We start from the raw sequence: 47,279 nt of genomic DNA, 5'->3' as shown, positions 1-47,279 counted from the left end.
TTGATAACTACCTAGTTATCCATAACAGAAAGAAATATATACTTTCGTAAAAAACGACAAACTTCTTCCGAACATGACTGGGTTTCACCCGGGGTTATGCACATTAAAGTCCAGAGGACTTTTTTGAACTTACAATTTATAACGACATTAAATATCTTTCTAACTTTTGGGACATCCTTTATTTTTTTATTCGTATTGAATCAAAAAGGTCATACTCCTTACAGCCTGCCCCTCATTCCCTGAAATATCAGAACAGAAAACGATCATATGGTATTTGCCGGGTGATACATCTTTAGGAATAGTGATCTGTTGCTCAACGGTCGCTTTATCTCCCGATACATCCCAGGATTTATCAAAAGAGAAAGGGTTTTCTTTGTGATCCTCTTCTGCATGTTCATCATGCTCGTCATCATCTTCCTCCTCCTCTTCATGGATTCCTTCTCCGTGTGAATGTCCTGCTGCATCATGGATATTTATTCTGTAGGAGCGTAATGCCTCATTGTCGCTTAATTCCAGTTTCACAAGGAGAGTTGAGCCAATGAGTAATTCCGCTCCATCTTCCGGTTGTATGATCTGAATAACCGGTTTGCTCGTATCTCCATCATCGTCACAGGAGTTAAACGAAACGAATGCTACGACTAAACTCAACAGGGTAAAAAATGTTCTTGTTTTCATATGTATAATCATTTAATTTTATTTGAAAAAACTATTAAAAGGTACTTTAATCATCACCTGAAAATTTCGTCCAGGTTCTGGGATTTCTACTCTCCGGTAAAAACTTAAGTGGTTGTAATAACGTTTATTCAACAGATTCTTTGCCGATAAGGTGATTACAGGTTCTACTTTACCAAGAGAGAATGAATAGGAGGCTCCGGCATTAAACAGATGCGCTTCCGGAGTAGGTTCTTCATTGCGGTCTACCCGGTTTTGCCGGGCGATATAATGATACTCACCAAAGAGTTGTAATTTTTTATATTGCCAGGTCAGACTGTTCCGGACAGAGGCAGGCGGCGAGAAGCTTAATGGGATATGTTCGTCGCAGTTATACGTATAGACATAATCCCCTGTCAGGGAGTATGTCAGTTGTTTGGTCAGAAAAACTTCCACACTGGCTTCTGCTCCGGCAAAAAGCGCTTCTGCTCCGGTATACCGGTATACCTGTCCGGCATGGGGTAGGATAGACCATTCCCCGCTGGGATGCAGGAAGATATAGTTGCTGAACCAGGAGATAAAAGGAGAAAATTGTATACTGCCCCAGGATCTATTCCAGGTATAGGCCAAGTCAAATTGCCAGCCTTTTTCCGAGTCGAGTGAAATATAACCTTGTTCGTGGCGGAACGTACCGTGATGAACTCCATTGGATGCCAACTCGTTGGCTCCCGGCAGACGGAAGCTGTGACCGATATTCGCCTTTAACAAATGTCCTTCAACCGGTGTCCAAACTACGCCAACCGAGCCCGACCAGTCACCGAACGAACGGTCTACCGCGTGACTGCGGATACTGTTCGCTGTAACCTCTTCTTCCGGATAACCTTGTTTGCGAAGGTATTCTGCCAGATGTGTATCTATAAACTCATTACTGTTTATATGACCGAAATCATAGCGCAATCCACCACTGATCGTTAATCCTTCTTTGACCTGATAATCAGTCAACCAGAAAAAACCGGTCGTTAGCCGCTTATACTCCGGCAACAAGAATGAATAGCCGCCGATGGTATTCTGTTGATATTGGATATCCCAACCTGCCGTATGTTTCCAAGTAGACGAGCCAAACAATTGTAGTTTGACAGACGAACTGAAGGTGTTCAGGTTGAACATCAACTCTTTATCAGGGTCAACCACCGGTGGCTGCTGCGTGCCGTAATGGGTATGGAAGCTGCTCCACTCTTCCCGGTGATTGTTCTGATACCCCAGGTTCCACTGTAACAACAGGTTGTCCCAGGAATATTGCTGGCGCGTTGTCGCTTTCAGATGATTGACTTTACTGTAAGGGAGATCGATATTCCGCGAATCGCCATCATCTTTTACCCGCGACGCATCAGGGATACCATGCGCTCCGGGGAAGAACCCGACTTTCTGATAGGCATTGCTGACCGAATAACTACTCATATACCGGCCATTGCGGTATTCGCCCAGCCAACTGATATTACGTTCCAAACCGGCGGTGTTTTTCAACCGTTTATTGGCGATTGGGATATGTTGCGTCAGGTAGACAATATGGTCGGTCGGTACACGATAATCCCCAAAATGTTGTTCGGAAAAGCGCAATTTGGTATGGAATTTCCCTTTTTTTAGACCCACCATCACCGAACCGCCCAATAGGTCGTTGACCGATTTACCCAGTAAAGCCACTTCTCCATAAAACTGATCGTCGAACGGAGGTGCTGCCGGAGTTATTTCAACTACCCCACCCATGGCATCACTCCCGTAGAGCAATGAGGCCGGTCCTTTGCGGATAGCCACCTGCTCGACATTAAAAGCATCGATTTCCAGGCCGTGATCAGCGCCCCATTGTTGTCCTTCCTGTTTGATCCCGTTCTCGGTCACCGAAACGCGGTTGAATCCCATCCCCCGGATAACCGGTTTGGAAAAGCCCGAACCGATATCCATCGACTGAACACCCGGCAACCGCTCGAGTGTCTGCATCAGGTTACCCGAAAAATGATTTTCCAGAAAGGCTTTTCCGGCCATTTCCAACGGTACGGTTACTTGTTTGTTTCGCGCCATCCGGTAGTTCTCCGTGATGATTATTTCTTTGATCGACTGCTCCATCAGCGTGTCGGTCTGTTGGGCATGTAATATACCGGAAGACCAGCATATGATCCATGCCACAGCATATTTTAAACGCATAGCTGTTTTTTGAATTGAATATCTGTTTGTAGATAAACTTGTTCCCGGAAAACCTAATTATCCCCCGGCAACTTAAAATCACAAAAATTGGTAGTCAATCAAACAACAGGCGGAGCCCGTAAAGAATAGCTATGAGCCGAAACGGATGTTCCTTCGCTCAGACAAAAAGACTCTTCTATGGAGAGAAGTGTCAGGAATGATTGAAAAGGCTCTGTTTGGAGAGCCAGGAAAGGTGAGAGGATAAACTGGCAGATCTCACAATGATCCGAATCATCGGAATGGTCATGTGATGTTGAATCTTCCGCATTTGTTGAATCATGATCATATATATGTGTATGCATCTCCGTACAGGTATGTCCTGCATGGTGATCATGGTGGTGCGTTATCTTTGTCACTGCCAAAGGAAGCAGACAAAACAACAGCATCCATGCGGTAAAGATCCGTTTTTGCCTTTCTAATTTCACTCGGATAGAGAGTTTAATCCGCAACAAAAGTAGTTTTTTTGAGTGAAATACAAAAACAGCTGTTTTTTTTAGGGTAAAAAAAACACATACAAGTAACTGCGAAAACCTCTTTTTTCTTAATTAATCATTGTTTTTTCGTATACCCGATGGGATTACGGGGTTTGGAAAGTGTTTTCTGCCGGGAGGCAAGTTCGGAAAGCGCGATATAGATTTCATCCAACTCACGCCGGTTCTCTTCCGAAAGATCGTTGATAGTCGCTAATGTCTCTTCACTTATCTCTTCCAATGTTTCAATACGTTTTATCAGTTCTGGTAGTTTATTTTCTTCTTTGGCAACAACTAACATATTACGTAATGCAACAAAAGCACGCATAATAGTTATATTCACTTGTATTGCTATAGGTGAACGCAATACTCCCGACAACATGGCAACTCCTTCCTGGGTGAATGCGGTAGGAATGATAGAAGAGTGTTTTATTTGTTGTGGCAACTGGTCGCAATTTGCGACCAGTTCATCCCATTCAGATTGAGTTAATTGAAACATGAAATCTTCGGGGAAACGTTCGATATTACGCCTGACCTGCTCTTTCAGTCGTTTTGTTAAAATACCATACATCTCCGCCAGATCAAAGTCTAACATGACTTTTACTCCTCTTATTTCGTGAATTTTATGTTGAATAGAAGATGGACTTTTCCGACCGGTCACTAATTCCATATTATGATAGAATTAAAGGGTTTATAATCAGTTACGCATGATATACACCGTTTGTCGGGTGCGTCCGACGCAGCGTATTCTCCCCGCCGCAATCAATGTTTTAAGATCGTCCAAGGCGGTATATCGCGTGCAATGGTTAAGACCCATTGCTCCTGTACAGCTGATATACTCATTTTTCAGGAGATAAGATAAAATGTTCTCCTGCCGCTCTTCCTGACTCATTCGTTTGCCCTTAGGGGGGATGATGCGTTCAAGCGTCGCTTGGCGCAACTGTTTTTTCAAGCGGGACGAACAGCGGAAACCGACGGTGTCTATGGCGATACTCAGCGCTTTTTCCCCGTTTTCGACATCCAGATAACTGCTGCGGAGTGTCGGAAAGAAGTGCCCGATCCCTTCCAGATGGATATGAGTGCCGTCTGAAAGGTAAATACTCATCCAATGGGTAAACGCCTCAAGGATTCCTTTGACATCGGCCGAAGAAAATGAACTGCCGGCGGATACTAACTTGCACATTTTTTCCATGTCCATGGTCCCGTTGGATACGATTCGTGCATGTTGTAGTTTCTCTTTTTCCCTGTTTTTGGGAACAGGAGTTTTGTGTAAGGTGAATTTTAAACTCATTGTTTTGGTTGATTAAAGGGGTTTATAAAAATGATTGAATACAAAAAATGAATTATTTTTTTTGAAATATTCATTCGACAATTGTCAAACGAGTATTCAATAATTATGAAATGATCGTTCGATAGCTATCAACTGTTTATTCGACAATTGTCAAATGATTTTTTCTGAAGCAAAAATAGCGTTCCTCTTCTGAAAAGAAAAGAAAAACAGTGACGATGTTCGTAAAAACGGGAGATTAAGAATGATGAATTTGGACACTTTTTTAGATCGGTTGGCTATTTCGGAGGGACCTTTTCGGTGGTTGTTACAACTAAAGATAAATATTGTACCTTAGCGCTTCAATTCAACATGAAAGAGATGCGCTATCATACATATCAACTTCAAAATGGCCTGCGAATTATTCATCTGCCGGTGGAATCGCCTGTTTCTTACTGTGGATTTGCAGTTAATGCAGGTACGCGCGATGAACGTGATGATGAACACGGGATGGCTCATCTGGTTGAGCATATGCTGTTTAAGGGGACAACAAAGCGGAAGGCCTGGCATATCCTGAACCGGATGGAGGTCGTAGGTGGTGAGTTGAACGCTTATACAACAAAAGAGGAGACGTTTGTCTATTCGGTCTTTTTGGCTGAACATTTCAACAGGAGTGTCGAATTATTGACTGATATTGTGTTTCATTCCTCTTTTCCCCAGAAAGAACTGGAAAAAGAGAAAGAAGTGATTCTGGATGAGATTAATTCGTATGAAGATAGTCCTTCAGAATTGATTTATGATGAATTTGAAAATCAGATCTTTGCCGGGCATCAGTTGGGGCATCATATTCTTGGTAATCAGGAATCTATCGAGCGATATACGCCAGAAGACGGTCTCTCTTTTTTGCACCGTTTTTATATGCCTGAACAGATGGTTTTTTTCTCTATGGGGCGGCAACCGTTTAAACAGCTTGTCAAAACGCTTGAGCGTTTGACGGGCGCGTTGAATCTTGCGGCGAATAGCGGCAATTCTGCACGTATTGCTCCCTCAGAATATAAGGTTTCATCGAACAGAATGGATAAAGACACCCATCAGGCGCATGTTTTGATCGGAAATAGAGCATATAGCATGTATGATGAGAAGCGGATGGCTTTATTTGTCCTGAATAATCTATTGGGCGGCCCCGGAATGAATAGCCGTCTTAATCTGATGTTGCGTGAGCGTCATGGACTGGTTTATACGATTGAATCGAACATAACCTCTTATACGGATACCGGAATGGCTTCGATTTATTTCGGAACAGATCCGAAACACTTGGAAAAGGCGCTGCAATTAGTCAAAAAAGTCCTTCGTGAGTTGCAGGAAAAGAAATTATCTACCTCCCAGATGGCTGTGGTTAAGCGCCAAATAATCGCTCAAATGGCTATTTCAAGGGATAATCGGGAGGGATTATTCCTGGGACTTGGGAAAAACTACCTTCATCATGGTTCTTATAGTTCTTTGGAAGAAATTGCCGGTAAAATCGATGTTTTAACTGCTGAAGACCTTCGTAATACAGCAAACGAGGTCTTTATTCCCGAACAACTCTCTTATTTAATCTATTGTTAATAAAGGCTTTCTAATTGTCCCTTGTCAATTTGCGCGCATGAACGCGCATCACCAGCTTTCTATTTTATCTTTCAGTTCAGGGATCGTGTTTTTATCGAAGACCGGACTTTTTATTCCTCTTTTCTTCTGGCTGACATAATCGTTCAACAGCAGGAAAGCCTGACGGCTTAACAGGATGATTGCGACCAAGTTACACAGGGTCATGCACCCCATGGTGATATCCGCCAGACTCCAGGCAAGATCCAGGCTGGCTAAGGCTCCAAATAAGACCATGCCCCCGACTAAGACTCTGTATAGTTGTAATATATATCGTTTGGACGTAATAAACCGGATATTGGCTTCGCCGTAATAATAGTTTCCGATGATACTGCTGAAAGCAAAGAGTAAAATGGCTAAGGCAACAAAAATGGTTCCGATTTCACCGATTTCATTGGTTAAAGCTTGTTGTGTCAGTTGAATGCCATTAATCGAACTGTCCAAAGGCGCTCCGCTGAATAGAATAATGAATGCGGTACAGGTGCAAATGATCAATGTATCGGTGAAAACGCCTAATGCTTGTATTAATCCTTGTTTGACCGGATGTGATGTACTTGCTGTAGCAGCTACGTTTGGAGCCGAGCCCATTCCCGCTTCATTGCTAAAGAGTCCTCTTTTAATCCCTTGCATTAAAGCGGCTCCCACACCTCCTCCGACAAATTGCTCCCAGCCAAAAGCATTCCCGATAATCATCTCAAAGACTCCCGGAAGTTTATTCAGATTGAATATAACGATTCCGAATGCCAATACAATGTAACCTAATGCCATGGCTGGTACGATGATACTACTTACTTTGGCAATACGCTGAATACCTCCAAAAATAATGATAAGGGTAAAAATGGTGATGAAAACGCCCATATAGGAGGACTTTATGCCAAATGCCGATTCCCATGCGGCGCATATGGTGTTGCTTTGTACGGAGTTGAAGGCGAAACCAAACGTGATGGCTATAAGTACGGCAAATAATACACCCAGCCAACGTTTTCCCAAACCACGTTCCATATAATATGCCGGGCCACCGATAAATGAATCTTTTCCTTTGACTTTATATAATTGAGCGAGTGTAGACTCAATAAATGCGCTGGAAGCGCCAAAAAGTGCAATAATCCACATCCAGAATACTGCACCTGGCCCTCCAACAGCAATTGCTGTCGCTACTCCTGCTAAATTCCCTGTTCCTACACGGCTCGCCAGTGATACGGCGAATGCCTGAAAGGAGGATATCTGTTTTTCTGCCGTTTTAGCGGTGGAATCGCCTAATAGGCGAATCATCTCTCCCAACAGACGGAATTGTACAAAACGGGAACGAAAAGTAAACCATAGTGCACATCCGAGTAATAAACCGATCAATATATACGTCCAAAGCAAGTCATTCAGGGTGTTGATCGTCTGTTGTGTGAGTTCCATAATGCTGATAGTATCAATTGTTTATTCCGCAAACATAGGTAAAAATCAGTATACACGATCTCTTTGTCTTTCTTTTTCTTAATTCTGTAATAATTTATCTGAAATTGTCTATAGTTAATGAAAAAGGGTCTTACTTTGTATTGGTTAAACCTATCGATGAGTATATATGGCTTTGTTTTCGACTGTGGAATTTGAACATCAATTTAAAGAATTGTATAGACCTTTATGTCTGTTTGCTCTCAGATATACAGGGCAGATTGATGATGCTGAAGATGTTGTGCAACAAGCATTTACAGATGTGTGGGGCAAGTTGTCCGGAGGACAGGCAATTGAGAATCTGAAAGCATATATGTATCAGACAGTACGAAACAGATCGCTCTCTTTTATCACTTCAATGAATGAACAGCGTTCGTTGGAAGAAATCCCTGATTTGACCGATTATTCTGGTGACGAAGAGGTCTTTTTAGCCGAACGGAACGCCCGTTTATGGAATGCGATCGATCAACTCCCTCCAGAACGAAAAAAAATCTTCTTATTATCCAAAAGAGATGGTCTTAAATACCAAGAAATTGCCGATGAACTCACTATTTCTATTAAAACTGTAGAGAATCAGATGGGTAAGGCTCTGAAAACATTACGGGAGAGTGCTAAGCGTATTTACCTGTTTTTTTTCGGATAATTTGGCACATCGGGTAGGGGTTTTTTCATTTTTGTTGTCATAATAATAGAATTAAACGATATGAATTATGACTAAAACAGGAGAGATGAAAAGGATTTTTTTACTTGTGATGATGATTTTTGCTATTACTAACGTACAGGCTCAGTGGAGTTTAACGACAGAAGCAGGGTTGACTGCAGCCAAGAGTGTTGATTACAACAAATGGCGAGCCGGCGTGAAAGTTGGGTTGGGGGTGGAATATCAATTTACACCTGTTTTTTTTTCGATAAAATCGGGAATTAATTATACTCAAAGGGGCTTTTCGATCGATAATTTGAGTTATTTGAATACTGAAAAAGAGTTTTTTGGTAACTCCGCGGTAAAATTGACCCGTCATTTTCTGCAATTGCCCGTTATGGGGCAGTTTTCTTTTGCTGTAGCAGAGGATGTCAGGTTAAATATAGCTGCCGGGCCTTATTTTGCGGTGCAGGTAGGCGAGAAATATGAAATGACGAACTGGGAGTACCATTTCAATGAATCGGCTCCAAATGGGGTTTATTATCCCGGTTATGGGGCTTTTCTGCCCTCTTATGGCTATGGAGAGTACTATTATAGTGGTGGTTACGGGTATAGTAGCTATGGCTATTATACGAAGCAGCTGAATTCGGGCAGTAACAAATTTGATTGGGGAGCTACGGCCAGTTTGGGGGTTGAAGTGAAACAATGGGTGATGAATCTGGGATATGATATCTCTTTGGGCAAAGAATTTGAATGGGATCAAATTGATGCTAAATATCACACAGTTAGTCTATTAGTTGGATATAAATTTAAAATCGGAAAATAATTTTAATGCTTTATGAGTCACGAGCAACAGGACAAATTTGAACAACGTATCGCTTTTGTCGCTAAACATTATAACGAGAAGAAGCTGAATACGGATGAAGCCTGGAAACGTTTTGCTGCCGGATCTGCTATTCGTAAGCGTATACCTTTGCGTCGTTATGTAGCTGGAATTGCGGCAGTATTTGTATTGCTTATTGGCTTTGGAATAGTTTATCTGATGCATAAAAACACGCCTGATTGGGTGATAGTCAATACGTTATCAAATCAATCTAAAGACGTTTATCTGCCTGATAGTACCTTGGTATCGTTGGCAGGAGATTCAAAAATCAAGTATAATAGAAAGGATTTTAATCAGAAAAGACGTACTGTGGAGATGAATGGGAAGGCTTTTTTCCAGGTAAAGCAGGATGTAATGCGCCCTTTTGCTGTTAAAACGACTTATACAGTCACTACGGTAGTCGGTACCAGTTTTCAGATTGAAGAGCGGGAAGAGGCTACAAAGATCAATGTGGCGAGCGGGAAAGTGCTATTTGAAGATCATTCGGAGGGAGATAAGAACCTTTTAACTGCCGGTATGTCAGCGGAATACAATGCTGAAAATAAAAGAATAGCCATACAGGTAGCTGATAATGATATGAATTATCTTTCTTGGAAAACACAGACGCTGATTTTCCATGAGACACCGCTTGAACGTGTCATTAGAGATTTGAATGAATGTTTTAATGTGCAGATTATCAATGAAAAAGGATCTTTAGATTTGAAATTGACGGCTACTTTTAATGATTTATCTCTTGAAGAAACACTCTTTATTATTAACCAGACTCTGGATACCCATCTGACTGTTGTCTCTAAGCCATAAAAACAACGCATGCAACGACTCTTTTTGATACTAATTTTTTCCCTATTCACCGGTATGTTTTGGGGGTTAAAAGCCCAATTTTCAAGGGCAGCCGCCTTGATTACCGTGGAAGTGGACAATATTCCTCTTGAAGAGTTGCTGTTAATAATTGAAAAACAGTCTAATATGACATTTTCGTATGAATCTTCGATCGTAAAAGATTTCCAAAAAATTTCTTTTTCTGCGTCGGAAGAATCGTTGTCATATTGTCTAAAACGGCTCTTTTCATCGTTACCTTTTGCCTATAAAATTACCGGAAAATATATTATCCTAAAAAAGAGTGGTTTTCAATACACCATTAGCGGGTTTATTCGGGACTCAGTATCGTATGAAAGTTTGTTGGGTGCATCTTTATTGGACAAAGGGTCTAATAATGGTTCTGTATCAAACAGTTATGGCTTTTTTAGCCTTACTTTGCCTGCTGGAAAAGTACATTTACGGGCTTCTTATGTAGGCTATGAACCGAGGGAGATCAATTTTATCTTACAAAAGGATACGCTTTTAGAAATACTTTTACCTGCATCCGGACGGTTAGGAGAGATCCTGATAGAAGGGGAAAGTATTGATAAAGATATAGTTACCTCTATTCCGGGAAAAACAGATCTTTCTATTTCCAATATTACTTCGATGCCCACTCTGCTCGGAGAACCGGATCTGGTGAAGACACTTCAGCATCTGCCTGGGGTAGCGCAAGGGATGGAAGGGATGAGTGCGCTCTATGTGCGAGGGGGGAATGGCGACGAAAATCTATATCTGGTCGATGGAAATCCGGTCTATCATGTGAGCCACCTGGGTGGTTTTTTTTCAGCCTTTAATGCTGACGCTCTGAAGAATACAACCTTTTACAAAGGAGCTTTTCCGGCTCAATACGGTGGCCGTGCCTCATCAGTGATTGATGTGCGGATGAAGGATGGCGATCGTCAGCAGTATCATGGAAGTCTGTCGTTAGGTCTTATTTCAGCCAAAGCAAATCTGGAAGGGCCGATTATAAAGGGTCGTTCATCGTTCAATTTCTCTGTGCGACGTACATGGCCGGACTTGATTGTTGCCTCTGTACTTTCGGCGACCAACCGTAAAAAGACCAGAAAGCTGATTGCCGGTTATTATTTTTATGATATTAATGCGAAGTTAAATCATTCATTCTCAGATAAAAGTCAGATGCGGTTGATCTTTTACATGGGTGATGATAATTTTAAATCGGGGGAGAAGTACGAAACAAAAGATGAAGATTTGTTTCGTTGGCGATGGGGTAATCTTGTCGGTTCAATGAACTGGAATTATGTGTTTAATAATAATCTATTTGCCAATTTTACAATAGGTTACAGCCGATATCGATCGCGGGTGATGCAAACAGAAAATCGATTCCATGAAAAGAAGCAGATCTATTATAACTTTCAGGATTATCGATCGCGGATGGAGGATCTCAGCATTAAAGCGGATTTTGAGATTCGTTTACATGAAAAGCATCGCATACGGGCAGGTACTGATTACCTGCTTCATTTTTTTCGGCCGGGGCTGAACAAGATGGAATCGTGGACAAAAGATTCAATCAGCCAATATTCTACCGATACAGTCTTCAATGACCCTTTTATCCGGGGTCATGAACTCTCTTTTTATGCAGAAGACGAACTTTTATTGAACGACCGGATATGGCTCAGAGGCGGCTTCAGACATACGATCTTCCATGTTCAGGGGAGTACTTATCATTCATTTCAGCCGCGTATTTCCGGGCGATACCTTATCCGTCCGGAAATATCTGTTAAAATTTCTTATTCAAAAATGAACCAGTATGTCCATCAGCTATCAAGTACGTCTATAAATTTGCCGACTGATTTATGGGTCCCGGTGACCAAGCGTATCCCCCCGATAGCGTCTCATCATTTTTCTGCAGGATTGTATGCTGATTTAGCCAAACAATATGATTTGTCGATTGAGGGTTACTATAAAACAACAGACAATATCCTTGAATATAAAGATGCCTCTTCGATAATATCTTCCTTCCCGAATTGGGAGAAGCGTGTTGCCTTGGGTGAAGGGCGTTCATACGGGACGGAATTGATGATTCGCAAGAATACCGGGAAAACCCGGGGATGGTTGGCCTATACCTTATCCTGGAGTAACAGGCGGTTTAATGATACCGGCATTAATAAGGGGGAGTGGTTTTCTTCAAAATATGATAACCGCCATAAAGTGGATCTGGTCATCTCACATCGCTTATCAGAGAAAGTCGAACTCAATGCAAACTGGATCTTTGCTTCCGGCAACCGTATCACACTTCTGACCGACTATTATCTTGCACCCTCACAACTTCCCGGTCATATCTACTGGGGAGATGATTATCGTATTATCCTCTCAGGATCAGATCAAAGGAATAATTACCAGTTGCCCCCTTATCACCGGTTGGATTTGGGGATAAACATCTACCGCCCCAAGAAGAGTGGTAATATGGGTATATGGAATTTCAGTATATATAATGCTTACCTGAAAGACAATCCCATTGCAGTTGAACCTGTTGTGACTTACTCGGGTAAAGAGTGGGAGGTGAAACTCTATAAGACGACAATCTTTAATTTCGTACCTTCGTTTTCGTATACGTATAAGTTCTGACAATGATGAGATTCGTACATACCCTATTCCCGGCAGTATTCCTGATCCTATTTATCTCCTGCAATCCGGAGATCCGGATAAAAATAGATCCGAGCCCTCCTAAGCTGGTTTTGTATACATCAGCTTCTCCGGATAAGGATGTGAGTGCACATGTCACAAAGAGTTGGTTCATTACAGATAAGCAATGGGAAGTAGAAGTCGGTTCGGTGAAGATAGATGTATATATTAATAATGTATATAGAGGTACGATGCAACCGGTTGATCGCCATGAAGAGGATACACTATCTGTTAAAGGACTGTATGCCTTGCCCGGCTGTCGGGTGGAAGCGGGAGATAAGCTGGAGATTGTCGCCGAAGCGCCTGGATTTGACGTTGTTCGTGGAGAAACGACTCTGCCGGATTATACGGAAATTCTCTCTGTAGATACAATCAGTGGGAGGGCTGTTGATGACCAGTCTGACGACGAGTCACTGATCTGTTCTATGCGATTCAGGGACAAATCCGGTGAAAAAAATTATTACCGTTTCCTGGTCCGGCGGGTGACCGAATACCATAAAGGAGACACTCTTATCACAACGACAAATGAAGTCGGAATGTTTGGAAATCACTATTATAGCCATCTCTTCAATGCTTTCGGGTATGCGAATTATGGTAATTATATGACCGAAGTTGATGGTTTTCATGTGTCGTGCGACGATCCTATACTTAATCCGATGAGTAACAATCCACTCCCTGAAAAAATAAATTCTTTTTACAGTTTTGGCGCCTTTTCGGATGATTTGATTGATGGACGTGAATACGCCTTAAAATCGACCCTGTCGGCGTATAATACCTATTCCTATCAGAGTGATGCCTTAACAGCGATTGTTCACTACGACTTTATCTTACTCTCTGTCTCAGAGCCTTATTATCAATACATGAAAGCGGTATGGACCTTTTATCTGAACGGATGGGACATCGAATCTTTGCGTGAGCCGATGGCCGCCTACAGCAATGTGGCTAATGGGTATGGCATTGTTGCCGGCTATCAACTTTCAACCAAACGTATTACGATGCCTTTTTCCGATACCGTTCCAATCTGGAATCCTTTTGATCAATAATGTGAGTTGAATCCGTTTTATTCATAACTCCCCCTTTCTGATGTGTTTTTAATTTAAATTAACACATAAAGACTATTTTCTCCTTTTTCTTAAGTTGAAGCTATATCTTCTATTAGATTTGCTTTCAATTGAATCACCTTTTGATACTAATGCTTGGATAATGCGAAGTACATAATAAAAAAATTACTATGTATTAGCGCATTTATTTTCATAATTATATTTTAAAATATTTGTAAATAAGGATGTTATACATATGGCTTAATGTTAACAACATCTTTTAAGATATTATATGTCATGTGTATTGTATTAGTAATAATTGTAAGTATTCTACATAAATATGAGATATAAATAATAATCTTTAACGGTAACTTTTTGTTCTGTATTTATTGATCATGTAATATCTATGAGAATATATATATTGAAAATTGCAATTTGCATATATGTAATGGGATTATATTAGTATAATAATAATGATATAAAATTGTGATAGATTATCTAATGATATGTAATTAATCTACCTTTTGTAGGCAGGATCTTAATCTGAGCAAGATTACAATGTGTCAATGTGAGCATTTTGTCATTTTAACCCCTCCGTCATCCGTTTATTTAAGCCAAACGGCAAGGCGCTCCGAAGAAACGCCGTGATTTGGGGTTTATTTTTGCTAGATCGGTTGATTATCATTTTCTCTTGCCTATTTTTGCAGGTCTGAAAAAATCCTCCTTCCAGAGAAAAAAAGGACTGTTTTTGATCCATTTTTTCCCCATTTCCGACCCTTAAAAAAATGATGCTGATGATTGGTTCGAACTATTTAGATGCTTTTCCAAGATCATCTGCATCATTTTTAAAATCTCCAGGGGAAATTGGGGAGATGAACCAGAACAAACCGGCAAAAAGTGTCGATATTTTGTCTAAAATCTGTAAGTTGAGCCTCTATTTGATTAAAAATAAACAGGGTACGCGTTAGCTGAAAAGCTGTTTTCCCTCATTTATGTCACGAATCACTCACGCACAAAAGCAAAATAACAGAATTGCCCCTCCCGTTTCTCTTTTCCCTCTTCCTCCTCCCTCTCATTACTTGAAAATTGTAATCACAACTTGTAAAAGTTAGGATTTACAACTTGAATGAGTTGTAGATTCTATTCATTTTCAGGCCGTTTTTGGTAGATTCCGACAAATTACGATTTGTAACCTATTTTTCCTTTTCCAGAATTTCTCACCTTCCGTCGCCCCCCTATATTTGCATCGTGTTAAGGCACGAATGAGTAAAACAACAACCACTAATTTTTCAAATTTATTACATCATGGCAACTAAGGTATTTTTTAAATTATTCGTTTTAGCTATCGTTACATTATTTATTACAAGCTGTTCTTCTGACGAACATTTCGAAAGCTTACCACTAACCGACCAAACTGTATCTACCACTCCATCGGCAATGACTCCTAACGAGAACGTATTAAGAGCGATGGATATTCAGTTCCCAAATGCTAAAAGCGTAAAATGGACTATCGAAAACGGCTATTACACAGCCAGCTTCTCTGAGAACGCCTCAGTTGTAAAAGCATGGTTCAGCCAGAAAGGAAACATGGAATCTGCTCAAACAACTGTTGCTTACCAAACATTGAACCAATCGGTAAAAAGAACATTAGCCACAAGCGCATATGCGGATTACAGCCTCTTAAACGCCTATATCCTTGAAAGAGCAAACACATCGGATATCTATATGGTGAAAGTAAGCAACAACTCGGAAGTGTTGAACGTATACCTCTCTTTAGCCGGTGACCTGATCCGCACAAAAAACAGTACAGCCACTGAATCGGAAGCACCTGTTGTAATCCCTTCACAAGTAAGCCGTACCATTAACGGGATGTTCAATGATTTCCAGGTATTGGATTACTGGGATGATTCATTGAGTGCCAAGGTAGGTGTGATCGACAGCAACAATGTTTTCAAACTGATTGCTTTGGATCAGGAGTACAACTGGATCTCTACATTCTGGGTGGTAGAAGAAGAGGTAGTACCTGCTCAGGTGATGAACAAATTCAAAGCATCTTCTTATGGCCATGCCGCAGTTAGCGACATCCGCGTGATGGATAACGGCCAAGAGGTGTCTTACCTATTTTATTTCAGCCAGAACGACAAAAACAAAATTGCAACGGTGAAAGAAAATGGGGATTGTATTTCTATTCTGACGTATTAATTACTAATCCAAAATTATATATATAAACAAAAAGAAAAAGTGTTGTTTTAAGATGTAAATCTTATTGAAAAAAAGTGGTTGGGAAGGCTGCTCCGGGAGGAGCGGCCTTCCTTGTTTTAATCATTTTAGAGTTGAATACAACAAGAGTTAGAGAGATCCTATCTCTTCGGGATATCTACCGATTTTTCCGATTTTCCCAGTAAATGTTCGGAGAAGTAATCGACCATACGCCAATAAAAATACTCATTCATATCGCCGAAACCATGACGCTGCTGCGGTAAGAGAAGCATATCAAAACGTTTGTTTGCACGGATCAGCGCATCTACCACACGCATGGTATTACCCGGATGTACGTTATTGTCGATATCTCCATGAATAAGCAACAGATTTCCTTTCAATTGTTTGGCCAGTTCGGGATTACTCTTGATACTGTATATAAATGTTGTATCCCCTTTTTCTGTGATCTCTTCTTTCACTCCATGGTGAGTCTCACTCCACCAGCGATTGTAAATCTTATTATCATGATTTCCGGCGCAAGATACGGCTACTTTAAAGAAATCGGGAAATTGCAACAGGGCAGCGGTCGACATAAAACCACCTCCCGAATGTCCATGAATTCCTACACGGTGAATATCGATAAACTTATACCGGTCGGCCAATTGGATAATAGCTGCTTTCTGGTCTTCCAATCCATAATCCCTCAAATTGCCATATCCATAGTTATGATACCATTTCGAACGACTCGGATGTCCTCCCCGGTTTCCAACCGATACCACAATAAATCCGGCCTGTGCCAGACGGTCGGTACGCACATTCATAAGAGTAAACGGATAACGGGTAGCCTCCACCTGCGGACCAGGATAGACATAATCAATTATCGGATAGACCTTGGTTGAATCAAAGTCAAACGGTTTATATATCACTCCATACAGATCCGTCACCCCGTCTTTCGCTTTGACTTTAAACGGTTCGGGAAATTGATATCCGGCAGCCAGCAGCTGTGAAAAATCACTCTTTTCCAACTCCATGACTTTCCGTCCGTTGTTATCGAGCAGATCAGAAGCAGGGATGGTATTGATGCGGGAATAGTTATGCACGATAAACTGTCCGTTATCATCCATATGGACTTCATGGAAATAGTCACCAGCTGAAACCATCTGCAAACCACTACCATCCAAATTGACCCGGTAGAAATGTTCGTAATACGGGTTTTCCTCTTTTTCCTTTCCGTTTGCGATAAAATAAACGACACGTTTAGCTTCATCGACTTTGACAATCTGGTCTACATGCCAGGAGCCTGATGTCAGGCGGTTCTTTAAATTCCCTTGGTCATCATACAGATAAAGATGTGCCCAACCGTCGCGTTCGCTCCAGTGGATCAACTCTTTCCCGCTATTGATAGCGGCCAGTGGTCGTACTTCGATATAGGTATTCATCCGTTCTTCGATGATCGGACAGATTGTATCTGCACCTATTGTATACGAGCAAATATCGATTCGGTGTAAGTCACGACTCATACGTGTAAGAAAAAAACGGTGCTCATCGCCCAACCAACAATCAGGCTGATCCTTCATATCGCGCTGTTTCTGTAAACTCGGTTTACGGGCCAGACGGATGGTCTGGTCTTTAAAGGCGTTGGTATTAATCTCTTTATAACTGTTATCGGCCATATCGAACAGATACAGATACTGTCTAGGCGACTCTTTCTCACCAGGCATTTGGTATTTGTACGACTCGAGTGTGGGACGAGGTTCAGCCATCACATTGATGACCCAAAGATCTTTTAACGGACGATTATCAGTCAGCGTAACGGCAAAATACCGGGAATCGGGCGACCAGACTATACCATCTGCTTTCCGCCGTTTACCGTTCAGAAGTGTATCTGTATTTAACAGATAACGTGGCTGCCCGAAACCAAAATGTTCTACGCCAATGGTTGTCAGTTGAATATCGGTAACAGTACTATCTTTATCATCTTTTTTCAGTTTTTCATAATCTTCACGTGACATACGGTAAAGATTTAAATCTTTCGCATAAACCACTGTTTTTCCATCCGGAGAGACAGAAGCCCAGTCCGGATGTTTAGGTGTTTTCTTTTTATCTTTCAAATGAGTCAGTTGTTGTGTCCGATAATCATATGCGAAGAAGAAAATCTCCTTTTCTTTCTCTTTACTTTTATCGGTACTATCTTTTTGCGCGTCTTTTGACGATTTGATCTGGAACGTAAACGAATGTCCGTCTTCCCCTGCTTCCAGTTCCTCGATAGGTAATTGCTGTGCTGTAAACGGATCTTTGACGATTTCAGTCAGTTGAGCCGCCAGCTTATCCAGGTCAAATAAAGAGCGCTTGGTGCGCGCATTCGGGTCTACAACATACCAAGCTTTCCCTTCACTGGTTTTATATGCATACCAGAAATGATTCCCTTTTTGAAACCAATGTGGATCTATCGACGTCGAAAACAACATCGTTGATAATTTATCTCCGGCAAAACGTTCGGCCTGCGTATATCCTGATAGACGTTCGGCAGAATAAGCTGTTTGTGCGCTTACATTACATACTAAAAAGAGATTTAAGGCAAACAGCAGTAAAAAGAAGTGTCTCATGTTTATCGAATTATTTAGTGTTGTTTTTTCATGAGACAAATGTATGCAATAATCTCTAACTTCTGTTCTTACCACCCGATACCTCTTGTAAAGGCTCGGCCATTCGCTCATTTTGCTTTCATACAAAACCCAATATTCCCATTCATTATCAGTTAATTACATTTATTTATTTAAACTTTTTTATGATTATACTGAAGTATTATCTGAAAAATCCACCTTCTTTTTTCTACATCATCCTATAGAAATAAAAACAGTTTGCTGATCCCTTTTTTGTTACACCTACCTCTGTTTTTTGTTAGAGGTACGTCTAAACAAATTTAGAGGTACGTCTAAATTCATTTAGAGGTAGGTGTAAAACATTTTAGAGGTACCTCTAACAGAAAAGTCATTGAATGCTTCCAAAAAACCGACAGCGACGTGATGGTTTTTGTTTCAATAGAAAAGGGTAATCTCACGACCACCCCATTCCACTCAACTTAAAAATTAAATAGTTATTTTCCTGTGCTCATCACACCCGAATCATCATCGCTGTTATTTATTTTTTTCTGACCGCCTTTAAAGGATCTTCCGAAAGAGAAGTTATAGCTGAACTGGAACAATAATAAACGTGAACTTTCTTTGATATAATTGGCTCGTTTATAGGAGGCATACTGTGATCTGTTTTCCGATTCCTGCTTGTAATTATCTGCAAACGGATTAAACATCCCAGCTGTAAAGGCCATATTCTTGTGATTGTATCTCAACATAAGGATATGGATATTCTCCCCTCCACTCATGGTTTCGCCATAGAACCAGTTCCAGTTGGTCTCCAGATTGAATGCCAGCATTAGTTTTTTGTAGGAGGCTGAAAGGCTTACGTTGGTATACCAGTTGGTATATTCATGTGCGTATGTGTTGCCTTTGCTGATATAATGATTTACCCCTCCCGTGACAGCTACCTGAAGAAGATCTTTTATCGGACCAACCCGCAATGTCAATCGACTCTCTAATCGCTGCCAGCTGCGTTGGTTATCCCAGGTCTGTATAATTTTATTCCCTTCCCGGTATTTTTCATCCATGATTGCATCCGGTTGGTAGTCGTAGCCGGTCATCCAGTTGCCATGAAAAATCCCTTTCTGAATTTCATAGGTCAGATCAGTCCGGTAGCGCATGAAAGGTTTCAGATCCGGATTTCCACGCTGAATCTGCAAAGAGTCTATCGTTTGTTCCACCTTACTCATATTCGATAGCGAAGGGGATGAGTTACTGATATTTCCTCGTAAACGGATATAGGATTGCCCCGGTAATGTATAGTGAAGCACAATACGTGGATTGAACGTGTAATTTTCATACCCATCTCCCTGCCCTTTCTGGCTGAACCAGTTGCGGCTGATACCTGCTCCTAAGGTATAATCCAGGTTTTGCTGCTTTCCTTTGAATTCGATATACGCGGAAGCTTCGGATTGATCCATTTGAGTGGTATAGTCATGTCCGTTTTTATAACTGTTATCCGAAAACGAATGATTGTACCGTATGCCTCCGCTTAAGCGGTAGTTCCCCAATTTTTTTTCATAAATACCTTCTCCGATAACGGAATATTTATTGCCTTTGACCAAGTTGTTTATATCGGTTAAGATCAATTTTTCGCGACTTTCCTGATAGAAGCGTGTTTCATCGGTGTAATTATACGTCCCAACCAGGTTGAAGACGAGGGTTTGATCGTTTTTTAACTGTTGTTGATAATAAAGGTCAACAGCCGGGCGGTGGGTTTTATTGGACGAATTATCGATCATATGAACCGCATCATTCGGATTGGCCTGATTGAATAATTGACCATGATAGTCCCAGTGTAATGTTCGGTTTGTATGATAACGAACGGTAGCATTAAACATCCGCTTCTCCGGTTCTATCAAACTATAGGTAGCATTCAGGTTTTGCCAATACATTTCGCCATGCCCGGGTTCTCCGACCTCTTTACGTTCTAATATAGAGCCATCTTCGAAGGTAAAACGTTCTTTGTTATCGCGCCACATACGGTAAAAGTCGCGGTGGCTGATCCCATAATTCATCGAAAATTCCGATTTTTTGTGATTTATTTTAGCATTGATAGAGTTGTTTCCCCAAGCTGCAGCAACGGCATCATTCAAGTCTAGCCCCAAGTTTCCGCCTGTCTCCGGACGATGTACGATATAGTCTAACACCACTTCTGCATTACCATATCTCAACCCTGGATTATCATGATACTCAATCCGGATAATTTCAGTCGGGTTGAGTGCTATAATATCCTGGATCTCAACTTTAGCCCCATTGATCCGTAATTGGATTTCACCTCCGCCGGGCAGTTTGATCTCATTGAATAACGGATTGACCTGCACCTTAGGTAGCATCAACTGTTGAAGAAGATTAATTCCATTTGTAGAGGATTTCACTTGTCGTTCTGAAGGGTGAACCAACATCCGGTCGGATTTACTGTTAATATTGGATGCGCTGACCGTAACGCTTTCGAGTGAGATCACATCTTCCTCCAGAAAAAAGACCTCAAGATGTCTGTCTTCTGCAACTTCGTTTAAAGGAATATACCGGGTTTTAAAACCCAGACTTGATAGTTGGAGTTGATAATTTCCGGAGGGGAACTTTTCTAAGGAGTATTCTCCTTTTTCATTGGTGATTGTCCCTTGTATAAAGACTGAGTCTGTTGTTTGCAGAATAACATTTGCAAATTCCAGATTCTCTTTATTTTGAGCATTTTTTACCTGTCCTTTTATCGTTAAATTTTGAGCAAATACTCCCTGTATCATACTGGATATCAGTATGAATAAACTTATTATTCGTATCATTATGAATTATTTTTTTTCTGCAGGGTGGCCTTTCCTGCTATTGTTTACTCATAAGACGAATAGAAAACAGAAATAGTTACATAATTGCATAAAAAAAACAAAAGTATCCTCTAAATAAGCGTAAAAGCCTTTAACTCCTTCCGCAATTGTTTGGCTTTTCCATCAGTCACCTGATCCATTAACTGCCAGAATCGTTCACTGTGATTCATCTCTACAGTGTGACAAAGTTCATGCAATAGTACATAATCGATCAAATGCCAGGGAAGTTGCATCAGATAGAGGGAGAGGTTGATACTTCTGCGCGTCGAACAACTCCCCCAACGCGTTTGGCTACTGTTGATACGCACCCCGGAATAAGAGAAGCGGTATTGTTGAGCCAACCGGCTCAACCTTTCAGGCAATACCCGTTTGGCTTCCCGGCGGAATACGTTTTTAAGGACTTCCCGTAACCATTCCTGCACCCGTTCTTCCTCAAAACGAATATGTTGCGGGCAAATGACTGTCAATAAACCGTCATGCAGCGTAATGGATGCCTTTGATTGTTGCCCTCGTTGAATCGATAGGCGAAAAGTAGCCGTTTGAAGAGTAGTCGTTTCATCCAGATTCCGGACGACAGGAGCTTTTTGGAGGATCGTTTGTAGTTTCAAACGGTTTTTCTCTATAAATTCATGCATGGTTTGTTCGCTGCCTCCGACGGGCATTGTCGCAGTTACCGCCCCATTCTTGATTTTTAGCGTATAGCGTTTATAGCGTGAAGAGATTTTTAGTGTAATCACTCCTAACTCTTTGTCCAACCATTTCTTTTCGTTCATCTGTCTAAAAGTCATCCCGGGGAAGTGGAAATACACTGGAATTGTGTATCTTTGCGCCCGAAAAACAGCACAAAAATATAAACAATATAAATGATATACAATCATGAATAAGAAAGCGCTTTTAGTTATCTGTGACGGATGGGGGATCGGCAGCGGCCGTAAAAACGATGTTATTTCAAGTACGCCAACGCCTTATTGGGACCGTTTATTGAAGGAGTATCCACATTCTCAGTTACAGGCTTCCGGAGAAAATGTAGGTCTGCCTGATGGACAGATGGGAAACTCTGAAGTCGGTCACTTGAATATCGGCGCCGGACGTGTATTGTATCAGGATTTGGTAAAGATCAATATCGCATGTCGTCAGAACACTATTCTGGATAATCCGGAGATCAAAAGCGCTTATAGTTATGCCAAGGAGAATGACAAACAAATTCACTTCCTGGGATTAGTTTCCGATGGTGGCGTACACAGTTCGATGGAACATCTCTTCAAATTGACAGATATTTCTAAAGAGTACGGAATCACGAAGTCGTTCGTGCATTGCTTTATGGACGGTCGCGATACAGACCCCAAGAGCGGTCTTGGTTTTATCCGCCAGTTGGAAGACCATCTCAAGACAAACGGAGGGAAGATCGCTTCTATTATCGGGCGTTACTACGCGATGGATCGTGACAAACGTTGGGAGCGTGTTAAAGAAGCCTATGACCTGATGGTCAACGGACTCGGCAAAGATGCCGAAGATATGGTAAAAGCCGTTGAAGAGTCGTATGCGGAGGGTGTAACCGACGAATTTATCAAACCCATTGTTCATGTAGAGAATGGCGAGCCAGTGGCAACAATCAAAGAAGGTGATGTGGTGATCTTCTTTAACTTCCGCAATGACCGCGCGAAAGAGTTGACAATCGTACTGACTCAACAAGATATGCCGGAAGCAGGTATGAATACAATCCCCGGCTTGCGTTACTATACGATGACTCCGTATGATGCTAACTTTAAAGGCCTACATATCCTTTTCGATAAGGATAATGTAGATAATACCTTAGGCCAGTATCTGGCGGCAAAAGGGAAAAGCCAGTTGCATATTGCCGAGACTGAAAAATATGCACACGTCACGTTCTTTTTCAATGGAGGACGTGAAGAACCGTATGTCGGTGAAGAACGTATTCTGGTGCCTTCTCCGAAAGTGGCCACCTACGATCTACAGCCCGAAATGAGCGCTTATGAAGTAAAAGACAAACTGGTAGAAGCGATCAATGAAAACAGATACGACTTTATCGTATGCAACTATGCCAATGGCGATATGGTAGGCCATACCGGTATATATGCTGCCATAGAGAAAGCAGTGGTGACCATCGATAAATGTCTGGAAGCTACGATAGAAGCCGCAAAAGCCAACGACTACGAAGTGATCATCATTGCCGACCATGGAAATGCCGATAATGCATTGAATGAAGACGGTTCTCCCAATACGGCACACTCACTGAATCCGGTTCCTTTCGTCTATGTGACAGCCAATAAAAATGCAAAAGTCGAAAATGGTATCCTCGCTGATGTGGCTCCATCCATATTGCATATTATGGGTCTGGAGCAGCCACAGGAGATGACAGGGGCAAACTTAATTAATGATTAATGTTTAATTATAAATTATTAATTATTAATTGTTGATTATAAAATAAAGGAGCCAAAGGAGTTACGATGATTTGAACCCCATTCGGGAATTAAGTTTAAAATTATCTTCTGGCTGTTTAATTAATAATTAACAATTAATAATTAACAATTAATAATTAACAATTAATAATTAACAATTAACAATTAACAATTAACAATTAACAATTAACAATTAATAATTAACAATTAATATACATGTTGCAGATAGAAGATGCTCTCGTCAGCATGGATGTGATCGAACGTCACTTCCTGTGCGACCTCTCCCAATGTAAGGGAGCGTGTTGCATAGAAGGTGATGCCGGTGCACCGCTGGACAGAGGAGAATTGGCCGAATTAAACAACGTATTGCCCAAGATATGGGATGATCTGCGCCCCGAAGCACAGGAAGTCATCAAAAAACAAGGAGTAGCCTATATTGATATCGAAGGAGATACGGTGACCTCTATCGTGAACGGAAAGGATTGTGTGTTCACCTACTATGATGAACGGGGCATCTGCAAATGTGCAATAGAAAAAGCTTTCCGGGCAGGAGAGGTCAATTTTATGAAGCCTGTCTCCTGCCACCTATATCCGATCAGGATTAAACAGTATGAAACATTCAGAGCAGTAAACCTCGATCGGTGGAGTATCTGTAAACCTGCTGAATTGCTGGGACGACAAGAGAAACTACCGGTATACCAATTCTTGAAAGAACCTTTAATTCGTAAATTCGGACAGGAATGGTACGACAAACTGACCATATCGGCCGAAGAGTGGCGTAAACAAAAAAATTTATAGTTCTTTCTGCCGAAAAGCAACAATCAAACAAGAGTATTGTTTTATAATAAAAAAGGTTATGACAGACAATCAAGAGCAGGTTAAGAAAAAAAGCGGATGGAAGAAAATACGGAATAGTATACTATTCATATTACTTCTGGGGCTGGTGCTTTTTGTAGGGATCAGGTATTACTATCCGTATGGAGAAGGGGTGAAATCAGGACAGTTGAATTTTGTGGTCTATAAAGGGATCGTCTTCAAAACCTACGAAGGGAAACTGATTCAAAGCGGATTCAAGTCGAGTCAGGTAGGTGGAATACAATCCAATGAGTTTACTTTTTCGATTGCAGATAAAGAAATCGCCGAAAAGCTGATGCTCTCAGGCGGTAAGATGGTCGATCTGCATTATAAAGAATATTTCGGCGTTTTACCTTGGAGAGGATATTCCAGATATGTGGTAGATGCCATAGTCAACATCTCGGAAGATGAACCTCAAACTAATCCGATAGAAGAGTTACCACCCCCTCCGGTAACTGAGATGTAAGCCATCATAAAGGATCTTCAATTCGGGTAATATTGGAAGCATTTTGAAGTGCTGAAGGCACGATCTATTTTAGCCCGCGGGTGACTGCAAGGAACCCGTGGTTGTTGAAGAAAGTGTTAATTGATCTCTTTTTCTTGTGAAGCATTGACAAATAAGACATCTCCGATCTCATTGAAACCGGTAAAGAACGCCATCGGATCGTGTTTGATAATCTCTTCCCTGAAGCCGATAATGGTAAGTCCTGCATGTTTTGAACGTTCTGTGATTGCATCGCGAAGCGTTTCTCCTTCCGGCAGGGTGACAATCTCGATATTGGTTAAGGTGATCGGCAAACGGCCTGTTGCAATACGTTCCTGCAGGTCTGTTTTGGTCTGTTCGCTTTCTCCGGTGGCGCTTGTCATAAATATTTTAATCTGGCTTTTCCGCCAGTCGGGGTGAGCCATAATAATATACCCTAAAAGAATCATCAGATTGGTGTTTTTCTCATCTGTAGGCCTGATCCATACATGTATTCCATTGCGGTTGCGAACCGGATAATGTGAACCGGCAAAGATGCAGATATCAAAATTTCCGGCTCTTGCCAGATTGATATTTTCCAGGATGCGGCTGAGTTCTTCCGGATAGCTTTTATCGAATTCAAAAACCACCATATTGTTCTCCATACCCGAGATGGAAGGTGTCTGGATCACCTGTGCAATGGCAGAGGTGTATGAGGGCGATATCATGGTATCGATATACAAAGCGCTTTGATGTTCTTTTTGATTTTCAATCAATTGACGAAGGATCTCCTGTGAATCCAGGAAGGTCTGTTTGCTGTAGTACCCTTCGATAAAATGGAAGTAGGTACCGAATCCATGCTGATGGCTGATCCATTTCATCAATTCAAGCACCTTATCCCGTTCGAATGAATGGGGCGAAATACATATTGCCGACGGCCGCCACTCTTCATGTTCCAGCGTTGCCTGGCTTTTTTGCATAAAGACGCGTAATCGGCGATTGAGTTGAAAGAGCGCTCCACGGAAGATGTCTCCCAGCCCTTTCTGATCTTTATTCGAATGTTCGATGATAATATAAATCAATACCAGAATCAGATACGACAAAATGGTATAGAGCGAATCGATCATAAACATCACCCAGACGGAAAGTAGAAACCCCCCGAGCGAGAAATACCATTTCGACCGGAAACGTGGACGGTAGGAGGGCGGGGATCCGAAATGATTTAAGAAGGAGATCAGGCAAAGCGATCCGTAGGTGATCAGGAAAAACATAGAAATAATACCGGCAACCTGGTTAATATTCCCCATTAAGACGAAGACCAATGCGATTAGAAAGGCGACAATTGTTGCATTAAAAGGCTCTTTTCGTGCCCCTCTCCCCTGAGCCAGGAAGGCGTTGAAGCGCCCCAAGGGCAGACTTTTGTCGACAGCCAGCGCCTGTAAGGTACGGGGAGCAACAAGTATCGATCCTAAAGCTGATGAGAGGGTACAGGCGGCAAGCCCTAATGGGATGATTATATTGCCGAAAACAGCAATCCGCGACATGATCAGTTGGTCTTCCAACAGGTCTGCCTGGGAGGCGGATACCGACAATTTCCAGACAATTAAAATGTAAACAATCAAGCCGGTTACTGTTCCGCCCATAGTTCCTAACGGGATTGATTTTCCGGGGTTTTTTAAGTCGCCGCTTAACCCGACTCCGGCTGTCATTCCGGTAAAGGCCGGGAAGCAGATGGCAAATACGACAAAGAACAGGTTGTTGTTGAAGAAGCCGAAATTTTCTCCGACATAGCTGATTACTTCTCCTTCTGATCCGGTCTCAGCTTCGATAGGTTTCCCCATAAAAAAGAGGAGCAAAGAGATAAAAAGAATGATGTTGACGATATAGAGCAACTTCATGCCTGAGCCGGCTCCTTGCTTTAATAGAACTAATGTTAATAGGATTAATGAAGGAACACTGATTGCTTGTCGTGGGAGTGCTACTCCAAACGTATTCAGCCACCAATCGAAGAGGGGGACAAATGCTTCTGTAAATGCTATGATGTAGAACGCGATACTGATTGCCTGTGAGAAGAACAGGGTGATCCCAATGGTTGAACCGATTTTCAGACCAAAAGAACGAGAGATAATGAAATATTCCCCGCCGCCTTCTACTCGTTTGTTCGTGGCGATTTCTGAAAGTGCTAATGCGGTTGGGATGGTGATCAGATGCCCTAACAGAATGATTCCGATTGCGCCCCAGAAACCGATTGTTCCCACTGCAAATCCGAAACGTAAAAACAAAACAGCCCCCAGAATTGTAGAGATCGCTGTGAAATAGACCGGAGCAACTCCAAATCCACTCGGTAGGGATGTTTTATTTTTTTGTAGCATAGACGTTCTAATTCAATGGATTAATGCCGGGACTTTTCTACTTTAAAACCGATCTCATGAATCCCTTCCAGCGTATCTGTTCGCATCCCCTGGCGGAAACTGAATGTATATTGTCCTTTATTGGGGAAATAATAGTTGGAACGGATCGGGAAATTCATCTGAAAAATAGAGATTCCTTTTCCAAACCATTTCCCAAAGTCATCTGCAAGCATACATTCGATTGTATCCTTTTGAATAGAGCCGATTGGTAATTCCTGCTGACTGAATACCCAGAGATTTTGATAAGGGTATAGGTTGGTATTACGAACCTCCAGAAACAGGTCATAAGGCACAGAAATATCCTCCACCGAAAATGTAAAATAGTACTCTTTATTCTTCTCCCAGGATTGATTTTCTATGGCTTGATATTGTTCATATAAAGCGGACTCAATACATGAGGAAAAAGCGACAAGAGACAAACAAGCAATGAATAGGCTTTTAATTGCTTTTATCATTGGAGTCATGAGGCCGCGACTGTCTGTTGTTAGGTGTTTGTCTATCATGATTATTCTGTTTGCCTTTATACTTATTGTTGCGCTGACGATTTCTGTTGTTTCTCTCTCCTTCGTTTCTTTGATTGGGCCGATTCCCTTGTTCTGTCTCGGGAGATGTATTATTGTTGGGAGATGTATTCTGATCGTTTTTAACCGGTCCCTGACGTTTCTTTTTCTTCTTTTTAACAGTATCGAAACGGGTGAGGCTGTCTTCCAAAATATCTTTTGCATCTCTTCTTGGTGGTTCTGGTTTGATGTCGCCTTCGAGTAAAAGAGGTTTCTCCCCTTTTTTATTCATATTGATGACGTCAAAGGCTCGTTTTGCGGGAATAACGACCAGATTAGCTGCAAACGATTTGTCTGTCGAATAGGTGATTTCGCGCTTAAAGACGTCTGTTTTGAAATGATAATAGGTATTGTCCTTGGTCTCGAGCACGACTTCGCGGGAAGGTAATCGTTTCTGGGCTTCAACGTAGACATCTACTTCATAGTTGATACAGCATTTTAGTTTGGCACATTGTCCGGCCAACTTCTGAGGATTCATAGAGATGTCCTGGTAACGGGCGGCTCCCGTTGCGACAGAGACAAAACTGGTCATCCAGCTGGAACAACATAATTCACGCCCGCAAGGGCCTATTCCTCCGATGCGTCCGGCTTCCTGACGGGCGCCGATCTGTTTCATCTCGATACGTACACGAAACGCATCGGCCAATACTTTAATCAATTGGCGGAAATCGACCCGCTCGTCTGCAATATAATAGAATATGGCTTTATTCCCGTCTCCCTGATATTCGACATCACCGATCTTCATGTTCAGCCCAAGATCAGCCGCGATCTGGCGCGAACGGATCATTGTTTCATGCTCTTTTGCTTTAGCTTCTTCGTATTTGTCGAGGTCGGTTGGTTTCGCCTTGCGGTACACTTTTTTAACTTCAGCACCTTCGGCACGGGTATGTACCTTTTTCATTTGCAACAATACCAGTTTCCCGGTCAGTGTCACTGTTCCGATATCATGACCGGGCGAAGCTTCTACGGCCACGACATCTCCTTTTTCCAAAGGTATTTTGGTATTATTCAGATAGTATCCTTTTCGCGTATTTTTAAATTGAACTTCAACATAATCTGTTGCATTTTCCGCATCCGGAACATCACATAACCAATCGTAGGTATTGAGTTTATTATTTTGTATCTTACTGCATCCCTTACGGCTCATGCAGCAGCTTCCTTTATCTAATTTAAAGTCCATCTCTGGTATATATTGAGTGAAGAAGTTATTAGCGCCTCTTCCATTATTAAAAAAAATGATCGTAATAAATACGCAAAATTAGTAATTAATTCCCGAAATGGCTGTTCCACAGGGAAAAAATGAATGACATACCTATTATTAGGTAAAGAGAATTCCCCTTTTTACCTATTTGTTGTGATTGTGTACGTTGTGAAGCGCCCCTACATTTGCAAAAAATTATCAAATAACATGAGAAGGTTATTACAACTATTCACAATTACTCTATTTTTCTCTACTTCACTAACCGCTCAAATCTCTACAGAACTAAGTACTCAGGAGAATGCATCGACAAACAGTTATGTTGGTGGTTACGAGAAATTCCGTTTAGGCGGATATGGTGAAATGGCGGCCAGTTATATGGATTATGGCCCCAATCGTTTGTTGCCCATGGGCAGCAGTAAAATGGACCGCGGGGCGATTTCTATTCCCCGTTTTATTCTGGCATTAGACTATAAGTTTTCTTCCTCATGGATCTTAGGTGCGGAGATTGAGTTTGAATACGGAGGAACCGGAGCAGCTCGTGAAATCGAATGGCATGACGAAGGAGGAGAATATGAAGTGGAAATTGAGAAAGGCGGCGAAGTTGTCTTGGAGCAATTTCATATCACAAAACTTCTTCACTCAGCATTTAATGTGCGCGTAGGGCATATGATCGTACCTATTGGATTGACGAATGCGTATCATGAGCCAATTAACTTTTTTGGGGTATACCGTCCTGAAGGAGAAACGACTATTCTTCCATCCACCTGGCACGAAAACGGGATCTCTTTCTTTGGAGCATTCTCCGGATTTGATTATGAAGTGATGATGGTAGCCGGATTAGATCCGATGGGATTCCGGAATACCGAATGGATTGCCAGTGGGAAACAAGGGGTATATGAAGTGAATACGTTCACCAGTCCGGCTTTTGCAGGTCGATTGAACTATAACGGCATTAAAGGATTGCGCATCGGTATTTCCGGACACTATAATCAGAGTGCAAAAAATGCATCGAAGCCAAACAGTACTTCGCATATGAAAAATACGGTGAACATTGTCACAGTTGATGCACAGTATAAAAGAAAAAATCTGATTGCCCGTGCCAATATGGTTTACGGTACATTAGGCGATAGCGAAGCGTTGTCGAAGGTGAACCGTCGACTCACAAATGCTTCCGGCTACCCGCGTACCGATGTGGCCAGTAAGGCGGTGAGTTATGGTGGAGAGGTCGGGTACAATGTGGGTTCATTTTTTGGCGGAAAGGCGCCCCGTATCTATCCGTTTGTTCGCTATGAATACTACAATCCGATGGAAAAGACACAAGGATCTGTTTTAGCTGATAAACGTTTACAGACTTCTGTTTGGACAGCAGGTATCAATTATTACGCATTACCCAACCTGGTAATTAAAGCCGATTATACCAACCGCCGGATCGGAGGAGGAGATTATAATTCCGAAAATATGATTTCTGCCGGAATTGCGTATGTTGGATGGTTTTTAAGTAAATAACAAATTTTTATAATTAATAGAACATGAAAAAAAGAATTCTTTTTGCAACAATGATCATGGGTTTGCTCCTCCCCCTTGGAGCATGTAGTGATGACGACACCCCGGACGAGCCGGACGGGCCTTCTGAAGTAGTAGTCACAGAAGCGCAGATGAAAGCTGTAATTGCAACATATGTAGACGACGTCGTAATCCCTACCTATACGGAAATGGAAACAAAGGTGATCGCTATGTCAGCTGCGGTGAACAAATTTATATCAAGCGGTACTCAGGAAGATTTAGATATTGCATGTGATGCATGGCGAGCAGCCCGTAAGCCTTGGGAAGAAAGTGAAGCTTTCCTTTACGGACCGGCTGATTATGAGAATTTAGACCCGAGTTTGGATAGCTGGCCATTGGATAAAGATGGTTTGGATCAGTTGTTGCTTACTGCTGATTTCTCCTCTATCGGTGAAGAAGATCCTGAAGATGACGATAAGGCGGAAGAAGCACAGAGTTTGCGCGGATTCCACACTTTAGAATACTTATTGTTCAATGATGGAAAGTCAAGAAATGCCGAAGAGATGACTACCAACGAAAAAGGATATGCTAAGGCTGTCTCAGACCGATTGTTACAAGACACAAAACGTCTTCGTGAAGCTTGGGTTGATGGCTTGGGAACAGAAGAAGTACCGACTCCTTTTGGTGAAGAGATGAAAGAATATGCCACCCGTCGTACAGGAAGTGCACGTAATGTCTTAGGCGAATTTATCATCAGCGGTGGGATACAAAATATTTCTGATGAAGTAGGTGATGCAAAAATAGGCACCCCTTATAACGAATGGAAGAATAAAAACTATGAAGAAGCAGTTCTTCAGGTTGAATCATGGTATAGCTGGAACTCTTTGACTGACTATGTCGATAACATTATCAGTATTAAAAATTCCTATTTTGGAGGTAGAGGACTTACGACTGCCAGTGCAAATAGTTTATCCAGTTTGGTTCGTTTGGTTGATGCCGACTTAGATACGGAGGTAAAAAGCCAGATTGAAGCGACGATTAAAGCGATCGAGAACATTCCTGCTCCTTTCCGTAGCAATTTGGATGCTACCTCTGAAATTGAGGCAGCCATGGAGGCTTGTGCCGATTTGAGTGATGTGTTCCAGAAAGTAAGAACAGCATTGGATTTATATTAATAAATAGTTCATATGAGAAAAAGATTCGGGTTTAATGATCCGGAAAGAAATATATTGGGATACAAGGCTCTTTTAGGGCTTTGTATTCTTGCGTTCTCGGGGTCTTTCATCGGATGTGAAGATGGGCTGGATGACAAGACAATCTATAAACCGAATGGGAAGCTGGCCAAACCGGAGGAGTTGTCGGCCGGATTGTCTACTGTTTTTACCTCTTCTCCCAAATCATTTGACCTCCCGGCCGACTGGGTGAGTGGTGAGTATAATGTACGTTTCCTCAAAGGTGATGACTTGTATGATCGTTCACGTGGAACGGGTGAAGGAAGTGGTAACGGATTAGGGCCTGTTTATGCCGGTTACTCCTGTGGCAGTTGCCATAAAAATGCAGGTCGCTCAAAACCGTCAATGTTTACAGACGGTGGTTCGGGGACCTATGGTTTTTCCTCGATGTTGGTTTACATTACCCGTAAAGGAGGAGGCTATTATCCGGAGTATGGTCGTGTGTTACATGATCAGTCCATTTACGGTGTCAAAGCGGAAGGGAAACTGAAAGCGACCTATACGGAAGAAGAGTTTGAATTCCACGATGGAGAGAAATATAGCTTACTTACCCCACACTATGAGATTACAAACTGGTATGCCGATAGCATCCCACCGGAGGAGTTACGTATTACCGTTCGTCAACCTTTACGTCATGTTGGCATGGGACAGATGATGGCGCTTGATCTGGATGAGTTAAAACAACTGGCTGCCCGTAGCAATTATCCCGAATATGGGATTAGCGGGCGATTGAATTACATTCTGGAACGGGGCATTATGCAGGTTGGTGTTTCCGGAAATAAAGCACAGCACGCCGATCTGACGGTAGAGTTAGGTTTTTCTTCCGATATGGGTGCGACCAACGACCGTTATCCGGAAGAGGTCAGTCAAGGGCAGAGCCAGATGATGGGCTTTTCTCAGTATGGAGTAGATATCTCGACCAGTGATATGGAAGATGTCGACCTTTATTTACAAGCTTTAGGTGTTCCCGCACGACGGAACGTGGATGATCCGGTTGTCAAACGAGGTGAAGAGATGTTCTATGCGGCTAAATGCCATTTATGCCATGTGACGACATTGCACACCCGTCCACGCGGTACGGTATTGCTGAATGGTACTCAACTGCCCTGGCTGGGGAGTCAGGTGATTCATCCCTACTCCGACTATCTGTTGCATGATATGGGACAGGGACTGAATGATAACTATGTCAGTGGCCTGGCACAAGGAAATGAGTGGCGTACCACTCCGCTTTGGGGACTTGGGCTTCAACAGGTGGTCAACGGCCATACCTATTTTTTGCATGATGGACGGGCACGTAATCTGACTGAAGCCATCATGTGGCACGACGGTGAGGGAGCGGCTTCCCGCATGCTCTATTCCCGCATGTCGAAAGAAGACCGTGATGCTGTAATTACTTTTTTAAATTCATTATAATCAAGAGCGATAATACACAATGATACATTCAAAAAAATTAATAGTGTTAATGATAACCTGCCTGTCGTTTCCTTTATTCGGACAGGCTCAGGTTGTTGTAGATGATAAATATGTAGAGAACGACGTTGTTTCTCTGGCAGGCAAAAAAGGATTTTCTTTCTCTACGAAATCCGGTGATTTCCTGTTTAAACCCTATGCTTTGGTGCAAGCTTCAGCCAAGTTCAACCGGTATGAAGATGTTGGACTCGATACCCCTTATGCTGATAAGATTGCCAATTCAGGATTTGAGATCCCTAATGCGATTCTCGGGTTCACCGGAAAAGCGTATGATATAGTTACTTTTAACCTCTCCATTAATGCGGCACAAAGTGGAGGTGCGTTATTGCAACAGGCCTGGTTTGATGTGGCCGTAAAAGAATCTTTCCGTATCCGTGTCGGAAAATTTAAAACACCGTTTAGTCATGCTTATCTGACGACGTTGGGTGAGACTCTGTTCCCTGTACTTCCACTCTCTCTGACAAAAGATGTGGTTCTCCCTTATTCGTTGAATGCCGTGAATCCTGTTTTTGCAACAGGTTTTGATCTGGGCATACAGGTACATGGACTGGTAAACGACAAATGGAACTATCAGGTCGGTGTTTTTAATGGAACCGGCATCGGTGTCAATACGGCCAATAAAACGATGAGTGATGATCATGACTGGTTAGCCTCATTGCTTTATGCGGGTCGTCTGGCCTATATGCCGAAAGGGGTGATGCCTACAACACAAGGTGACCCTTCCAACCTGAAGGATGATAAGATGAGTATTGCTATTTCGACCTCCTATAACGTGGAGGCACAGAGCGAAAGCAGCAACGACTTTCGTGCCGGTGTGGAATTCTCATGGATCAAAGACCGCTTTTATTTTGCAGCCGAAGGGTATTGGCTCAATATGAAGTTTACCAAACGGCAGATGATTTCAAAAGCAATAAACTTCTGGGGCGCTTATATGCAAGCCGGTTATTTTATTACCGACAAATTGCAGGGAGCATTGCGTTATGACCTCATGGATCGTAACGGGACAGATATGGATGGTATATTGAATATGCCAGCCATTGGCGCCAATTATTATTTTTTTAATTCCAATTTGAAACTGCAGGTGATGTATCAATATATGGGTCGTACAGGCCATGCCAAACAAGCAGATCGTGATGACGACGGACTGGGTGTAGCTATCCATCATGCAACAGCCATGCTACAATATACTTTCTGATGAAAACATTCGTTCATTTTTTAATTATATCTTTGCAGATCTTTTTGTTACCGGGTTGTGATGATGGGAAAATCTATCCCGAGGAGCAAAAAGATGTCAAAGGAGGAAAAGGTACCATGGCAATCACCTTTACAGGAGAGAAGGCATGGCCTGAGGAGTACCTACTTGTATTCGGCGCTTTTGGTGATGATCCGGATATGCCGGTGGTCTCCAAGATTATCTCTAAACCGGCCAGCTCTGGCGATGAGGTGTCGGTGACATTGAATGGGTTAGACGAACGAACCAAGGAACTTTCGATCGCTGTGGTCAACAAAGGGCGGCAACCGCTTTATCATTTTTACCGGTATGCGGTAAAAGATCCCTATGCGGAAATGACTTTACCGATGAAAGAGATCGATCTGGCCGATTACAACCGTATACAGGAACAGGTTTTTGATGCTTACTGTATTCGCTGTCATGGAGGCGGATCGGTGCCGGCAGCAGGTCTCGACCTGACAGCTGGTAAAAGTTATCACACACTGGTCAATAAGCCGGCCACTTTATCAAAAGCCGGTCGCTTATTGGTAGAACCGGACAAACCGGGACGTAGTTTCCTTACGGAAATTCTGGAAGAAGATATTATTCGTTATAATCATACGGATGTTTTGCCGGAGAAAGAATTGATTACATTGATAAAAACCTGGATTGAAAACGGGGCACATGAATAAACAGCGTACAACAATGAATCTGATCATAAAAAATTACGAAAACAATCAAATAAAATTACAACTAAGTTCTTTTTCGAACGCAGGGGGGATCACTGAATATCATGCATTGTTATCAGTACTCGATCCTATGTTGACTTTTGAAAAGCAGACTACACTTCTTTTACAGGCTTATCAGGAGATGTTCAACAATGAACTGCCGACGAGAGCGGTTGCCGTTTTCCGGCGCTATTTCCTGAGTGATGCAGCTAATCAACACGATTTCCTGATCGAACGCGAAAAAGGTCTTTTCCAAGGAGCCTGTTCAGTGGTGCAACAACCGCCTATGAACGGAACAAAAATAGCGTTATGGGTCTATCTGCAAACAGAGATGACGGTTCGTTCGCACCGCGATAGTTTCTTCGAAACAAGCCACAACGGATACCGCCATTTATGGTATGGCGGGGCATTCAACAAAGCGGCCAATTCGGAATACCAGACCCGGCTTTTGCTCAACAACTATATCATGTTGCTGTCGGAACAGGGATGCAAACTGTCGGATCATTGTGTGCGTACCTGGTTCTTTGTACAGAATGTCGATGTGAATTACAGCGGAGTGGTTAAGGCCCGTAAAGAGGTTTTTGTGACCCAGGGATTAACCGAGGAGACGCATTATATCTCCAGTACGGGTATTGAGGGACGGCATGCCGATCCGGATGTATTTGTAGAAATGGATGCTTATGCCATAGCCGGTATGCAGCCCGAACAGATGCAATATCTATATGCACCGACACATCTGAATCCGACCTATGAGTATGGGGTAACATTTGAACGTGGCACCACGATCACTTATGGCGACCGCAAACATCTTTTTATTTCCGGTACGGCCAGTATCAATAACCGTGGAGAAATTGTCCATCCGGGAGATATTCTGCAGCAGACCGCACGTATGATGGAGAATATCGCCGTTTTACTGAAAGAGGGTGGAGCCGACACAAAAGACATTGTACAGGCATTGGTGTATTTACGTGATCCATCGGATTATCAGGTGGTCTCGGAATACTTCCGCACGCATTATCCGGAAATGCCTTATCTGATCGTGCTGGGGCCGGTTTGTCGTCCGGGTTGGTTGATCGAAACAGAATGTATCGCTGTTACAGATGCCGGCGATTCGCGTTTTATGGCGTTTTAAAAATGAAAACGTATCTTTGACCATTAAGTCCAAAACTTAGAAAGGAGAAATTGTATGTATAAAAGAGGGAAGTATCAGGAAACAGACCGCATGAGCGATCTGATCTGTGAGAATTACACCATGTTGCAAATGATGAGCCGTTTTGGCATTGCATTGGGATTTGGTGAGAAGAGTATAGGTGAAGTTTGTCGCCAGCATGCGGTCGACACGTGTACTTTCCTGACAGTGGTCAATTTCCTCACTGAGGAGAATCGCGAACCGATACCCTCTGAACAGATCAACAGATGTCTGTCATTGGATGCATTGATGCCTTATTTGCACAATGCACACGATTATTTTCTGAAATTCAGATTACCTCACCTGCGTCGCAAACTGGTGGAAGCGATCTCCGATTGTCCGGAAGATATCGCCTTTGTGATTCGTAAGTTCTTCGACGAATATGCCGGTGAGGTAGATAAACATATGTCGTATGAAGAGAAGACGGTCTTTCCTTATGTGAGAGGTTTGTTGAAAGGAGAGAAGAGCGATAAATACAATATCACCATTTTCCGCAAACGCCATGATCAGATTGAGATGAAGATTGTCGAATTGAAGAATATCCTGATCAAATATTATCCGGGCGAAGCCTCCAATCTACTGAATAGCGTCTTGTTTGATATTTTTGCAACGGAAGAAGATCTGGCTTCTCATAACCAGATAGAAGATTACTTGTTTGTTCCGGCTATATTGGCCTTGGAAAAACAGGTGTAAACAAACGCCATGAACACTCAAATAAAAATAGCGATTGCAGAGCCTTCGGCGATTATCCGAACCGGCATGGAACAATTACTGAAAAGGTTGCATGGATGGCGTATCCAACTGATAGAGGTGACTCCGGCAGACAATCTATCCGATGTATTACGCCAACAAACTCCCGATATATTAATTATTAATCCTTCGTTGGCCGATTGTGCGCATTTGCCGACACTAAAAGAAGAGACCGGATGCCAGAGAATGAAAAATATTGCGATCATGTATTCGATCCTCGATCCGGCGATATTGCGGAATTACGACGAGCATATTAATATCTATGATAGTCCGGATGAAATTGCGCATAAATTAGAACGGCTGATCGAAGAACATAGTCAGGAAGAGACCTCTGAAGAACAAACACTTAGTGCACGGGAAAAAGAAATTGTGGTTTGTGTCGTGAAAGGGATGACTAACCGTGAAATTGCAGACAGCCTGTTTCTCTCCACGCATACCGTGATTACCCACCGCCGGAATATTGCCCGGAAATTGCAGATTCATAGTGCCAGTGGTCTGACGATTTATGCCATTGTCAACAAATTGGTCGAGTTGAGCGATATCCAATAATCGTTTTTTGATCTGCACGATTAGTCTTAATCAGACAGCTTTGTTCCTGTCATTTTGTTGCCAAAAGTGGTTAATTGGCGACATAATCTAATAAATAAGCAGTTTTAGCTAACGCGTCCTTTGGTTGTTTTTAGTCAACCAGAGAGCCTTTTCGGGTATTTTTGGCAAAAAGTTAGCGATTTTCTACAATTTATTCTGGTTCACTCTCTCATTTTATCTGGATGATTAAAAAAATGGTGCAGATGATTTTGGAAGAACATCTAAATAGTTCGAGCCAATCATTAGCATCATTTTTTTAGGGGTTGAAAACGGTCGAAAAAAGGGGTTGAAAACCGGTTGATTTTTTCCAGAAGCGTGATTTTTAGAACCTACAAAAATAGGCATGACAAAATGAGAATCAAGCGCTGTTATAAAAATAAACCCCAAATCCTTGCCTTGTTCACAAACAGCTTCACCCGCGGCTCCATACAACGAAATCTCGGAGAGGATCAAATGACAAAGTGTTCAAATTGACAGTTTGTAACCCGCCCGATTTCGATCGGTTTCTTTGCCGAGAAAGAACGAAACAGAAGGTGTTGATAACCTATTGACAAATGTGTTGAAAAACTGTTTAAAATTTGTTGAAACCCTGTTGAAAGTCTGTTGAAAACCTCCTATACTCTTGATGAAAATCTGTCTGCTGCCGGAGGAGGCCGCTACATCATTATAGATTTCATCTATGTGACTCTAATTATTATCTATCAGATAATTACGCTTATTCTCCTTTGTGCAACTTACCTTTGCAGTGTAAAAAAAATAACAATTTAAAACGATAAAAAAATGGAACCAATTATCAATTCAAAATTACCAGAATTTAAAGTAGAGGCTTACCATAAAGGAGCATTCAAAACAGTGTCAAGCGAAGATGTCAAAGGCAAATGGGCGATCTTTTTCTTCTATCCTGCGGACTTTACCTTTGTATGCCCGACCGAGTTGGTCGATTTGGCGGATAAATATGAACAACTGCAAGCAATGGGTGTTGAGGTTTATTCTGTCAGTACAGACTCGCATTTTGTGCACAAAGCATGGCATGATGCTTCTGAAAGCATCCGTAAGATCAACTATCCGATGTTGGCCGATCCGACCGGTGTATTGAGCCGTGGTTTTGGTGTGATGATTGAAGAGGCCGGAATGGCTTACAGAGGGACTTTCTTGATCAACCCTGAAGGACAAATCAAGCTGGCAGAAATCAATGACAATAATATCGGACGGAATGCGGATGAGTTGGTGCGCAAAGTGGAAGCCGCTCTGTTTGTCGCTACTCATGAAGGTGAAGTGTGCCCGGCGAAATGGAAAAAGGGAGAAGAAACCTTGAAACCAAGTATAGACCTGGTAGGTAAAATTTGATGAATAAAAGTGATAAAAGGTGCCTCAGAAGTCGGAATGATAATTGGGGCACGCTTTTATCGACTGTGAAATAAGTGCGAACAACTGGAACAACAAAAGGGAACAACAATGTTAGATACATCATTAAAAACACAAGTCACTGAAATTTTCTCCACCCTGGAGAACGACTACTGTCTGGATATATACGCCTCAAAGCACCACGAAAGTTATACTGAGTTAATGCATTTACTGGAAGATGTTGCTTCCTGCTCAGATAAAATAACCCTGAAAGAAACTGAAAGTGACGGTTTACTCTTTCATGTATTAAAGAATAACGCTCCGACCGGGATCTCATTCAGAGGCGTTCCAAACGGGCATGAATTTACCTCTCTTTTATTGGCTGTTCTGAATAGTGACGGGAAAGGAAAGAATTTCCCGGATGAATATATAATCAAAAGAATTAAGGGATTGAAAGGATCGATCCGTCTGACAACCTATGTTTCGCTGACATGCACCAATTGTCCGGATATTGTTCAGGCATTTAATCTGATGGCGATACTAAATCCTGTTATTTCGCACGAGATGGTCGACGGGGCGATCAACCAAGAAGAGGTAGATGCCCTAAAATTACAAGGTGTACCGGCTGTATTTGCCGATGGCGAATTGATTCATGTCGGGAGAGGAGAATTGGGTGAATTATTAACGAAACTCGAAACCCGATACGGTATGGCTGATACAGCGGAAGAGACCCCACAGCGTGCGTATGATGTGATTGTCCTTGGCGGTGGACCTGCCGGATCGGCTGCTGCGATTTATTCGGCACGTAAGGGATTGAAAGTCGCCGTACTGGCCGAACGGATAGGCGGACAGGTGAAAGAGACCGTTGGTATTGAAAATTTGATTGCCACTCCCCAAACAACCGGTGAAGCGTTGGCAAATAATCTGAAACGCCATATGGAAGCATATCCGATTGATCTGTTGGAACATCGTTCGGTTGCCCGTGTCGAATTGGTGGATGGACAGAAAGTGATCCATGTAAACGGCGGTGAAGTTTTTACAACACCGGCCTTGATTATTGCTACCGGTGCAAGTTGGAGAAAGCTGAATGTCCCGGGAGAGTCGGAGTATATCGGACGTAGAGTTGCGTTTTGCCCACATTGCGACGGCCCATTCTATCAATCCAAACATGTCGCTGTGGTTGGAGGAGGAAACTCCGGTATTGAAGCGGCAATAGACCTGGCGGGTATCTGCTCAAAGGTCACCGTCTTGGAATTTATGGATGAGTTAAAGGCCGACAAGGTATTGCAGGAGAAAGCACAAAGTCTGCCAAACATCGAGATCATTCTCAGTGTACAAACGACAGAAGTGGTTGGTAACGGTGAAAAAGTAACAGGGATAAAAGTAAAAGAGAGAAAGACCGGACAAGAATATGTGAAAGAACTGGATGGTATTTTTGTACAGATCGGCCTTAGTCCGAATAGTACAGTATTCAAAGATATCGTACAGACAAACCGCTTGGGAGAGATTGAAGTAGATGTCCATTGCCGGACGAACATCCCGGGGATCTATGCCGCAGGCGATGTGGCAACTACTCCTTACAAACAAATTATCATTGCGATGGGCGAAGGTGCAAAAGCGGCTTTAAGTGCTTTTGACGACCGTATACGTGGATCATTGCAGTGACATTTTAAGAAGAAGGGAAGAGTATCTCTCTGAAATAATCTTCCCAACTTGAATAGGTTAAATCTTCTTTCCGATATAGAACACGTAACCATAAAACGCTTTGTACTTATTATACAAAACCTCTTCGCGGCGTTGGTTGTAAATCAGGTCTTCTACCGTTTTGTTTCCGGGGTATTTCTTCAGAAAATCTTCCTGAGCCTGATGGCATGGAGCGAAAAAACATTCCGTCCAGCACGTTTCCGGAATAACAAAGGTGGCAATAGGAATATATCCTGCTTTCTGCATTTGAGCGACCTTGTTGGGGATTGTATCTATCCCCGGATAATTGGCCATCCAAAAATCATTAATCTCATCGGGACGTTCATCGGTAAACCATGAGACTTCCGATACGGCGATACAACCGCCTGTTTTCAGGTATTGTCGCCATTCGTTCAGTCCTCGTTCAAAACCTATGTTGTAGATAGCGCCTTCCGACCAGAGCAGGTCAAGCGATTCTTTTTCGAAAGGAAGAGCGTCGGTCATCGAACCAACGATGCCTTTCATTCGGTTGTGAAAACCCTGTTGCTCGGCATTTCGATTGAAGATTTGAATAAAGTCAGGAAACAAGTCAAGTGCAGTAATCTCACCCGATATATGCTGCGCCAAAGTAATTGTCTGTCCGCCCGTGCCGCAACCAATGTCGGCAATATGAGATTTCTCGGTCAAATTGTCAATAAAGCTTAATGCTTTACGCGTTGTTTCCGGGCTTCCTGGTCCTTGACGTTCTACCTGTGCGAAGTATTCGCAGATTAAACTAAAGTCGAAATCGTATATTGTTTTATTTTCGTTACTCATGATTATTCTTATTTATAAATGAATGTTTAAAGTTATCTGTCCATTATTTCTTAAGTATAAGTACCCTGCAGAGCGTAATTCTCTACATCATAATAGGCCTTTATACTTGATTATAAGACATGAAAAATAACTCAGGCAAGACATGCCCGAGTATAGACTAAGGGATAAGTTCGACAGGACGTCTGAACTTATTTACTAAACCAGATCCTTCTTAGTAGTTGTCATAGATGGGCAAAGATAGCTATTTTTAATGAATGCGATAATAATAATCAAACAATTACAGTTGAGTTATAATTAATGGGTATAACCCAACAATACAATCTCATCGCCAATAGCTTTTTGTATGGCCTCGTGCATTTGTGTTGCGTTCGGACAGACAAAACCGATAGGTGTTCCTTTGAAAATACAGGAAGCAAAGGCTATCACCGTAGCGCCACGGTCGACTAACATCTTCGCACGGGGTACGGCACGTTTTCCAGGGCATCCACCGCAAGTGACGAATCCGACGATTTCACATTCACCATAGTCAGCAAAAGCCAACTTACCCTTTGTGGCTACTTTAAAGCAGGTTGTACCCGGACACATATCTTCCGTTTGCTGACAACGTATTATTCCGATTTTTACTTTTCCTTCCATTCTTACTCGTTATGATTATATTTACCGATCTGTTTACGTTTATCTTTTCGTCTGTAAATATCTGAATAGTTTTTTTGATTGAAAACAAAAGTATTCAATAACAGGAAAGTATTTACTCAATTTGTTTTGGAACCAAATCTGGATCCAAAAAGAAAAAACCGTTTACAATCAATAGATTGTAAACGGTTCAAAATATTATAAGGTGGTCCCACTTGGGCTTGAACCAAGGACTCCCTGATTATGAGTATTAAGAAGATGCCTTTCTTTATTTTTTATATATTTTCTTCTATTTTCTAATTTACTGAAACAAAGATGAGTATATAAAATAAAACTCTAACCAAAAACTTATATTTTGAAATAATTGCTATATTTGTGTGCAAATTGTGTGCAAATATTCGGTTTGCACACGGAGAGAAACAGATCAAATATAGCGCTTATGTTCAACTATTCAAACAATGGGGTGACGGTTTCTTCCTTTTTCGATAATCGGAGAGCAACTAAGGATAATTTGTATCCTATCAAAATACGTGTCACCTATCAGCGTGTGCGTAAATACTACTCAACAGGTAAGTATATGACCATTGAAGACTGGGAGAGATTGCCTGATACCAAAAGTAAGAAAATGCTGTCCATACGCTTGGATATACAGAACACATTTGATATAGTAAAAGATACTGTTCAAGGTTTACTGCATGAAGGTGGGTTCTCCTTTGATACATTGAATAGCCGTTTAAGTAGAACAACATCAGACACCCTTAATTCTGGATTCAAAGTCAAGATACGAGCGCTATTGGACAATGAACAAGTAGGTACTCACCTTTTCTATCAGGATGCACTAAAGAGTGTGGAATATTTCGCGGGTGAGAATATCCCTTTTACTGCTGTTACAGTAGATTGGTTGAAGAGATATGAGAAGTATCTACTAAATGCCGGTAGAGCCTATACAACCATCGGGATGTATTGCCGAGCTATTCGTTGTATTATTAATGAAGCAAAGAGAGCTGGAATCATAAAAGAAAGTCAGTACCCGTTCGGATACGGGAAATATGAAATACCGACTGGGCAAGGGCGAAAGTTAACTCTTTCCCTACAGCAAATAAAAGCAATTGTTACTTACTCCGATGGAACGGAGGCGACAGAAAAGTATCGAGATATGTGGTTCTTTTCCTATCTCTGTAATGGCATTAACTTTGCCGATATGCTGACGCTTAAGTATTCTAACATTCGTAATGGAGAGATCTGCTTTTTGCGGGCAAAGACTGCCCGAACATCTAAGACGAAAAAGGAAGTATGTGCTATTGTAACCCCTGAAATGGATGCTATTATCAAGAAATGGGGCAATAAATCCAGAAAACCGGAAGATTACATTTTCGGATATCTTAAAGGAAATGAAACACCTTTTGAAGAAAAAGATGTGGTAAAAGCGGTTACCAAGCTGTGCAACAAACGACTAAAGAAGATTGGCGCAGCATTAGGTATAGACGGTTTAAGCACCTATTCGGCTCGGCATTCCTATGCGACGGTTCTGAAACGTTCCGGAGCTAATATTGCCTATATATCTGAAAGCTTAGGACATAACGACCTGAAAACAACAGAGAACTACTTGGCATCCTTCGAAAAAGAAGAAAGGGAGAAGAATGCAAGATTATTAACTAACTTTGGAGAATAAATAGAGAACATGGCAATACCTGTTAATGTAGAGAAACTGATTTCCGGCCGCATAGTGGAGAGTGAACGGATTGAATATAAGAAGGGTTGGAATCCGGCAGCAATATATCGGACGATATCTGCTTTTGCCAATGATTTTGAAAATATCGGAGGTGGGTATATTATCGTTGGTGCCGAAGAAGAGAACGGTAGATCCAAGCGACCGGTTGCAGGTATTCCGACAGAACAATTGGATGCTATTCAAAAAGAAATGATTGGTTACAATAATCTGATACGTCCATATTATGCTCCAAAAATCAGTATAGAGACTATAGACGACAAAAATATTCTTGTGATATGGGTGCCGGCAGGTATGAACCGTCCGTATGAAGTACCGGAAGATGTAACAGCGAAAGAAAAGAAACGACAATATTATATCCGAAGGTATGCCAGCACTTGCATTCCCAATAAAGAAGAACGGGAAGAACTGATAAGTCTGAGTAACCGGACACCCTTTGACGACCGTATTAATACACAAGCGAGTGTTGATGATATTTCTCCCTTACTGGTTAGAGAATATCTATTGAATGTAGGCAGCACATTGGTGGAGCAAATAGAAACTACACCCTTGATCGATATTTATAGGGCAATGGACTTGGTAAGTGGTCCCGATGAGTTGTTGTATCCCAAGAATATCGCATTGATGATGTTTAACTACCATCCCGAAAAGTTTTTCCCTTATTCTCGCATTGAGATTGTCGAGTTCCCAAACGGACTGGGGGATCCTACATTTTACGAAAAACCGGCAATTACGGGTCCTATTTATATTCAAATACAACAAGCTCTTGCTCAATTACGGAGCGTGGTGTTGAAAGAACAAATATACAAGTTGCCGGATAGAGCCGAATCGCAGCGTGTATGGAATTATCCGTTTCGGGCATTAGAAGAAAGTATTGTAAATAGTCTTTATCATAGAAATTGGGAAGTGAGAGAGCCGGTGGAAATACGGATACTACCGGATTGCATTGAAATCATCAATCAAGGTGGTCCCGATCGGAGTGTAAAGATGGATGAAATTCGTAGTGGAGTTATTCACAACCGCCGGTATCGGAATCGTAGGATAGGTGACTTCCTGAAAGAACTGGATATGACGGAGGGTCGAGGAACGGGTATTCCCATTATCCGCAAAGAAATGATGAAAAACGGTTCTCCTGAACCTCGCTTTGAAACAGATGATAATTACAGCTATTTTATTACTACGCTTCCGATGCACCCAGCTTTTGTCAAGAGTGACGGTGTAGATGGCGGTGTAAATGATGGTGTAAAAGTTTTAGAAAACACTGATAGTAAGGTTGGTAAAATTTACACCCTCATTCATGACGGTGTAAATGACGGTGTAAATGACGGTGTAAATGACATAGTGGATGTTCTTATGAACGTTTCAGGGTTAAATGCAGTAGAAATATCTAATAGAATAAATAAAAGCTTGACAACAGCCGAGCGCTATCTTCGTATTTTAAGAAGAAAAGACATTGTCGAGTTTCGTGGAGCTCCCAAAACGGGTGGGTATTATTTTACTGATAAAGTAATGAATATACTAAAGGACAAATAAAACATGCCACGCCGTAAGAAAACGACCATAAAAGCAAAGGATACTGCTATCTTTGGGCAACTTATAGCAGAGTTGTCCAAAAACCCGGAGCTGGCAGCAGACTATGACATGGATTCTATCGAGATCACTATAACCAAAAAATACCAACCTTACATACTGGATGTTGACAAAGCTATCTCCAACCTTCAACACTACTATGCAGCTAACAAACAATTCATAGAACACTTCAACGGTAAGCCGATTATTTCCAAATACCTTTTAGCAAAGATGATGAAGGTTTCACGTCCAACCGTAGATCAATGGTTAGAAAAAGGATTTATCTCTCAGTATGTTATGCCGAGTATAAAGGTTACCAGCTTCGATATAGACGAAGTAATTGAACAGCTTCACAAACAAAAACAATAAAAAATCACTTTTTTCTTTTGACTTTACAACGGTAAGACAACCGCAGACAACCGATGTAAAGCGATGTTATCTCTCTTCTGGAGTTGTAGCATTTTGCATCGAAATTGTAGTATTTGTCTACCCTATGTAAAGCTATTCCACGTTTTATCACTATTTATATCTGTTTTTACTTTGTGCTATCAATTGATAATTAACGCTGTGACGACAGCTAGTTATTCATTTATAAATAGCATAGTTATGACAAACATTATTCTAACTACGTCCGAGGAACTTCGGGCGATCATCAGCGAAGAGGTATCCAAGGCTTTTCCGGTGCTATCTACCCCAAAAGAGCTTCCCGATACAATAACATTGGATACCGCCATCCAAGTGCTTGAAGAATACGGATATCCAACTTCTAAAGCGAAAATATACAAACTTACCTCTTCCGGCTCTATGCCTTTTCGTAAGTATGGTAACAAGCTCGTTTTTTCAAGGAAAGAACTCATCCTGTGGGCAGATGGTCAAACCAAATCCCATCAGGGACATATAGCATCGGCCAATCTTACACTTGCCAAGAGTGCCAAACGTAAAAGATAGGAGGGGTGTTACTATGAAAGAAAAAGAAAACACAGCGGAAAAGTTTCTAAGGGTTGGCACCACGCTGTATAAAACCGTACATCGCCCTCTTATCAGTGGCGATTATATCGAAGAAAAGATTCCATGGAGTTATGAAACGCTTCGACAGGACTATGGCAAGAACAACCTACCGGAAATAGATAAGTATGATGGCTTCTGTATTATTCCCGACCATATCGACTATAAACAGGTACATGGGAAATATCTGAACCAGTATGAACCAATTAATCATGTTCCAACTGAAGGAGACTTTCCGTATATACGCTCATTCCTAACACATATTTTCGGAGAACAACTGGAGCTTGGTTTGGATTATCTGCAGATCCTCTACATGAAACCTACTCAAATGCTTCCTATCCTATTACTGGTATCCAACGAACGGAATACCGGCAAGACAACATTCCTTCGTTTCTTAAAGATGATCTTCGGGAAGAATGCCACCTTTAATTCAAACGAGGATTTCCGCAGCCAGTTTAACGCAGACTGGGCACACAGGTT

The 47,279-nt window shown here is 41.9% G+C and carries 39 protein-coding genes and 1 pseudogene; 25 read left to right on the top strand and 15 right to left on the bottom strand.

The window, feature by feature from the left end; translation table 11 throughout:
- Positions 1-186: 186 nt before the first annotated feature.
- From M2135_RS14320 to M2135_RS14300, 5 genes are all read right to left on the bottom strand, one after another.
- Positions 187-675: a DUF4625 domain-containing protein gene (locus M2135_RS14320; RefSeq protein WP_280749207.1), complete on the bottom strand. Its 489-nt coding sequence runs from the start codon at positions 673-675 to the stop codon at positions 187-189.
- A gap of 18 nt (positions 676-693) precedes the next feature.
- Positions 694-2,850, bottom strand: a complete 2,157-nt coding sequence (locus M2135_RS14315; RefSeq protein WP_280749206.1) for a TonB-dependent receptor — start codon at positions 2,848-2,850, stop codon at positions 694-696.
- Positions 2,851-2,948: 98 nt separating this feature from the next.
- Positions 2,949-3,314, bottom strand: coding sequence for a DUF2946 family protein (locus M2135_RS14310; RefSeq protein ID WP_280749205.1), 366 nt, complete (start codon positions 3,312-3,314; stop codon positions 2,949-2,951).
- A gap of 124 nt (positions 3,315-3,438) precedes the next feature.
- On the bottom strand, positions 3,439-4,029 hold the full coding sequence (locus tag M2135_RS14305) for an ORF6N domain-containing protein (protein WP_280749204.1): 591 nt from the start codon (positions 4,027-4,029) through the stop codon (positions 3,439-3,441).
- A 27-nt stretch (positions 4,030-4,056) separates the two neighbouring features.
- Positions 4,057-4,650, bottom strand: a complete 594-nt coding sequence (locus tag M2135_RS14300) for an HU family DNA-binding protein (RefSeq protein WP_280749203.1) — start codon at positions 4,648-4,650, stop codon at positions 4,057-4,059.
- Positions 4,651-5,007: 357 nt separating this feature from the next.
- Here M2135_RS14300 and M2135_RS14295 point away from each other — a divergent pair, with 357 nt between their 5' ends.
- Positions 5,008-6,234 carry a pitrilysin family protein gene (locus M2135_RS14295; RefSeq protein WP_280749209.1) on the top strand — a complete coding sequence of 409 codons (1,227 nt, stop codon included), beginning with the start codon at positions 5,008-5,010 and terminating at the stop codon, positions 6,232-6,234.
- Positions 6,235-6,282: 48 nt separating this feature from the next.
- Here M2135_RS14295 and M2135_RS14290 read toward each other — a convergent pair whose 3' ends face one another.
- Complete coding sequence (locus M2135_RS14290; protein WP_280749202.1) at positions 6,283-7,677, bottom strand: alanine/glycine:cation symporter family protein; 1,395 nt, start codon at positions 7,675-7,677, stop codon at positions 6,283-6,285.
- A 166-nt stretch (positions 7,678-7,843) separates the two neighbouring features.
- Here M2135_RS14290 and M2135_RS14285 point away from each other — a divergent pair, with 166 nt between their 5' ends.
- The 6 genes from M2135_RS14285 (at position 7,844) to M2135_RS14260 (ending at position 15,982) form a co-directional block, all read left to right on the top strand.
- Positions 7,844-8,356 carry an RNA polymerase sigma-70 factor gene (locus M2135_RS14285; protein ID WP_280749201.1) on the top strand — a complete coding sequence of 171 codons (513 nt, stop codon included), beginning with the start codon at positions 7,844-7,846 and terminating at the stop codon, positions 8,354-8,356.
- Positions 8,357-8,441: 85 nt separating this feature from the next.
- The gene (locus M2135_RS14280; protein WP_280749200.1) at positions 8,442-9,179 is read left to right on the top strand and encodes a porin family protein; all 738 of its coding nucleotides are present in this window, start codon (positions 8,442-8,444) and stop codon (positions 9,177-9,179) included.
- Positions 9,180-9,191: 12 nt separating this feature from the next.
- Entirely contained in the window at positions 9,192-10,037 is an 846-nt protein-coding gene (locus M2135_RS14275; RefSeq protein WP_280749199.1) for a FecR domain-containing protein, read from the top strand.
- A gap of 9 nt (positions 10,038-10,046) precedes the next feature.
- Positions 10,047-12,683 (top strand): carboxypeptidase-like regulatory domain-containing protein, encoded by a 2,637-nt coding sequence (locus M2135_RS14270; protein ID WP_280749198.1) that lies wholly within the window; start codon positions 10,047-10,049, stop codon positions 12,681-12,683.
- Positions 12,684-12,685: 2 nt separating this feature from the next.
- Positions 12,686-13,783: a DUF4249 domain-containing protein gene (locus M2135_RS14265; protein WP_280749197.1), complete on the top strand. Its 1,098-nt coding sequence runs from the start codon at positions 12,686-12,688 to the stop codon at positions 13,781-13,783.
- A gap of 1,302 nt (positions 13,784-15,085) precedes the next feature.
- Positions 15,086-15,982: a PepSY-like domain-containing protein gene (locus M2135_RS14260; RefSeq protein WP_280749196.1), complete on the top strand. Its 897-nt coding sequence runs from the start codon at positions 15,086-15,088 to the stop codon at positions 15,980-15,982.
- A gap of 158 nt (positions 15,983-16,140) precedes the next feature.
- Here M2135_RS14260 and M2135_RS14255 read toward each other — a convergent pair whose 3' ends face one another.
- The 3 genes from M2135_RS14255 to M2135_RS14245 all read right to left on the bottom strand — a co-directional run bounded on the left by M2135_RS14255 (position 16,141) and on the right by M2135_RS14245 (position 22,213).
- Complete coding sequence (locus tag M2135_RS14255; protein ID WP_280749195.1) at positions 16,141-18,585, bottom strand: DPP IV N-terminal domain-containing protein; 2,445 nt, start codon at positions 18,583-18,585, stop codon at positions 16,141-16,143.
- 491 nt (positions 18,586-19,076) lie between these two features.
- On the bottom strand, positions 19,077-21,401 hold the full coding sequence (locus M2135_RS14250; RefSeq protein WP_280749194.1) for a TonB-dependent receptor: 2,325 nt from the start codon (positions 21,399-21,401) through the stop codon (positions 19,077-19,079).
- A gap of 110 nt (positions 21,402-21,511) precedes the next feature.
- Complete coding sequence (locus M2135_RS14245) at positions 21,512-22,213, bottom strand: SprT family zinc-dependent metalloprotease (protein WP_280749193.1); 702 nt, start codon at positions 22,211-22,213, stop codon at positions 21,512-21,514.
- A 103-nt stretch (positions 22,214-22,316) separates the two neighbouring features.
- Here M2135_RS14245 and gpmI point away from each other — a divergent pair, with 103 nt between their 5' ends.
- The 3 genes from gpmI to M2135_RS14230 all read left to right on the top strand — a co-directional run bounded on the left by gpmI (position 22,317) and on the right by M2135_RS14230 (position 25,181).
- On the top strand, positions 22,317-23,843 hold the full coding sequence (gene gpmI, locus M2135_RS14240; RefSeq protein ID WP_280749192.1) for a 2,3-bisphosphoglycerate-independent phosphoglycerate mutase: 1,527 nt from the start codon (positions 22,317-22,319) through the stop codon (positions 23,841-23,843).
- Between the two features lie 233 nt (positions 23,844-24,076).
- Complete coding sequence (locus tag M2135_RS14235; RefSeq protein WP_280749191.1) at positions 24,077-24,658, top strand: DUF3109 family protein; 582 nt, start codon at positions 24,077-24,079, stop codon at positions 24,656-24,658.
- Between the two features lie 58 nt (positions 24,659-24,716).
- Complete coding sequence (locus M2135_RS14230) at positions 24,717-25,181, top strand: hypothetical protein (protein WP_280749190.1); 465 nt, start codon at positions 24,717-24,719, stop codon at positions 25,179-25,181.
- 116 nt (positions 25,182-25,297) lie between these two features.
- Here M2135_RS14230 and M2135_RS14225 read toward each other — a convergent pair whose 3' ends face one another.
- Genes M2135_RS14225 through ricT form a run of 3 tightly spaced genes read right to left on the bottom strand, consistent with a single transcriptional unit; the run spans position 25,298 to position 29,329 of the window.
- Positions 25,298-27,550, bottom strand: coding sequence for an amino acid permease (locus tag M2135_RS14225; RefSeq protein ID WP_280749189.1), 2,253 nt, complete (start codon positions 27,548-27,550; stop codon positions 25,298-25,300).
- A 20-nt stretch (positions 27,551-27,570) separates the two neighbouring features.
- Positions 27,571-28,092, bottom strand: coding sequence for a gliding motility lipoprotein GldH (locus M2135_RS14220; protein ID WP_280749188.1), 522 nt, complete (start codon positions 28,090-28,092; stop codon positions 27,571-27,573).
- The gene (gene ricT, locus M2135_RS14215; RefSeq protein WP_280749187.1) at positions 28,028-29,329 is read right to left on the bottom strand and encodes a regulatory iron-sulfur-containing complex subunit RicT; all 1,302 of its coding nucleotides are present in this window, start codon (positions 29,327-29,329) and stop codon (positions 28,028-28,030) included. The genes M2135_RS14220 and ricT overlap by 65 nt, the downstream gene beginning before the upstream one ends.
- Before the next feature lie 228 nt (positions 29,330-29,557).
- Here ricT and M2135_RS14210 point away from each other — a divergent pair, with 228 nt between their 5' ends.
- The 8 genes from M2135_RS14210 to M2135_RS14175 are packed head-to-tail and all read left to right on the top strand — an operon-like array spanning position 29,558 to position 37,981.
- Entirely contained in the window at positions 29,558-30,856 is a 1,299-nt protein-coding gene (locus tag M2135_RS14210) for a hypothetical protein (protein WP_280749186.1), read from the top strand.
- Between the two features lie 23 nt (positions 30,857-30,879).
- Positions 30,880-32,028 (top strand): imelysin family protein, encoded by a 1,149-nt coding sequence (locus M2135_RS14205; RefSeq protein ID WP_280749185.1) that lies wholly within the window; start codon positions 30,880-30,882, stop codon positions 32,026-32,028.
- 12 nt (positions 32,029-32,040) lie between these two features.
- Positions 32,041-33,498, top strand: a complete 1,458-nt coding sequence (locus M2135_RS14200; RefSeq protein WP_280749184.1) for a di-heme oxidoredictase family protein — start codon at positions 32,041-32,043, stop codon at positions 33,496-33,498.
- Positions 33,499-33,547: 49 nt separating this feature from the next.
- A complete protein-coding gene (locus tag M2135_RS14195) occupies positions 33,548-34,750 on the top strand; it encodes a porin (protein ID WP_280749183.1) in 1,203 nt (400 codons plus the stop codon).
- Positions 34,750-35,457, top strand: coding sequence for a hypothetical protein (locus M2135_RS14190; protein ID WP_280749182.1), 708 nt, complete (start codon positions 34,750-34,752; stop codon positions 35,455-35,457). The genes M2135_RS14195 and M2135_RS14190 overlap by 1 nt, the downstream gene beginning before the upstream one ends.
- Before the next feature lie 13 nt (positions 35,458-35,470).
- Positions 35,471-36,625, top strand: a complete 1,155-nt coding sequence (locus M2135_RS14185) for a Rid family hydrolase (protein WP_280749208.1) — start codon at positions 35,471-35,473, stop codon at positions 36,623-36,625.
- A gap of 54 nt (positions 36,626-36,679) precedes the next feature.
- A complete protein-coding gene (locus M2135_RS14180; protein ID WP_280749181.1) occupies positions 36,680-37,375 on the top strand; it encodes a hemerythrin domain-containing protein in 696 nt (231 codons plus the stop codon).
- A 9-nt stretch (positions 37,376-37,384) separates the two neighbouring features.
- On the top strand, positions 37,385-37,981 hold the full coding sequence (locus M2135_RS14175; protein ID WP_280749180.1) for a LuxR C-terminal-related transcriptional regulator: 597 nt from the start codon (positions 37,385-37,387) through the stop codon (positions 37,979-37,981).
- Positions 37,982-38,206: 225 nt separating this feature from the next.
- Here the strand turns inward: M2135_RS14175 and M2135_RS14170 are convergent, their stop codons facing one another.
- On the bottom strand, positions 38,207-38,473 hold the full coding sequence (locus M2135_RS14170) for a hypothetical protein (RefSeq protein WP_280749179.1): 267 nt from the start codon (positions 38,471-38,473) through the stop codon (positions 38,207-38,209).
- Between the two features lie 327 nt (positions 38,474-38,800).
- On the opposite strand from M2135_RS14170, the gene ahpC reads away from it, so the two are divergent.
- Both ahpC and ahpF read left to right on the top strand, forming a co-directional pair.
- Positions 38,801-39,367, top strand: coding sequence for an alkyl hydroperoxide reductase subunit C (gene ahpC / locus M2135_RS14165; RefSeq protein WP_280749178.1), 567 nt, complete (start codon positions 38,801-38,803; stop codon positions 39,365-39,367).
- Between the two features lie 108 nt (positions 39,368-39,475).
- Positions 39,476-41,029 (top strand): alkyl hydroperoxide reductase subunit F, encoded by a 1,554-nt coding sequence (gene ahpF, locus M2135_RS14160; RefSeq protein WP_280749177.1) that lies wholly within the window; start codon positions 39,476-39,478, stop codon positions 41,027-41,029.
- 57 nt (positions 41,030-41,086) lie between these two features.
- Here the strand turns inward: ahpF and M2135_RS14155 are convergent, their stop codons facing one another.
- Both M2135_RS14155 and M2135_RS14150 read right to left on the bottom strand, forming a co-directional pair.
- Entirely contained in the window at positions 41,087-41,863 is a 777-nt protein-coding gene (locus M2135_RS14155) for a class I SAM-dependent methyltransferase (protein WP_280749176.1), read from the bottom strand.
- A 294-nt stretch (positions 41,864-42,157) separates the two neighbouring features.
- Entirely contained in the window at positions 42,158-42,499 is a 342-nt protein-coding gene (locus tag M2135_RS14150; protein ID WP_280749175.1) for a CGGC domain-containing protein, read from the bottom strand.
- Positions 42,500-42,935: 436 nt separating this feature from the next.
- Between M2135_RS14150 and M2135_RS14145 the strand changes: the two genes are divergently transcribed.
- The 5 genes and pseudogenes from M2135_RS14145 to M2135_RS14125 form a co-directional block, all read left to right on the top strand.
- Positions 42,936-44,168 carry a site-specific integrase gene (locus M2135_RS14145; protein ID WP_280749174.1) on the top strand — a complete coding sequence of 411 codons (1,233 nt, stop codon included), beginning with the start codon at positions 42,936-42,938 and terminating at the stop codon, positions 44,166-44,168.
- Between the two features lie 9 nt (positions 44,169-44,177).
- Entirely contained in the window at positions 44,178-45,758 is a 1,581-nt protein-coding gene (locus M2135_RS14140) for an ATP-binding protein (protein WP_280749173.1), read from the top strand.
- Between the two features lie 3 nt (positions 45,759-45,761).
- Positions 45,762-46,163, top strand: coding sequence for a hypothetical protein (locus tag M2135_RS14135; protein ID WP_280749172.1), 402 nt, complete (start codon positions 45,762-45,764; stop codon positions 46,161-46,163).
- Positions 46,164-46,400: 237 nt separating this feature from the next.
- A complete protein-coding gene (locus tag M2135_RS14130) occupies positions 46,401-46,742 on the top strand; it encodes a DNA-binding protein (protein ID WP_280749170.1) in 342 nt (113 codons plus the stop codon).
- 13 nt (positions 46,743-46,755) lie between these two features.
- Positions 46,756-47,279, top strand: a pseudogene (locus tag M2135_RS14125) (helicase); the annotation flags it as partial.

The sequence above is a fragment of the Parabacteroides sp. PF5-9 genome, from assembly GCF_029893105.1.
Classification (GTDB): domain Bacteria; phylum Bacteroidota; class Bacteroidia; order Bacteroidales; family Tannerellaceae; genus JARXWG01.
This window is presented reverse-complemented; position numbering and strand designations above follow the sequence as displayed.

Excerpts from the sequence above, each read along its gene's own strand:
- M2135_RS14225 (WP_280749189.1), bottom strand. The coding sequence starts at position 27,550 with ATGCTACAAAAAAATAAAACATCCCTACCGAGTGGATTTGGAGTTGCT.
- M2135_RS14235 (WP_280749191.1), top strand. The coding sequence starts at position 24,077 with ATGTTGCAGATAGAAGATGCTCTCGTCAGCATGGATGTGATCGAACGT.
- M2135_RS14130 (WP_280749170.1), top strand. The coding sequence starts at position 46,401 with ATGACAAACATTATTCTAACTACGTCCGAGGAACTTCGGGCGATCATC.
- M2135_RS14320 (WP_280749207.1), bottom strand. The coding sequence starts at position 675 with ATGAAAACAAGAACATTTTTTACCCTGTTGAGTTTAGTCGTAGCATTC.
- M2135_RS14145 (WP_280749174.1), top strand. The coding sequence starts at position 42,936 with ATGTTCAACTATTCAAACAATGGGGTGACGGTTTCTTCCTTTTTCGAT.
- gpmI (WP_280749192.1), top strand. The coding sequence starts at position 22,317 with ATGAATAAGAAAGCGCTTTTAGTTATCTGTGACGGATGGGGGATCGGC.
- M2135_RS14205 (WP_280749185.1), top strand. The coding sequence starts at position 30,880 with ATGAAAAAAAGAATTCTTTTTGCAACAATGATCATGGGTTTGCTCCTC.
- M2135_RS14250 (WP_280749194.1), bottom strand. The coding sequence starts at position 21,401 with ATGATACGAATAATAAGTTTATTCATACTGATATCCAGTATGATACAG.
- M2135_RS14210 (WP_280749186.1), top strand. The coding sequence starts at position 29,558 with ATGAGAAGGTTATTACAACTATTCACAATTACTCTATTTTTCTCTACT.
- M2135_RS14190 (WP_280749182.1), top strand. The coding sequence starts at position 34,750 with ATGAAAACATTCGTTCATTTTTTAATTATATCTTTGCAGATCTTTTTG.
- M2135_RS14195 (WP_280749183.1), top strand. The coding sequence starts at position 33,548 with ATGATAACCTGCCTGTCGTTTCCTTTATTCGGACAGGCTCAGGTTGTT.
- M2135_RS14315 (WP_280749206.1), bottom strand. The coding sequence starts at position 2,850 with ATGCGTTTAAAATATGCTGTGGCATGGATCATATGCTGGTCTTCCGGT.
- M2135_RS14305 (WP_280749204.1), bottom strand. The coding sequence starts at position 4,029 with ATGGAATTAGTGACCGGTCGGAAAAGTCCATCTTCTATTCAACATAAA.
- M2135_RS14285 (WP_280749201.1), top strand. The coding sequence starts at position 7,844 with ATGGCTTTGTTTTCGACTGTGGAATTTGAACATCAATTTAAAGAATTG.
- M2135_RS14140 (WP_280749173.1), top strand. The coding sequence starts at position 44,178 with ATGGCAATACCTGTTAATGTAGAGAAACTGATTTCCGGCCGCATAGTG.
- M2135_RS14280 (WP_280749200.1), top strand. The coding sequence starts at position 8,442 with ATGAAAAGGATTTTTTTACTTGTGATGATGATTTTTGCTATTACTAAC.
- M2135_RS14220 (WP_280749188.1), bottom strand. The coding sequence starts at position 28,092 with ATGATAGACAAACACCTAACAACAGACAGTCGCGGCCTCATGACTCCA.
- M2135_RS14300 (WP_280749203.1), bottom strand. The coding sequence starts at position 4,650 with ATGAGTTTAAAATTCACCTTACACAAAACTCCTGTTCCCAAAAACAGG.
- M2135_RS14260 (WP_280749196.1), top strand. The coding sequence starts at position 15,086 with ATGGCAACTAAGGTATTTTTTAAATTATTCGTTTTAGCTATCGTTACA.
- M2135_RS14230 (WP_280749190.1), top strand. The coding sequence starts at position 24,717 with ATGACAGACAATCAAGAGCAGGTTAAGAAAAAAAGCGGATGGAAGAAA.
- M2135_RS14155 (WP_280749176.1), bottom strand. The coding sequence starts at position 41,863 with ATGAGTAACGAAAATAAAACAATATACGATTTCGACTTTAGTTTAATC.
- M2135_RS14175 (WP_280749180.1), top strand. The coding sequence starts at position 37,385 with ATGAACACTCAAATAAAAATAGCGATTGCAGAGCCTTCGGCGATTATC.
- ricT (WP_280749187.1), bottom strand. The coding sequence starts at position 29,329 with ATGGACTTTAAATTAGATAAAGGAAGCTGCTGCATGAGCCGTAAGGGA.
- M2135_RS14135 (WP_280749172.1), top strand. The coding sequence starts at position 45,762 with ATGCCACGCCGTAAGAAAACGACCATAAAAGCAAAGGATACTGCTATC.
- M2135_RS14265 (WP_280749197.1), top strand. The coding sequence starts at position 12,686 with ATGATGAGATTCGTACATACCCTATTCCCGGCAGTATTCCTGATCCTA.
- M2135_RS14270 (WP_280749198.1), top strand. The coding sequence starts at position 10,047 with ATGCAACGACTCTTTTTGATACTAATTTTTTCCCTATTCACCGGTATG.
- ahpF (WP_280749177.1), top strand. The coding sequence starts at position 39,476 with ATGTTAGATACATCATTAAAAACACAAGTCACTGAAATTTTCTCCACC.
- M2135_RS14150 (WP_280749175.1), bottom strand. The coding sequence starts at position 42,499 with ATGGAAGGAAAAGTAAAAATCGGAATAATACGTTGTCAGCAAACGGAA.
- ahpC (WP_280749178.1), top strand. The coding sequence starts at position 38,801 with ATGGAACCAATTATCAATTCAAAATTACCAGAATTTAAAGTAGAGGCT.
- M2135_RS14255 (WP_280749195.1), bottom strand. The coding sequence starts at position 18,585 with ATGAGACACTTCTTTTTACTGCTGTTTGCCTTAAATCTCTTTTTAGTA.
- M2135_RS14245 (WP_280749193.1), bottom strand. The coding sequence starts at position 22,213 with ATGAACGAAAAGAAATGGTTGGACAAAGAGTTAGGAGTGATTACACTA.
- M2135_RS14185 (WP_280749208.1), top strand. The coding sequence starts at position 35,471 with ATGAATCTGATCATAAAAAATTACGAAAACAATCAAATAAAATTACAA.
- M2135_RS14275 (WP_280749199.1), top strand. The coding sequence starts at position 9,192 with ATGAGTCACGAGCAACAGGACAAATTTGAACAACGTATCGCTTTTGTC.
- M2135_RS14180 (WP_280749181.1), top strand. The coding sequence starts at position 36,680 with ATGTATAAAAGAGGGAAGTATCAGGAAACAGACCGCATGAGCGATCTG.
- M2135_RS14290 (WP_280749202.1), bottom strand. The coding sequence starts at position 7,677 with ATGGAACTCACACAACAGACGATCAACACCCTGAATGACTTGCTTTGG.
- M2135_RS14200 (WP_280749184.1), top strand. The coding sequence starts at position 32,041 with ATGAGAAAAAGATTCGGGTTTAATGATCCGGAAAGAAATATATTGGGA.
- M2135_RS14295 (WP_280749209.1), top strand. The coding sequence starts at position 5,008 with ATGCGCTATCATACATATCAACTTCAAAATGGCCTGCGAATTATTCAT.